Source organism: Paenibacillus sp. GCM10023250, from assembly GCF_042653205.1.
Classification (GTDB): Bacteria; Bacillota; Bacilli; order Paenibacillales; family Paenibacillaceae; genus Paenibacillus_Z.
Genome location: NZ_JBHSHY010000034.1, coordinates 1 through 51,709 on the forward strand (window position 1 = coordinate 1; position 51,709 = coordinate 51,709).

56 protein-coding genes, 2 tRNA genes, 1 rRNA gene and 1 pseudogene are annotated in these 51,709 nt (G+C 60.6%); 25 read left to right on the plus strand and 35 right to left on the minus strand.

What is annotated here, in order from left to right:
- Positions 1-204: 204 nt before the first annotated feature.
- Positions 205-1,164, minus strand: a complete 960-nt coding sequence (locus ACFPB1_RS21035) for a D-2-hydroxyacid dehydrogenase (protein WP_379228062.1) — start codon at positions 1,162-1,164, stop codon at positions 205-207.
- A 285-nt stretch (positions 1,165-1,449) separates the two neighbouring features.
- On the opposite strand from ACFPB1_RS21035, the gene ACFPB1_RS21040 reads away from it, so the two are divergent.
- Positions 1,450-2,118: a phytanoyl-CoA dioxygenase family protein gene (locus tag ACFPB1_RS21040; RefSeq protein WP_379228063.1), complete on the plus strand. Its 669-nt coding sequence runs from the start codon at positions 1,450-1,452 to the stop codon at positions 2,116-2,118.
- Between the two features lie 198 nt (positions 2,119-2,316).
- Here ACFPB1_RS21040 and ACFPB1_RS21045 read toward each other — a convergent pair whose 3' ends face one another.
- Positions 2,317-3,888 carry an ABC-F family ATP-binding cassette domain-containing protein gene (locus ACFPB1_RS21045; protein ID WP_379228064.1) on the minus strand — a complete coding sequence of 524 codons (1,572 nt, stop codon included), beginning with the start codon at positions 3,886-3,888 and terminating at the stop codon, positions 2,317-2,319.
- A gap of 128 nt (positions 3,889-4,016) precedes the next feature.
- On the opposite strand from ACFPB1_RS21045, the pseudogene ACFPB1_RS21050 reads away from it, so the two are divergent.
- The 7 genes and pseudogenes from ACFPB1_RS21050 to ACFPB1_RS21080 form a co-directional block, all read left to right on the plus strand.
- Positions 4,017-4,325 (plus strand): annotated as a pseudogene (locus ACFPB1_RS21050) (sulfatase-like hydrolase/transferase); the annotation flags it as partial.
- A 119-nt stretch (positions 4,326-4,444) separates the two neighbouring features.
- Entirely contained in the window at positions 4,445-5,683 is a 1,239-nt protein-coding gene (locus ACFPB1_RS21055) for a sulfatase-like hydrolase/transferase (protein WP_379228065.1), read from the plus strand.
- Positions 5,684-5,814: 131 nt separating this feature from the next.
- Complete coding sequence (locus tag ACFPB1_RS21060) at positions 5,815-7,227, plus strand: hypothetical protein (protein WP_379228066.1); 1,413 nt, start codon at positions 5,815-5,817, stop codon at positions 7,225-7,227.
- A 166-nt stretch (positions 7,228-7,393) separates the two neighbouring features.
- Complete coding sequence (locus tag ACFPB1_RS21065; RefSeq protein WP_379228067.1) at positions 7,394-7,720, plus strand: hypothetical protein; 327 nt, start codon at positions 7,394-7,396, stop codon at positions 7,718-7,720.
- A 300-nt stretch (positions 7,721-8,020) separates the two neighbouring features.
- Positions 8,021-8,215, plus strand: coding sequence for a hypothetical protein (locus ACFPB1_RS21070; protein WP_379228068.1), 195 nt, complete (start codon positions 8,021-8,023; stop codon positions 8,213-8,215).
- A 160-nt stretch (positions 8,216-8,375) separates the two neighbouring features.
- Positions 8,376-8,612, plus strand: coding sequence for a hypothetical protein (locus ACFPB1_RS21075; RefSeq protein ID WP_379228069.1), 237 nt, complete (start codon positions 8,376-8,378; stop codon positions 8,610-8,612).
- Positions 8,613-8,781: 169 nt separating this feature from the next.
- Entirely contained in the window at positions 8,782-9,768 is a 987-nt protein-coding gene (locus tag ACFPB1_RS21080; protein ID WP_379228071.1) for a diaminopimelate dehydrogenase, read from the plus strand.
- 233 nt (positions 9,769-10,001) lie between these two features.
- On the opposite strand, the gene gdhA is transcribed toward ACFPB1_RS21080, so the two are convergent.
- Both gdhA and ACFPB1_RS21090 read right to left on the minus strand, forming a co-directional pair.
- Positions 10,002-11,372: an NADP-specific glutamate dehydrogenase gene (gdhA, locus tag ACFPB1_RS21085; RefSeq protein WP_379228072.1), complete on the minus strand. Its 1,371-nt coding sequence runs from the start codon at positions 11,370-11,372 to the stop codon at positions 10,002-10,004.
- Between the two features lie 323 nt (positions 11,373-11,695).
- Positions 11,696-11,974 carry a hypothetical protein gene (locus ACFPB1_RS21090; RefSeq protein WP_379228074.1) on the minus strand — a complete coding sequence of 93 codons (279 nt, stop codon included), beginning with the start codon at positions 11,972-11,974 and terminating at the stop codon, positions 11,696-11,698.
- A gap of 268 nt (positions 11,975-12,242) precedes the next feature.
- On the opposite strand from ACFPB1_RS21090, the gene ACFPB1_RS21095 reads away from it, so the two are divergent.
- The gene (locus ACFPB1_RS21095; RefSeq protein ID WP_379228075.1) at positions 12,243-13,025 is read left to right on the plus strand and encodes a hypothetical protein; all 783 of its coding nucleotides are present in this window, start codon (positions 12,243-12,245) and stop codon (positions 13,023-13,025) included.
- A gap of 99 nt (positions 13,026-13,124) precedes the next feature.
- Here the strand turns inward: ACFPB1_RS21095 and ACFPB1_RS21100 are convergent, their stop codons facing one another.
- The 6 genes from ACFPB1_RS21100 to ACFPB1_RS21125 form a co-directional block, all read right to left on the minus strand.
- Positions 13,125-13,499 carry a VOC family protein gene (locus ACFPB1_RS21100; protein WP_379228076.1) on the minus strand — a complete coding sequence of 125 codons (375 nt, stop codon included), beginning with the start codon at positions 13,497-13,499 and terminating at the stop codon, positions 13,125-13,127.
- Positions 13,496-13,816: a luciferase family protein gene (locus ACFPB1_RS21105; protein ID WP_379228077.1), complete on the minus strand. Its 321-nt coding sequence runs from the start codon at positions 13,814-13,816 to the stop codon at positions 13,496-13,498. The genes ACFPB1_RS21100 and ACFPB1_RS21105 overlap by 4 nt, the downstream gene beginning before the upstream one ends.
- A 16-nt stretch (positions 13,817-13,832) precedes the next feature.
- The gene (locus ACFPB1_RS21110) at positions 13,833-14,279 is read right to left on the minus strand and encodes a MarR family winged helix-turn-helix transcriptional regulator (protein WP_379228078.1); all 447 of its coding nucleotides are present in this window, start codon (positions 14,277-14,279) and stop codon (positions 13,833-13,835) included.
- A 352-nt stretch (positions 14,280-14,631) separates the two neighbouring features.
- Positions 14,632-14,865, minus strand: coding sequence for a hypothetical protein (locus ACFPB1_RS21115; protein WP_379228080.1), 234 nt, complete (start codon positions 14,863-14,865; stop codon positions 14,632-14,634).
- The gene (locus tag ACFPB1_RS21120; protein WP_379228081.1) at positions 14,858-15,418 is read right to left on the minus strand and encodes an RNA polymerase sigma factor; all 561 of its coding nucleotides are present in this window, start codon (positions 15,416-15,418) and stop codon (positions 14,858-14,860) included. Before ACFPB1_RS21120 ends, ACFPB1_RS21115 begins: the two co-directional genes overlap by 8 nt.
- 3 nt (positions 15,419-15,421) lie before the next feature.
- The gene (locus tag ACFPB1_RS21125; RefSeq protein ID WP_379228082.1) at positions 15,422-16,135 is read right to left on the minus strand and encodes a hypothetical protein; all 714 of its coding nucleotides are present in this window, start codon (positions 16,133-16,135) and stop codon (positions 15,422-15,424) included.
- 226 nt (positions 16,136-16,361) lie between these two features.
- Between ACFPB1_RS21125 and ACFPB1_RS21130 the strand changes: the two genes are divergently transcribed.
- From ACFPB1_RS21130 to ACFPB1_RS21140, 3 genes are all read left to right on the plus strand, one after another.
- The gene (locus ACFPB1_RS21130) at positions 16,362-16,727 is read left to right on the plus strand and encodes a DUF6864 domain-containing function (protein ID WP_379228083.1); all 366 of its coding nucleotides are present in this window, start codon (positions 16,362-16,364) and stop codon (positions 16,725-16,727) included.
- Positions 16,724-17,041, plus strand: coding sequence for a hypothetical protein (locus ACFPB1_RS21135; protein ID WP_379228084.1), 318 nt, complete (start codon positions 16,724-16,726; stop codon positions 17,039-17,041). The genes ACFPB1_RS21130 and ACFPB1_RS21135 overlap by 4 nt, the downstream gene beginning before the upstream one ends.
- Before the next feature lie 112 nt (positions 17,042-17,153).
- Entirely contained in the window at positions 17,154-18,512 is a 1,359-nt protein-coding gene (locus ACFPB1_RS21140; protein ID WP_379228085.1) for an alpha-L-fucosidase, read from the plus strand.
- A gap of 101 nt (positions 18,513-18,613) precedes the next feature.
- Here the strand turns inward: ACFPB1_RS21140 and ACFPB1_RS21145 are convergent, their stop codons facing one another.
- Both ACFPB1_RS21145 and ACFPB1_RS21150 read right to left on the minus strand, forming a co-directional pair.
- Entirely contained in the window at positions 18,614-19,249 is a 636-nt protein-coding gene (locus ACFPB1_RS21145) for a 2OG-Fe(II) oxygenase (RefSeq protein ID WP_379228086.1), read from the minus strand.
- A gap of 146 nt (positions 19,250-19,395) precedes the next feature.
- Positions 19,396-21,183: a S9 family peptidase gene (locus ACFPB1_RS21150; protein WP_379228087.1), complete on the minus strand. Its 1,788-nt coding sequence runs from the start codon at positions 21,181-21,183 to the stop codon at positions 19,396-19,398.
- 234 nt (positions 21,184-21,417) lie between these two features.
- On the opposite strand from ACFPB1_RS21150, the gene ACFPB1_RS21155 reads away from it, so the two are divergent.
- The gene (locus tag ACFPB1_RS21155; protein ID WP_379228088.1) at positions 21,418-21,933 is read left to right on the plus strand and encodes a cupin domain-containing protein; all 516 of its coding nucleotides are present in this window, start codon (positions 21,418-21,420) and stop codon (positions 21,931-21,933) included.
- Positions 21,934-22,118: 185 nt separating this feature from the next.
- Here the strand turns inward: ACFPB1_RS21155 and ACFPB1_RS21160 are convergent, their stop codons facing one another.
- The gene (locus ACFPB1_RS21160; RefSeq protein ID WP_379228089.1) at positions 22,119-23,075 is read right to left on the minus strand and encodes a helix-turn-helix transcriptional regulator; all 957 of its coding nucleotides are present in this window, start codon (positions 23,073-23,075) and stop codon (positions 22,119-22,121) included.
- A gap of 142 nt (positions 23,076-23,217) precedes the next feature.
- Between ACFPB1_RS21160 and ACFPB1_RS21165 the strand changes: the two genes are divergently transcribed.
- From ACFPB1_RS21165 to ACFPB1_RS21180, 4 genes are all read left to right on the plus strand, one after another.
- Positions 23,218-23,697, plus strand: coding sequence for a hypothetical protein (locus ACFPB1_RS21165; protein ID WP_379228090.1), 480 nt, complete (start codon positions 23,218-23,220; stop codon positions 23,695-23,697).
- Positions 23,698-23,720: 23 nt separating this feature from the next.
- Complete coding sequence (locus ACFPB1_RS21170) at positions 23,721-24,197, plus strand: GyrI-like domain-containing protein (protein WP_379228091.1); 477 nt, start codon at positions 23,721-23,723, stop codon at positions 24,195-24,197.
- 449 nt (positions 24,198-24,646) lie between these two features.
- Positions 24,647-24,868 carry a hypothetical protein gene (locus tag ACFPB1_RS21175; RefSeq protein ID WP_379228092.1) on the plus strand — a complete coding sequence of 74 codons (222 nt, stop codon included), beginning with the start codon at positions 24,647-24,649 and terminating at the stop codon, positions 24,866-24,868.
- A complete protein-coding gene (locus ACFPB1_RS21180) occupies positions 24,868-25,776 on the plus strand; it encodes a hypothetical protein (protein ID WP_379228093.1) in 909 nt (302 codons plus the stop codon). Before ACFPB1_RS21175 ends, ACFPB1_RS21180 begins: the two co-directional genes overlap by 1 nt.
- Before the next feature lie 77 nt (positions 25,777-25,853).
- Here the strand turns inward: ACFPB1_RS21180 and ACFPB1_RS21185 are convergent, their stop codons facing one another.
- Positions 25,854-26,708 carry a sulfurtransferase gene (locus ACFPB1_RS21185; RefSeq protein ID WP_379228123.1) on the minus strand — a complete coding sequence of 285 codons (855 nt, stop codon included), beginning with the start codon at positions 26,706-26,708 and terminating at the stop codon, positions 25,854-25,856.
- A gap of 203 nt (positions 26,709-26,911) precedes the next feature.
- Here ACFPB1_RS21185 and ACFPB1_RS21190 point away from each other — a divergent pair, with 203 nt between their 5' ends.
- From ACFPB1_RS21190 to ACFPB1_RS21200, 3 genes are all read left to right on the plus strand, one after another.
- A complete protein-coding gene (locus ACFPB1_RS21190) occupies positions 26,912-27,775 on the plus strand; it encodes a hypothetical protein (protein WP_379228094.1) in 864 nt (287 codons plus the stop codon).
- A gap of 130 nt (positions 27,776-27,905) precedes the next feature.
- Complete coding sequence (locus ACFPB1_RS21195) at positions 27,906-28,418, plus strand: GNAT family N-acetyltransferase (RefSeq protein ID WP_379228095.1); 513 nt, start codon at positions 27,906-27,908, stop codon at positions 28,416-28,418.
- A gap of 110 nt (positions 28,419-28,528) precedes the next feature.
- Positions 28,529-28,732, plus strand: a complete 204-nt coding sequence (locus tag ACFPB1_RS21200) for a DUF378 domain-containing protein (RefSeq protein WP_090647403.1) — start codon at positions 28,529-28,531, stop codon at positions 28,730-28,732.
- Between the two features lie 167 nt (positions 28,733-28,899).
- Here the strand turns inward: ACFPB1_RS21200 and ACFPB1_RS21205 are convergent, their stop codons facing one another.
- Together ACFPB1_RS21205 and ACFPB1_RS21210 are read right to left on the minus strand one after the other, a co-directional pair.
- Positions 28,900-29,214 (minus strand): 4a-hydroxytetrahydrobiopterin dehydratase, encoded by a 315-nt coding sequence (locus ACFPB1_RS21205; RefSeq protein ID WP_379228096.1) that lies wholly within the window; start codon positions 29,212-29,214, stop codon positions 28,900-28,902.
- Between the two features lie 28 nt (positions 29,215-29,242).
- A complete protein-coding gene (locus tag ACFPB1_RS21210; protein WP_379228097.1) occupies positions 29,243-29,536 on the minus strand; it encodes a hypothetical protein in 294 nt (97 codons plus the stop codon).
- Positions 29,537-29,755: 219 nt separating this feature from the next.
- Here ACFPB1_RS21210 and motA point away from each other — a divergent pair, with 219 nt between their 5' ends.
- Together motA and motB are read left to right on the plus strand one after the other, a co-directional pair.
- Positions 29,756-30,556 (plus strand): flagellar motor stator protein MotA, encoded by an 801-nt coding sequence (motA, locus tag ACFPB1_RS21215; RefSeq protein WP_379228098.1) that lies wholly within the window; start codon positions 29,756-29,758, stop codon positions 30,554-30,556.
- On the plus strand, positions 30,540-31,358 hold the full coding sequence (gene motB, locus ACFPB1_RS21220; RefSeq protein WP_379228099.1) for a flagellar motor protein MotB: 819 nt from the start codon (positions 30,540-30,542) through the stop codon (positions 31,356-31,358). The genes motA and motB overlap by 17 nt, the downstream gene beginning before the upstream one ends.
- Before the next feature lie 198 nt (positions 31,359-31,556).
- Here the strand turns inward: motB and ACFPB1_RS21225 are convergent, their stop codons facing one another.
- The 5 genes from ACFPB1_RS21225 to ACFPB1_RS21245 form a co-directional block, all read right to left on the minus strand.
- Positions 31,557-32,276, minus strand: a complete 720-nt coding sequence (locus tag ACFPB1_RS21225; RefSeq protein WP_379228101.1) for an aspartate/glutamate racemase family protein — start codon at positions 32,274-32,276, stop codon at positions 31,557-31,559.
- Between the two features lie 119 nt (positions 32,277-32,395).
- Entirely contained in the window at positions 32,396-33,895 is a 1,500-nt protein-coding gene (locus ACFPB1_RS21230; RefSeq protein WP_379228102.1) for a Mur ligase family protein, read from the minus strand.
- Positions 33,896-34,384: 489 nt separating this feature from the next.
- Positions 34,385-35,119: a 23S rRNA pseudouridine(2604) synthase RluF gene (gene rluF, locus ACFPB1_RS21235; RefSeq protein WP_379228104.1), complete on the minus strand. Its 735-nt coding sequence runs from the start codon at positions 35,117-35,119 to the stop codon at positions 34,385-34,387.
- A 42-nt stretch (positions 35,120-35,161) separates the two neighbouring features.
- Positions 35,162-35,866, minus strand: coding sequence for an NAD(P)H-binding protein (locus ACFPB1_RS21240; RefSeq protein WP_379228105.1), 705 nt, complete (start codon positions 35,864-35,866; stop codon positions 35,162-35,164).
- Positions 35,867-35,919: 53 nt separating this feature from the next.
- Positions 35,920-38,175 (minus strand): PAS domain S-box protein, encoded by a 2,256-nt coding sequence (locus ACFPB1_RS21245; protein WP_379228106.1) that lies wholly within the window; start codon positions 38,173-38,175, stop codon positions 35,920-35,922.
- Between the two features lie 366 nt (positions 38,176-38,541).
- Between ACFPB1_RS21245 and tadA the strand changes: the two genes are divergently transcribed.
- Positions 38,542-39,021 (plus strand): tRNA adenosine(34) deaminase TadA, encoded by a 480-nt coding sequence (gene tadA, locus ACFPB1_RS21250; RefSeq protein ID WP_379228107.1) that lies wholly within the window; start codon positions 38,542-38,544, stop codon positions 39,019-39,021.
- Here tadA and ACFPB1_RS21255 read toward each other — a convergent pair.
- Positions 38,984-39,199, minus strand: coding sequence for a Spo0E family sporulation regulatory protein-aspartic acid phosphatase (locus ACFPB1_RS21255; protein WP_379228109.1), 216 nt, complete (start codon positions 39,197-39,199; stop codon positions 38,984-38,986). The genes tadA and ACFPB1_RS21255 overlap by 38 nt on opposite strands.
- A 242-nt stretch (positions 39,200-39,441) precedes the next feature.
- Here ACFPB1_RS21255 and ACFPB1_RS21260 point away from each other — a divergent pair.
- Positions 39,442-39,518 (plus strand) — tRNA-Arg (locus ACFPB1_RS21260).
- Between the two features lie 190 nt (positions 39,519-39,708).
- Here the strand turns inward: ACFPB1_RS21260 and ACFPB1_RS21265 are convergent.
- The gene (locus tag ACFPB1_RS21265; RefSeq protein ID WP_379228110.1) at positions 39,709-40,497 is read right to left on the minus strand and encodes a DUF3888 domain-containing protein; all 789 of its coding nucleotides are present in this window, start codon (positions 40,495-40,497) and stop codon (positions 39,709-39,711) included.
- A gap of 310 nt (positions 40,498-40,807) precedes the next feature.
- Here ACFPB1_RS21265 and ACFPB1_RS21270 point away from each other — a divergent pair, with 310 nt between their 5' ends.
- Positions 40,808-41,458 carry an FMN-dependent NADH-azoreductase gene (locus ACFPB1_RS21270; protein WP_379228111.1) on the plus strand — a complete coding sequence of 217 codons (651 nt, stop codon included), beginning with the start codon at positions 40,808-40,810 and terminating at the stop codon, positions 41,456-41,458.
- Between the two features lie 203 nt (positions 41,459-41,661).
- Here ACFPB1_RS21270 and ACFPB1_RS21275 read toward each other — a convergent pair whose 3' ends face one another.
- The 12 genes from ACFPB1_RS21275 to rrf all read right to left on the minus strand — a co-directional run bounded on the left by ACFPB1_RS21275 (position 41,662) and on the right by rrf (position 51,615).
- Positions 41,662-42,711, minus strand: coding sequence for a hypothetical protein (locus tag ACFPB1_RS21275; protein ID WP_379228113.1), 1,050 nt, complete (start codon positions 42,709-42,711; stop codon positions 41,662-41,664).
- 148 nt (positions 42,712-42,859) lie between these two features.
- The gene (locus ACFPB1_RS21280; RefSeq protein WP_379228114.1) at positions 42,860-43,015 is read right to left on the minus strand and encodes a small acid-soluble spore protein P; all 156 of its coding nucleotides are present in this window, start codon (positions 43,013-43,015) and stop codon (positions 42,860-42,862) included.
- Positions 43,016-43,045: 30 nt separating this feature from the next.
- Positions 43,046-43,222 carry a hypothetical protein gene (locus ACFPB1_RS21285; RefSeq protein WP_379228115.1) on the minus strand — a complete coding sequence of 59 codons (177 nt, stop codon included), beginning with the start codon at positions 43,220-43,222 and terminating at the stop codon, positions 43,046-43,048.
- 14 nt (positions 43,223-43,236) lie between these two features.
- Positions 43,237-43,584: a hypothetical protein gene (locus ACFPB1_RS21290; RefSeq protein WP_379228116.1), complete on the minus strand. Its 348-nt coding sequence runs from the start codon at positions 43,582-43,584 to the stop codon at positions 43,237-43,239.
- Positions 43,585-43,713: 129 nt separating this feature from the next.
- Positions 43,714-43,802, minus strand: a tRNA-Ser gene (locus ACFPB1_RS21295).
- 106 nt (positions 43,803-43,908) lie between these two features.
- Positions 43,909-45,189: a serine--tRNA ligase gene (gene serS / locus ACFPB1_RS21300; RefSeq protein WP_379228117.1), complete on the minus strand. Its 1,281-nt coding sequence runs from the start codon at positions 45,187-45,189 to the stop codon at positions 43,909-43,911.
- Between the two features lie 150 nt (positions 45,190-45,339).
- Entirely contained in the window at positions 45,340-45,924 is a 585-nt protein-coding gene (gene pdxT, locus ACFPB1_RS21305) for a pyridoxal 5'-phosphate synthase glutaminase subunit PdxT (protein ID WP_379228118.1), read from the minus strand.
- A gap of 24 nt (positions 45,925-45,948) precedes the next feature.
- The gene (pdxS, locus tag ACFPB1_RS21310) at positions 45,949-46,830 is read right to left on the minus strand and encodes a pyridoxal 5'-phosphate synthase lyase subunit PdxS (RefSeq protein ID WP_379228119.1); all 882 of its coding nucleotides are present in this window, start codon (positions 46,828-46,830) and stop codon (positions 45,949-45,951) included.
- Positions 46,831-46,978: 148 nt separating this feature from the next.
- Positions 46,979-48,268, minus strand: coding sequence for a D-alanyl-D-alanine carboxypeptidase family protein (locus ACFPB1_RS21315; RefSeq protein WP_379228120.1), 1,290 nt, complete (start codon positions 48,266-48,268; stop codon positions 46,979-46,981).
- A 197-nt stretch (positions 48,269-48,465) separates the two neighbouring features.
- The gene (gene guaB, locus ACFPB1_RS21320; RefSeq protein WP_379228121.1) at positions 48,466-49,923 is read right to left on the minus strand and encodes an IMP dehydrogenase; all 1,458 of its coding nucleotides are present in this window, start codon (positions 49,921-49,923) and stop codon (positions 48,466-48,468) included.
- A 132-nt stretch (positions 49,924-50,055) separates the two neighbouring features.
- Entirely contained in the window at positions 50,056-51,306 is a 1,251-nt protein-coding gene (locus ACFPB1_RS21325) for a putative glycoside hydrolase (RefSeq protein WP_379228122.1), read from the minus strand.
- Between the two features lie 192 nt (positions 51,307-51,498).
- Positions 51,499-51,615: ribosomal RNA gene (gene rrf, locus ACFPB1_RS21330) — 5S ribosomal RNA — on the minus strand.
- Between the last annotated feature and the right edge of the window lie 94 nt (positions 51,616-51,709).

The window sequence follows — 51,709 nt, forward strand, 5'->3', positions numbered from 1 at the left end:
CCGTAAGCTTCCTTCAGATTCCGCCTCGCGGCGGACACCCTTGCTTTTGGCTAACGGTAGGCGTTCGCCAGCCCCCGTTCGGGACTTTCACCCTAGAGATGACGCCCATGCTGGGCGTACACGCAAAGAAGAGGACGGCCCCGGGCGGGGTTGTCCTCTTCTGCGTTAGGATGCGACATACAGTTTGATCAGTGCGGCAATTGCTCAATACTTCTTCCCGTAGTCCACGAGATTGCGCAGCTTCCCGGGCTCGCCGGACAAGTAGATGCCCAGGTTGGCGGCGAACAGCCGGACGAGGCGCTCCACGTTGCGCGCGGTCAGACCGCCGGCGTTGTGCGGCGTGAGAATGACGTTCGGCAGCGCCCAGAGCGGATGGTCCGCGGGCAGCGGCTCCTGCTCGAACACGTCGAGTCCCGCGCCCGCGATGACGCCCTGCTCGAGCGCCGCGACGAGGTCCTCCGTCCGCACCGTCCCGCCGCGCCCGACGTTGATGAAGTACGCGCCGCGCTTCATCGCGGCGAACCGCTCCGCCTGGAACAGATGCGCCGTCTCGTTCGTCAGCGGCAAGATGTTCACGACGTAATCCGCTTCCCGCAGCGCCTCGTCCAGCCGGTCGGCCGCATATACCGCGTCCGCCTCCGGCACAGCGCCGCCCGAGCGGCGGACGGCCAGCACGCTCATGTCGAACGCGCGCGCGATCCGGGCCACCTCGCGGCCGATCTCGCCGGCGCCGACGATCGCAACGGTGCCGCCGTTCATCTCGGCCAGCGTCTCCGGGCTCTCCCAGGCGCCGGCCCGCTGGTTGCGGACGGCGGCCGCGATGCCGCGCGAGAGGCCGAGCATCATGGCGACGGCCGTCTCCGACACCGAGCGGGCGTGCACGCCGCTCGCATCCGTGAGCAGCACGCCGCGCGCCTCCAGCCGGTCGAGCGGCAGGCTGTCGATGCCCGACGACCAGCTTTGAATCCAGCGCAGCTTGGTCCCCTCCTGCAGGGCGACCTCCTTCACCTTCGCGTCCCAGCCGAAAATGATTTCCGCCTTGCGGTACGCCTCGTCGTCCTGCCCGCCCGGGCGGCCGAACGCGATCGAGACGCCCGGCGCGGCGGCGCGAACGGCCGCTTCCTGCTCCGGGGTGAACGGGTACAGACATAGCATCGTTGTCATAGAGCATTCCTCCTTGACCAATCGAAGATGGGTAAAGCGCGAGCAATCACCAGCCGCCTTCCTGCCGCTACTGATCCGCCATACACTAGCTTATGTGAAGCACCCGGATAAATCAATTGACGCGGGGAGGCGCAGCCCGCGAGGCGGACCGGGCTTCGCGGGCGCGAACGCGGCGAATCTTCGGGCAGGCGAACGGCGGCAACCGCCCCCGAAAAGAATGATTCCGCCGCTTGCCGGCGAATATCTATCTTAAGCCCGACCCGATTCCGACAAGGAGGAATGCCCATGACCGCCTCGATCAAGGACCTGTTCGACACGCAAGGGTACGTCATCGTCAAGCAGCTGTTTTCGGAGGAAGAGATCGGCCGGCTCAAAGCCGAAGCCAAGGACGTCCTGTCGCGGAAGGCCGTCGACGGCAGCGGTGTCTGCCTCGGCCTGGCCGCTGCCAGCCCGCTGTTCAAGGAAGCCGCCGCCGCGCCCCGTCTGTCCCAGGCGCTGAAGGCGATTCTCGGCGGCGACGTCGTGTTCCTGAGCGACAAAATCGTGTTCAAAAACGCGAGCACCGATTTCGGTTCGCCGTGGCACCAGGACTACTCGTACTGGCACGGCAGCCACAAGCTGTCCGTCTGGATCGCGCTCGACGACGCGACGCCGGAGAACGGCTGCCTGCGGCTCATTCCCGGCTCGCACGACGAGGCTGTGGCCCACGACGGGGAAGCGCCGGACAACAAGGGCTTCGTCTACCGGCTCGACGAGGCGAGCCTGGACGCGTCGCGGATCGTCGACTTCCCCGCCGCCAGGGGGGACGCGCTCGTGTTCCACGACCTGCTGCTGCACGCGTCGTACCCGAACGTCTCCGGCGCCGACCGCTGGGCGCTCATCTCCACGTACAAGGACGGCCGGCAGCCGGATCCGGACTATTCGTGGGCGCATGCGGCGTTCGCCTTGAAGTAGAAGTTTTGCGCTGGTCTGCGCTGGTCTGGCGCATTCATGCGCTGTTTTTGCGCTGTTTTTGCGTTATTTTTGCGCCGTTCTTGCGCGGAGCGCAAGCGCGCGAAAGGCCGGCGGCCTCCTGCTGCGAGGGGCTGCCGGCCTGCTTCTGCTTGTGCCCGAACGTGCTTGACCGCAAGGTGCGTTTCACGGCAGTCCCCGTTACAGGGACCGTTCAGTGACGCCCGTCTCGGGGTCGAATACGAGCATCTTCGTGCCGATCTTGTCGATGAAGAACCGGTCATGGCTGACCGTCACGACCGCGCCGGGAAAATGGATCAACGCCTGCTCCATGACCTGGATGCTCGTCAGGTCGAGATGGTTGGTCGGCTCGTCCAGGATGACGACCGCCGCGCCGGAGAGCAGGCATTTCGCGAGCGCGACCCGGGCCTTCTGCCCGCCGGAGAGGCTGCCGATCGGCTTGCTCAAGTCCGCCTCCGAGAATTGCAGCATGGACAGGAACTTGTTCACCTTCTTGCGCGGCGCGTCCAGCCCGAGGCCGTACGTGTTCACCGCGTGGCTCACGGTGTCCTTCGGATCGAGCTCCGCCCACATCCGGTTGAAGTACGCGAATTCGACGCCCCGCTCCCAGACCACCTCGCCGGTCTCCGGCTTCTCTTCGCCCGTCAGCGCCTTGATCAGCGTGGACTTCCCGCTTCCGTTCGGCCCCGCGATGACGAGCCGGTCCTCCTTCTGAATGTCGAAGCTCACGCCCCGGAAAATCTCACGCCCCTCGTAGCGCTGCCCGATGGCCTTGATCTCGCACAGCTTGTCCGGGAAGCGCAGCCGCTCGTAAATGTCGGTAATGAGCACGTTGACGGGGTGCGGCTCGGCACGCTTCTTGCTGTCGGCCAGCTTGCGGGACAGCCGATCCTTCGCGGCTTTGCGGCCCGCGCGGTCCTCGATGCCCTCCGCCTCCATCAGCAGCAGCTCTTCCTCCCATTCGAACTGGCGGACGAGCTCCTTCCGGCGCAGTTTCTTCTTGCGGATGTAGTCGGTATAGTTCCCGTCGTAGCTATGAAAATGGTAATTCTCGATCTCAATAATCTGCGTCGCGGCCTTGTCGATGAATTCGCGGTCGTGGGAGATCAGGATCATCGCCCCGCCGAACCGGTGCAGCCACTGTTCGAGCCACGCGATGCCTTCGATGTCGAGGTAGTTCGTCGGCTCGTCGAGCAGCACGACGTCGGGCCGCTGGACGAGCATCTTGGCCAGCGCCGCGCGGTTGCGCCAGCCGCCGGACAGCTCGTCGACGGGCTGATGCCGCGAGCGGCCGTCGAAGCCCAGCTTCGTCAGCACCGTGTCGATCTCCACCGGCACGCTCCAGCCGTCGATATGCTCCATGCGCTCGAACAGCTCCGCCTGCCGAGCGAGCAGCGCCTCCATCTCGCCGTCGTCCGCCGCCGCGCCTAGCCGCTCCGCGATCTCCTGCAGCTCCCGTTCGAGCCGCGCGGCCTCCTCGAAGCACAGCTCGAGCTCCTGCTGGGCGGACAGCGTCCCATGCAGCTCCGAGAATTGCGAGAAGTAGCCGATCCGCGCCCCGGGATCGACCTCCACCTTGCCGGACGTCGGCTCCTCCTGCCCCAGGATCAGCTTGAACACCGTCGACTTGCCCGCGCCGTTGCGGCCGATGAGGGCGATGCGCTCCCCTTGGCTCAAGCGAAAATAGATCTCGCGAAAGATCAGCGCGTCCCCGTATTTCTTTGTCACGTTCTCCAATCGTATGACGCTCATGTCGTTCCCCTCTCCCGTCCCGTTACCGCCGGTCTCGTCCGATTATACCACCTCCGGGACGTTTCCGCGTATTCCGGGCCGCCGCCGCATACGCTTAGGGAAGAACTTTGCTCGCGGAGGCGATTCCCATGGACCGTGCCAAGCCGAATATCCTCGTGCTGCTCGTCGACGAGGAGCGTTACCCGCCCGTCTACGAGACGCCGGCCGCCCGGGAGTGGCGCTCGCGGCACCTGGCGGCCCGGCGGCTGCTGCAGGCCCACGCGCTGGAATTCCACCGGCATTACATCGGCAGCTCCGCGTGCTCGCCGAGCCGCGCCACCCTGCTGACCGGCCAGTATCCGTCCCTCCACGGCGTCACGCAGACGCCCGGGATCGCGAAGGAGCCGTTCGACGCCGACATGTTTTGGCTGGACGCCAATACGGTGCCGACGATGGGCGATTATTTCCGCGCCGCCGGCTACCGGACGTATTATAAGGGCAAATGGCATGTTTCCTTCGAGGACATCATCGTCCCGGGCACACACCGGAGCGTACCGAGCTATGATCCCGCCACGGGGTGCCAGTCCCGGCGAAGGAGGCCCTGTACGCCCGCGCCGACCGCCTCGGCCGCTACGGCTTCGCCGGCTGGATCGGCCCCGAGCCGCAAGGGCGGGATCCGCGCAACTCCGGCTCCTCCGCGGCGGCCGGCCTGCCCGGCCGGGACGAGGTCTATGCCGCCGAGACCGTCCGGCTGCTCGAAGCGCTCGCGCGGGCGCGGCGCGGCGGCGCGCATCCCGAGCCGTGGCTCGTCGTCGCGTCCTTCGTCAATCCGCACGACATCGTGCTGTACGGCGCCGCGACCGCGCGGATGCGGCGCCTGTTCCGGTTCGAGGCCGGCCCGTCTGTCCCGGATATTCCCCCGGCCCCGTCGGCAGGCGAGACGCTCCAGTCGAAGCCGCGCTGCCAGGCGAGCTACCGGGACATCTACCCGCTCGCGCTCCAGCCGATCGGCGACGAGCCGTTCTACCGCCGGCTGTACTACCAGCTGCAGGAGAACGCCGACCGCCGGATCGCCGCCGTACTGGACGCGCTAAAGCGCTCGCCGTTCTACGAGGATACGATCATCGTCTTCACGTCGGACCACGGCGAGCTGCTCGGCGCCCACGGCGGCCTGCACCAGAAGTGGCACTGCGCCTACGAGGAGGCGCTCCGCGTGCCGCTCCTCATCCACAGCCCGCGCCTGTTCCCGCAGCCGGCGCACAGCCATGCGCTCACCAGCCACGTCGACCTGCTGCCGACGCTGCTCGGGCTCGCGGGCGTCGACCCCGAAGCCGTCCGGCAGCGGCTGCGGGGGCGCTTCAGCGAGGCGCGGCCGCTCCCCGGGCGGAATCTCGCCCCGTACGTCGGAGGCGGGCGGCCGCCCATGATCCCGGACGACCCGGTCTACTTCCTCACGCTGGACGATCCGACGAGGGGACGGCACCAGGTCAGTCCGTTCGGCCGCCCGTACCCCGCGGTCGCTCAGCCGAACGGCGTCGAGACGGTCATCGCGGCGGCCGGCGCGGACGGACGTAAGCAGCTGTGGAAGCTGAGCCGCTACTTCGACAGCGCGCCCGCTCTGCCGGGCGGCGGGCGGGCGCCCGTGCCGGACGAATACGAGCTGTACAACGTCACGGAGGATCCGATGGAGCTGCGGAATCTCGCGCATCCCGCATTCGCGGACGCCCGCTCGCGCGCCGCCCGGGCGGAGCTGCTGCAGCTGCTCGCGGACCAGCGGGCCCGGAAGCGGCTGACGCCGGAGACAAGCGACGCCTGAATAAATGCCCCCCTGTCATCCCAATTATGGAAATCATGTAAATCCGTGATTGACACACGATTGCGAATGGTAGTATATTCCTACTAAATTGCTATGATTTAACACCATTATTCGATGCAGGGGGAATAGTCATGACCGTTACCTACTCGACCCGCACTAGGGCGCTGCTCGCGTCCGCGCTCGCCGCGACGCTGCTCGCCGGCAGCCCGGCCGCGGCGTTCGCGGCCGCGCCAGCAGCCGAGCCGGCCGCCGTCCCGATCGCCACGCCGATCGCCGCGCCAGCGCCGGCCGCGGCCAAAGAAATCGCCGCCTCGGAGTACGCGGCGTTTCTGAAGGACAAGTTCGGCATTACGCTCTCCGCCGGCATGAGCCGCGGCGAATTTTTCCTCGACCTGGCCCGCGCTGCGCGGCTCGCGCCGGCCGAAGACGCGGTCGCGTTCAAGGATCTGCCCGCGGACAGCCCGTACTACGACGCCGCCCGCGCGCTGTTCCAGACCGGCGTGCTGGCCACGGATACCGTGAACGCCTCGAATACGCTCATCGCCGTCCATGCCGTGCAGGCCGCGGTCCGCGCCGCCGGGCTCAAGGAGCTGGCCTATACGTACCCGAAGGCCAAGGCGGAGGCGGCCGTCGCCAAGCTGCCGATCCGCGCGGCCTCGCTGGACGCGAAGACCGTGCAGGAGCTCGCCGCCGCCATCGACACCGGCCTGCTGCCCGCCGCTTACTACGGCCAGCTGAAACCGGGCGCGGCCGTCTCGGCGGACCTCGCGAACGTGCTGATCGGCAAGGTGCTCGTCTTTAAAGGGCAGTACAAGCACTACATCGGCTGCGTCAGCGACCCGGACATCTACGCGCAGCTGTCGGACGCCTACGCGGAATCCGCCATCATTCAGGACGAGCAGCTCCAGAAGGTCGTCGATACCGCGCTCGAGCAAGGGCTGGTCACGGGCTACAATCTGAAGGACAGCCGCTTCGAGCCGAACTTCGTCGAATCGCTGACGCTCGTGTACGGCCATTCCGATCTGAATCACGCCTTGCAGCTGATCGGCCTGCTGCGCGGCGAGGGCATCGACGCGAAGGTGCAGTTCGAACCGAAGACGTCCGCGTTCGTCTACCTGAAAGAGTGGGGCGAGCCCCGCGTCTCGGAGCAATACGAGGTGAAGCAGATCGCGAACGGCAACTATATCGAGTACGCCAAGGAATACGACATCGCCTTCGAATTCGCCGCCGCCGCCGACAAGAATCGCTTCAACGGCATCATTAGCGCGTACGCCAAGAAGAACGAGGAGAACCAGACCGGCCTCATCGCCGGCTCGTGGTGGCAGCCGCTCTACTATTCGCTGACGCCGCTCGCGGACTACAAGGAAATCACGAACAACAAGATCCAGCTCGGCCGCTACTACGCGCAATCCTTCTCGCTCAAGGAGCAGTCCAAGGCCGTCGTCGACGGGTTTAAGCAGGTCGATCCGGCGGTGAAGGTCGAGACGTACGACTTCTGGACCGACGTGCCGTTCTATAACTACCTGAACGGTGAATCGTTATAAGGGCCAGCCGCGCTCGCGGCAGCGCCTCCGCACTCGCGGCAAGAGCCGCCCATCTATCCGATGGGCGGTTTTTTGTGATGTTCGGCGCGCTGCCGCCATGGGCTGTAACCCCGGGCTGGGCGCCTGCATAGACTGTTCCATGCTTGATAACGGAGGTCTGCCAACCATGAGTTCGCAAAAAACGGCACCGCAGGAGCTGTCGCCGCTCTATCAATGCGATTCCAAGGTGCATCACACGCTGAAGGCGGTCCACGACCATCTGCACAAGCTCTGCTGCGACCACACGCATCGGCTGGTCAAGATGGAAACGATGGACGGCGACGTCTTCGAAGGCCACATCGTCCACTGCCACAAGGGCATCGTCTACATTTGCCTGAACGACGAAGGGTCTCATCGCGCCTTCTTCCCGGGCACCCCGTTCCTGTATCCGTACTACAACCGGTTCATCCTGCCGCTCGTGCTGTTCAACCTGTTGACGATTTCCCTGCTTTAAGCGCGCCGCGCGCCATCCGTCCGACAAGGAGTGATTCGTATGGCATTCATGCCTCCATTCGGTCCGCCGCCAGGCCCGCCGGGCCCTCCATTCGGCCCGCCAGGCCCTCCATTTGGTCCAGGCGGTCCAGGCGGTCCGCCATTTGGTCCAGGCGGTCCAGGCGGTCCGCCATTTGGTCCAGGCGGTCCAGGCGGTCCGCCATTTGGTCCAGGCGGTCCAGGCGGTCCGCCAGCCGGCACGCAGCCTCCGACGGCGCCGCCGCCGCAGACGATTCCGCCGAAGCCGCTGTCCGCGGGTCTCTTGGCCGTCGATCCCGGCGCCATCGCCGGCTGCCGGTTCCGCTACACGTACATTTGGCCGCGCAGCGGTCCGGGCTTCTGGTTCTACCCGGTGTTCGTCGGCCGCACGTCCGTCTCCGGCTTCCGCTGGAACGGCTTCTTCTGGATGTTCTCCGGCTTCGATCTATCGCGCGTCGAATCGTTCACATGCATCTAACCTGTCCCGTCCGACTCCGGCAGCTTCCGCGCCCCCGAGGCCGAAGCCTGCCGGTTTTTTTCGCGTTATTCGTTTATTTCCATGTCGTGGCGGCTGGCATCGGACGAACCGGCCCGGCCATACACTTGCAGGAGAGACGGATGCAAAGGCGGGGGATGCATTGGGAAGCAAACGGGAATTCGTGGTCGTGGTCGTGCCGCTGTCGGAGATCAAGAAGTTCATCGCCATCGACCTCGTCGGCGGGACTGCGCTTTATTACCTCATCAAGCTGCCGCTGCATTCGGTGCTCTGGGCCATGGCCGGCAGCATGGCCGGCCCGATGCTGATCCGGCTCTCGCTGCGCAAGCGCCCCGCAGGCGAGACGGCGAATCCGGCGCCGCGGCGGATCGGCAGGTAAAGCAGCCGGAGCAGGCGGACGTTCGGGGAAATCCGGGATAAGTACAGCTCCGCGGAGCCGCTCTCCGGCATGTACATAGTTTACATCTCATGTAATCTCTATATACTGGACTATAGCGGTTTCACCCCCATGGGAAGCCAGATTCGCACTTATCGAGGAGGATCTATTCATGCAGCATACGATCAAGCTGGGCATCGTCGGGTACGGAAACTTAGGGAAGGGCGTCCGCAAAGCCATCGAACAAAACCCGGACATGGAGCTGGTCGCGGTCTTTACGCGCCGGACGCCGTCCGAGCTCGCAAGCGGCAACGCCGGCGTGAAGTTCGAACCGATCTCCGCCGCCGAGCGGTACAAGGGCATCATCGACGTCATGATTCTGTGCGGCGGCTCCGCGACGGACCTGCCGGAACAAACGCCGCAGCTCGCGAGCCTGTTCAACACGGTCGACAGCTTCGACACCCATGCCAACATCCCCGCGTTCTTCGAGGCGGTCGACGCCGTCGCGCGCAAAGCGGGCACGCTGAGCGTCATCTCCACCGGCTGGGATCCGGGCCTGTTCTCGCTGAACCGGCTGCTCGCCGAGGCGATTCTGCCGCAGGGCACGGACTATACGTTCTGGGGCAAGGGCGTGAGCCAGGGCCACTCCGACGCCATCCGCCGCGTGCCCGGCGTGAAGGGCGGCGTGCAGTACACCGTGCCCGTGCAGGCCGTCATCGACCGCATCCGCGCGGGCGAGACGCCGGCGCTGTCCACGCGCGAGAAACATCTGCGCGAATGCTACGTCGTGGCGGAGGAAGGCGCGAACCGGGACGCGATCCGCGAGGCGATCGTGAACATGCCGAATTACTTCGCGGATTACGACACGACCGTGACGTTCATTACGGAAGAGCAGCTGCATAACGAGCATCAGGGCATGCCGCACGGAGGTTTCGTCATCCGCAGCGGCATCACCGGCGAAGGCACGAAGCAGCTCGTCGAGTTCGGCCTGAAGCTCGAGAGCAATCCGGAGTTCACCGCCAGCGTGCTGGCGGCCTGCGCCAGAGCGGCCGTCCGCCTGCGCGGCGAAGGCGCCGTCGGCGCCAAGACGGTGTTCGACCTTCCGCTCGGCTACCTGTCGCCGAAGTCGCCGGAGCAGCTCCGCCGCGAGCTGCTGTAGGACGCGGGCCGTTTCTGGCGGGCGCAGGCCGGTATTGGCGGCGCAGACCGGTATCGACGCCGGTTATAGACACCGGCTTCGAAGCCCGCTTCGCTTCGACGGCGGCAATCCGCATCGAACCCGGCGGGGTCGTCGAGCGAAGCCGTGCCCGCCGACAACGCAAAAAGCCTTGTCCCCCCTCAGGGAACGGCAAGGCTTTTTGCGTATGGAGCCGGCTGCGCGCGGAGCCTGCGTCAGACGACGCCTTGGGCCAGCATGGCGTCGGCGACGCGCAGGAAGCCGGCGATGTTGGCGCCCGCGACGAGGTTCCCGGGCTGGCCGTGCACTTCGGCTGCGCGCACGCACGCCGCGTAGATGTTCCGCATGATCTCGTGCAGCTTCGCATCGACTTCCTCGAAGCTCCAGGAGATGCGCATGCCGTTCTGCGCCATCTCCAGCGCGGAGACGGCGACGCCCCCCGCGTTGGCCGCCTTGGCCGGCCCGAACAGCACGCCGTGCCGGTGGAAGACGTCGATCGCGGCCAGCGTCGACGGCATGTTGGCGCCTTCGCTGACGGCGGCGACGCCGCCCGCGACGAGCCGCTCCGCCGCCTCCTCGCCGATCTCGTTCTGGGTCGCGCACGGCAGCGCGATGTCGCACTGAAGCGTCCAGATGCCAGAGCAGTCCTCGACGTACTCGGCGTTCGGGTGCTCCTCGACGTAATCGCGGATCCGCCTGCGCTCGACTTCCTTCAGCCGCTTCACCGTGTTCACGTCGATGCCGTGCGGATCGTAGACGTAGCCGTTCGAATCGCTGCACGCGATTACCTTCGCGCCGAACTGCACAGCCTTCTCCATGGCATAAATCGAGACGTTGCCGGAACCGGAGACGACGACCTTCTTCCCTTCGAAGCTCAGCCCCTTGGACTGCAGCATCTCGCTCGCGAAGTAGACGCAGCCGTAGCCGGTCGCTTCCTTCCGCGCCAAGCTGCCGCCGTAGCCGATGCCCTTGCCCGTCAGGACGCCCGCCTCATAGGCGCCGCGCAGCCGCTTGTACTGCCCGAACAGGTAGCCGATCTCCCGCGCGCCGACGCCGATGTCCCCGGCCGGCACGTCGGTGTCCTGGCCGATGTACTTGTACAGCTCCGTCATGAAGCTCTGGGCGAAACGCATGATCTCCCCGTCGGACTTGCCCTTCGGGTCGAAGTCGGAGCCGCCCTTGCCGCCGCCGATGGCCTGCCCGGTCAGCGCGTTCTTGAAGATCTGCTCGAAGCCGAGGAACTTGACGATGCTGGCGTTGACGGTCGGATGGAAGCGCAGGCCGCCCTTATACGGGCCGATGGCGCTGTTGAACTGTACGCGGAAGCCGCGGTTGACCTGCACCTTGCCCCGGTCGTCGATCCAGGGCACGCGGAACGTCACCATGCGCTCCGGCTCGACGATTCGCTCCAGGATGCCCTGCTCGGCGAGCTTCGGACGTTTCTCGAAGACCGGAATTAGGGAATCCAGAATTTCCTGGACGGCTTGATGGAACTCGCTCTCATTCGGGTTGCGGCGGACGACGGTCTCGTAAATCGACTGCACATAGCGCGCGGCATGCGTATCTTGGCGGACTGCGGTTGACATAATAGCCTCCTTGATGAATGGGATTTGCACAAATCGTCAGATTGTTTGCACTTATTATCAAGGAATGATAGAGAATCGAAGGCGATATGGCCAATTCAATTTTTTTGTCCCCGCGATTAAAAATCCCAATCGAAAACTGGAAAGGGAAACCTTGACAGCCCTCGCAGCCCCGGCGGCCATGTCAGCACGAAAAATTATGCGCGCGAAACCTGTCATTTCGACAGCTCTCGCCCAAAAGCTCCCCGCGCACGCGAAAAAAGCAGAGCGCGGCCGCGGCCGTCCTCTGCTTCCTTGCCTAGCGCCGTGTCCCCGCTCCGGGAACGTCAGCCGATATACCGGATCGCCGTCCCATAGGCGTGCACGACCGCGAGCGATGCGGCGGGCGTGACCAGGACGCCGATTACCGCGTCGCACTCCGGGATCGCGCCCCCGGCGCGCCCGAGCCGCTGCAAGACGTTGAGCGGCGAGCCGTTGCCCACTTTGCCGGAATAGACCGTGCACAGCACCTCGTACGGCCGCGGCAGCGTGTGCACCGTATAGACCGGCACGACCCGGGCCTGCTCCGGCTGGGCGAACGCGGCGTCCTTCTTGTTACCGAACATGGGCCATCCTCCCGCGTGTCAAAGTCTCCTCTATTATAGCATCCCGTGCTCGTTTTGCATGCTGCTCTGGCAGGCACGGCACGCCTTCCCGCGCGTTTACGAACTCTTCATGCAGGAAGTTCGGCCTATGCCGGCGAATGGTTAGGGCACAATAGGACATTGTTCGCGTTGGAACATCGTTCCCGCTTCTTTACGCGCTTCTACCCGTCTTGCTTCTCATTCTCGCGCTTCTCATTCCACCAAAGAACGGATGATCGCCCTGGAACCCTTGCCTATCAGACCGGCGAAGCGCAGACGGACCCCGGCCGGCCACTGGATCGCGGTCCTCGCGCTGCTGCTCGTCCCCCTGGCGGTCGGACTGTTTTTCTACTTGCCCCGCTATTACAGCTTCACGGCGCCGGGGGACATCGTGTCCGTCCGGGACATCGGCGTGAAGGGCAGCGTGCACTTCGTCTACGTGCGGGAGGGCATCGCCCGCAACCGCTATGAGAAGTACGCGCTCGTGAGTTCCTTTCCGGGCGCGGAGTTCACGCGCGTCGGCGCGTCCGAGGAAGAGGCGTACGGCGACCGGCTCGACGCCGAGCAGGACATGAAGAACGACACGATCAAGCACGCGGTGGACTCGGCGGCGGAGCTGGACGGCAAGCCGAGCACGCCGGACCAGCGCGAGAGCCTGCTGCAGGCGCTGATTGGGCAGACCGCACAGTATTACGGCGATTCCATCGGCCTCATGCTCGGCATCGGGCTGTACGAGGAATCGCACGGCCTGGACTTCTCCCGGGACGGCCGCTATACGATCGCCGGCACGGGCACGCTCGAGGCGGACCAGACGGTCGGCCCGGTCGGCGCCATCCGCGACAAGCTGCGCACGGCGGAAGCTGAAGGCACCGATCTCTTCTTCGTGCCCAAGGACGAAGCGAATTCCCCGTATATCGGCCCCAGCAATGAGGAAGAAGCCCGGCAGGCGGCCGAAGCGCTGCACCTGCGTCTGCGCGTCGTGCCGGTGGCCACGCTGCAGGAGGCCATCGCCTGCCTGGAGACCCTCCCCTAACCCGCCATGACGGAGCGAGAAGCTAGCAAGAGCCGGCAAGCCCCCCAATCATGAGCGGCTTGCCGGCTCTTGCTTCGGTGAATCGCGTCCCGTCCGCCGCTACTCGCGGTAGTAGGGGAGCACCCAGCAGACGCCGTTCCGGTCGGCGACGATGGCGAGCAGGCCGTTGAACGGCGCCTCGTACGGCTCCGTCAGCACGCGGCCGCCGTCCGCGAACCGGCCGTAGACGCTGCGGAAGCCGTCTTCCGCGGCGAGCTTCAGGAAGACCCGCACGTAGTCGCCCTGCTGCGCCGGCCTCGCCGCCTTCGTGTCGGCGAACTTGAGCGTGCAGCCGTCCACATGCAGGTCCGCGTTGAAGACGTCGTCCCCCTGCTTGCGCAGAATCGTAATCTCCCCGCCGAGCACGTCCCGGTAAAATTCGATCTTCTCCTTGCAACGATCCACCACGATAAACGGTTGCGCCTCCATGATCATGCTTCCGTCTCCCCTTTCCGCAGGCGTTCGTAATTGGCGCGCGCGATCTCCGCGGCATGCGCCTCGTCTTCCTTTGTCCTCAGGTATACCGACACCCAGCCCGAATCCGGATAGATGTGATGCGGCTCTGCCTTGCCGGCGGCGATCCAGGCGTCCCTCTCTGCCCGCGGCAGCGGCGCGTCGAAGAGCTGCTCGCCGTGCAGATGCCCGATTTCCTTCCCCGCGACCCGAAACTCGATCCCGCCGTACCGATGGGGCTGCGACGATACCCCTTCCCATGCCAGCAGCACATCGGCTAATGTCCCGTTCGAATCCATGCGCAATCGCCTCCCGTTATCGGCTTACGTTGCGCAGCACCTTCTTCAACAATCCGGTCATGAGCGCGTACTCTTCGTCCGTGATGCCCTCCCGGGCAATGTCCCGGACGCGGTTCAGCCCTTCCTGCACCTTCGGCACGACCGCCCGGCCGGCGTCCGTCAGCTCGAGCAGGTGGTAGCGGTTGTCCGCAGGATCCGGCTCCCGGCGCACGTAGCCTTCGGCCTCCAGCTTCGCGATCGCCTTCGCGGTCGTCGTCTTGTCGATGAGCAGCTCCTCGCTCAGCGCCTTCTGCGTCGTCTTCTTCCCGGCGGCAATGGCCATCAGGAAGATATACTGGCCGCTGCCGATCCGGTAGGGCGCCAGCTCCGCGGCGATCAGCATCTGCATGTGGCGGTAAATCGCCGAGATGTACTTGCCGTGCGACGCCATCGGGCCCGCGTCCGCTCTCCAATCCGTGTCCATATAGTTCACCTGCCTTTCATATAGTGCAACTAATTGGCTGTCTGCGATATAGAATGTTATTGCAACTAATTGCAGTATATGCCGTATAGGATGGTATTGCAACTATTAATTGGCGGGGAAACGCAAAAAAGCAGAGCGACGATCCGCTCTGCCTTGCCCCGGCGTGCCGGCTTCGGCCGCTCTCGGCGCCGTTACCGGCACGCCTTGCCGCGTGTCGCGGACGCCGCGCTGTTCAGCGACGGCCCCGCTCCGGCCAGCCCGGCGCCGATGCCGGCAGCCGCGCGTCGCGGACGCCGCGCTGCTCAGCGGCGACCCCGCTGCGGCCAGCCCGTCGCCGCTCCGGCCGCGGCCGCTACACCGCCTTCGGCCACGCCGGGTGCGGCACGGTGCCGTTATGATACGGCACGCGCTCGTGGAATGCGCGCCACCACGCGTACCCCAAGTCCCCGGACAGGACGACCGGCTCCTCCGGCAGCGCGGGCTCCGCCAATCCCAGCTCGGCCCAGAGCCCTTCCGCCCATTCGCCCAGCAGCCCGTCGAGGGCCCGCTCCTCGTCGGGATTCAGCCGCTGTTCGTCGTCATGCATGCTCGTTGACCTCCCTCCCCGCGCCGGCCGGCGCCGTCTCGATCAGCCGCAGCCCGTCGGCGAGCAGCTTCCTTGCCTGCGAGATTTTGTAACGCACCGTGCCCGCCGGCAGCCCCATAGCGGCGCCGATCTGCACGCTGCTCAGCCCGCCGAGCACCTTCATCAGCAGCAGGCCGCGCAGCTCCTCCGGGAGCCGGCCGATCTGCGCCTCCAGCTCGCGCATCCGCTCCCGGCCCGCCAGCACGCCGGACAGGTCGCCGGGCGCCGCGCCGGGCGCCGCGCCAGGCCCCGCTTCCAGCCGCTCCTCCGCCCGCTTCCGGTTCGCGCTGCGCCGGTATTGATCCTTCAGCCGGTTCGAGGCGACGGCGAACAGCCAGTACAGCCGTTCATCCGCCGGCACCGCCGCGACGGCCTCTATCCGGTTCCACGTCTTCAGGAACACGTCCTGCAGCAGGTCGGCCGCCAGCTCCCGATCGTTCGTCCGGGCGAGCAGGAAGGCGAAGATCGGCTTGGCGTGCGCGGCGTACAGCTCGCGGAAGAGCGCCCGGTCCACAGGCTACGCTCCTTGCGAGCCGGCTTGGTCGTCCGTGGCGACGATATCGCCCAGCTTCGTCTCGGCCAGCAGCTGCACGAGCGGAATCAGCGGCTTGGGCGCCCGGACCGTGCCGAGGATGACCAGCTCGCTGACCTTCGCTTTCATGAGCGCGGCGTCCACGTCGGCCTCGAACTCGCAATCGCCGAGCACGACCAGCGTGATCGGCTGGTCGAGCAGCTCCAGGAACGCGCGGGAGTACGATTCGCGGTCGAGAATGACGCGCGGCACAGCGCCTTTGTAGTAGCACACCTGGCCCATCATCCGCGTCAGGGCGCCGGACAGCGCCGATTCCGACGACTTGGGCGCTATCAGCTGGCCCATGACGATCATCTCGCGGTACCCGACCGCGTCGATGCGGGACGTGATGAGCGCCTGCCCCGCCACGACGAGGATATCGTCGGGTGATCCGCCCGCGTTCGCCAGCGACTCCCCGCTGAGCGAGATTTGCCCGGTGAATACCTTCAGCTTGCCGCTGCCCGCTTCTTCCGGGAGCTGCAGCGTGGAGCCCACGTTCTTCTGCGGAATCCGCATTACGGCATCGGCCAGCGAATTCGGCACGATCATGAGCCCCACGTTATGGATCAGCGAGATGCCCGCCAATCCTTCCGCCGTCTTGCCGGTCAAATCGAGTACCCCTAAGTTTTCGATCGTCGACCCTTGCACAGCCTCGCTCATTCCCAAACGCCTCCATTCGGTTAATGGCTTACAATCAGGATAACGACGGTACTCGCCAACCGTTGGCGATTTCCCGCCGTCCGCGCAAAAAAATTTCGGCCCGCCCGGCACCCGCAGCTTCCGGTCTTTTCCCGCCCGCGCTCCCTTCCGTGGCATGAACCCCGCCCCGCGCTCGTACAATGAAAGCAGGAAGCTCGTACGACTGACCGTTACGGAGGGATCGCTGATGAAAATAACGTCCGGCGGCTTCGAGGTCGCCTACCACGGCCGCGTGTTCGCGTACGGGATGAACCCCATCGAGGTCGTGCTGTCGGAGGAGAACGATCCGCTGACCTTTGTCTTCTGCATCGAGCATGACCCGGAGCGCGGCGACTATATGACGGACATCCGGCTGGTCCGCTATAACGAAGTGCGCATCGCGTGCGTCAATTTCCCGCGGGGCAAGCCGACCGGCGCCCCGGATATGATCCATCTCGGCGTGCTGCACAATCGCAAGCTCTCGCTGCGCTACGAGGCGACGATCAGCTACGACGCGACGTCGTGGGCGCTCGCGTTCACGTTCTATTCGGGCGAGGGGGTCGACAGCCCATGAACAAAATCGAGCTCCAGGACCCCAAGGTCGCGAGCAAAATCATCGCAGCCAACGCGGAGAACGACAAGCGCAAGGCGGAACTCGGCTTCCTCGGCCGATTCTTCGGCTCGGGGGAGAACGTCCGCCTGTACATCGTGGGCACGATCGCGCTCGGCGTGCTGCTCATCGCCCTCGTCTACACGCTCACGCCCGACCGGTACCGCTCGCCCGATCTCGGCCTGAAGGACATGTGGACGCTCATCGTCATCCCCGTGGAATCGACGATCATCGGCTATCTGATCGGGTCGCGGTCGAAGGAGAACGGGAGCGGCTGAAAGCGCGCTCAACGCGTTCGTTTCATCCCCATAGACCTTAGCTTCGTGCCTATACGCCCCGGGACCGCCGTTGGTAGACTGGTTGTATCAAGACCATAACATTCGGGGAGGCATGAGGCGAATGACGACGCAATCGTATATCGAGCAGCGAACGGAACGGACGAGATGGTTTCTGCACGACCGCTTCGGCATGTTCATTCATTGGGGCTTATACGCGATACCCGCGCGCGGGGAGTGGGTGCGTAACGCGGAGCGGATCACCAGCGAGGCGTACCAGGCGTACTTCGACGACTTCAACCCCGACCGCTACGACCCCAAGGCATGGGCCAAGACGGCGAAGGCGGCCGGCATGAAGTACGCGGTGCTGACGGCCAAGCATCACGACGGCTTCTGCCTGTTCGACAGCGCGCTGACCGACTACAAGTCGACCCGCACGAAGGCCGGGCACGACCTCGTCCGCGAGTTCCTGGACGCCTTCCGCGCGGAAGGGCTGAAGGTCGGCCTCTACTACTCGCTGCTGGACTGGCATCACCCGGACTATCCGGCCTACGGCGACCGCATCCACCCGATGCGCGACAATCCGGCGTACAAGCGGGAGCCCGGCAGCTTCGACCGGTACCTCGACTACATGCACGGGCAAGTCCGCGAGCTGCTGACGAATTACGGCAAGCTCGACATCATGTGGTTCGATTTCTCCTACGACGAGCTGCGGGGCGAGGCGTGGCGGGCGAGCGCGCTGATGGAGACGATCCGCGCCGTGCAGCCGCATCTCATCGTGGACAACCGGCTGGACGCGAGCGGCGAAGAGGGCGGCTCGATCTATTCGGAGCAGCCGACCCCGTACGCGGGCGACTTCGCTTCGCCGGAGCAGATCATTCCGCCGCGCGGCGTGACGGACCGGGCCGGCCGCTCCATTCCGTGGGAAGCGTGCATCACGCTGAACAACAACTGGGGCTACAGCGCGGCCGACCACGTCTACAAGTCCGCCAAGACGGTCATCCGCAAGCTCGTGGAATGCGTGAGCAAGAACGGCAACCTGCTCCTGAACGTCGGGCCCGACGCGAAGGGCGAAATCCCGCAGCCGTCGCTGGACGTGCTCGAGGAGGTCGGCCGCTGGATGCGCCGGAACGGGGACAGCATCTACGGCTGCGGCCCGGCCGATCTGCCGAAGCCGGAATGGGGCCGCTACACGCAGCGCGGCGACAAGCTGTACGCGCATCTGTTCGAGGAGAGCATCGGCCCCGTCAACCTCGCCGGCCTGGCGGGACGGATCAAGCAGGCGCGGCTGCTCGCCGACGGCTCGGAAGTGTTCGTGACGCGTCCGTGGAATGCCGCCCTGTACGAGCAGGACGCCTTCTTCAACTTCGCCCGGCCGGAGCACTTCACGTACCCGCTCCCGGACGAACGGAATACGGTCGTCGAGCTGACGCTGACCGGGGAAGACGGGCAGGCGGCGAAGCAAGACGGCTGACGCGGCATCCTCCATATCGGCTATATCGGCTATATCAGCCATATTGGCCGCGACAAAACAACCGCCCTGCGATGGGGGCGGTTGTCTAATTCGGCCTGCCGCTACAGCTCCCGGTACCGCTGCCGCCGCATCCACTGGGTGGCGATCCACTTCTCTCCCGCCGCTACGGGCGCGCCTGCGTGCAGCGTCAGCTCGTTCAGCCGCGGGTCCCGGTAAAAATATTCAAAGTACACGGCGTTGCCCTTCTTCGGCGCCACCGCGAAACGCAGCTCCGGAAACGCCGTCTCCCCGCCTTCCTCCACGTCGTTCAAGTACATGATCATGGTGCTGATCCGATTGTTCGCGACCTGGTCCGCCGTGAAATAATCCAGGTGTGGCCGGTATTCCTCGCCGGGCCGGTAATGCAGAATCTGCAGCGGCTCGGCGTGGGCGGCGGGTACGCCCATCAGGCTGGCGAGCCGAAGCTCGATCGCGCGCACCCATTCGTTCTCGTTCTCCTCGAGGAACGTGCCGCGGCCCGTGCGGACATCGCCGACGGCGCGGGTCCGGCCCGTTCTCGCCCGCCGCATGCGGTCCCGGGCCAAGCCGATCAGCGCATCGCACTCCGCGCAGCTTAAGACATGCTTCAGGATCAGAATCAGCGGCTCGTCGATCCGGCCGAGAATCGGGATCTCCCGGTCCGCGGCCCGGAGGGTATTGCCGGCTGCCTGCAATATCGACTGCTCCCGTACGGTCATCGTGCCCATCTCCCATCGCGAGAATCGTGATCACGTATGCGCATTCGCCGCTGTCAGACATTGGATGTGTTCTTCGCGTTATGCCGAAACTCTTTCCGCCGCGGACGACCGGAAGCGCCCGGCCCGCCGCCTCGCCGAGCGAGCGATCAAGCCCGATGCTTGTTCAGGAACGCCAGCATCCGCCGGTACACGGCGATTTCGTTGCTGCGCCTCGAGAAGCCGTGCCCTTCATCGTCCAGCACCATGTAATCGACGTCCGTCCCTTGCGCCTGCAGGGCGGCGACGATCTGGTCCGATTCGGCCTTCACGACCCGCGGGTCGTTCGCGCCCTGAATGACCAGCATCGGCTTGACCATCTGCGACAAATACGTGATCGGCGAATCCTTCGTCAGCCGTTCCCGATCCCGCTCCGGATGGCCGAGCCAGCGCTCCATGATCGGCTTCCAGTCGTCCGGCACCGAGTCGATGAACGTGAACAGGTTGCTCGGCCCGAAGATATCGACCGCCGCCCGGAAATAATCCGCGTGCCGCCCGGCCAGCAGCAGCGTCATGTACCCGCCGTAGCTGCCGCCCACGACGAACAGCTTGTCCCGGCTCGAGATGCCCTGCTCGAACAGCCATTCCATCCCCGCCACGCAGTCGAGCCGCGGCCCTTCGCCCCAGTCGCCTTCGACGAGCTTGACGAACTCGGAGCCGTAGCCCGTGCTGCCCCGGAAATTCGGCGCGAAGATGTTGTAACCGTATGCCAGCATGAATTGGAACATCGCCCGGAAGAACTTCCCTTCCGACGCCTGCGGCCCGCCGTGCGGCCAGAAGATGGTGTAGCCGTTCGCGACGTCGGCCTTCGCCTTGAAGAGCAGCGCTTCAATCTCAAGCCCGTCGAAGGACGCATACCGCACGACGTCGGGCTTGACCAAATTCTCCTCGGCGAGTCCGGTGACCCGGTTCTGCGTCAGCCGCGTCCACTCCCCGTCCGCGTAGCGGTAGAGATTGAACGGCTGCACGGCGCCGCGTCCCAGGATGTAGACCGCGCCGGAGTCGGCGACGACGACCTTCTCCACGACGTCCACCGGGAGCGGAATCGGCACGGCCTCCCCGCCTGCCAGCGGTTTCGCGTACAGGCGATGCTCCGTGCCCCGCTCCGTCCGGACGTAGAGCATCCCGGACGCCCGGTGCCACTTGATGCCGGACACCGCTTCGCCGTCGAATTCGCACACCGTCTCATACGCGCGGGTGACCAGATTATAGGCCATCACGTAGGCGAAGTCCCGGTTCACGTCGGTGACGTACAGCAGCGTGTCGTTGTCCGTGAAGAGAAAATCATGGCTGACCTGCACCCGCTCCGGGTTCGGGGATACGACCGTCTCTTCGCCGCCGGCCACGAGGATCCCGAGCTGATGCGTGTTGGCGAACGTCCTCGCCACGACGAACTTGTCCTCGTCCGGACTGACCGCCTCCAGGAACGTCGGCTGCTCGCGTCCTTCGTACAGCAGCTCGTCGTCGCCGGTGGCCAGATGGCGCACGCGCGCATTCAAGTAGTTGGGGTTGTCCTTGGAGGTGACGTAGTACAGACGCTCGCCGTCCTTCGACAGCTTCACGGCATAAAATTTCTCCTGCGGCGTGCCTTCGATCAGCTCGAGCGGATGCCCGCCTTCCGCCGGCAGCGCGTAGATGTGGTAGTTCTCGTCCCCGTCCCGGTCGAAGCCGGCAAGCAGGAAGCGCCCCTGCGGGTCGATCTCGATCGCGTTCGCGTTCTGGTTGTTGTACGTCAGCGGATACGGGTACGCATCCGGCAGGTCCATCGCCCACAGATTGGGCTGGCCGTTCAGATTGCTGCTGAAGATCAGCCGTTTCTCGTCCTTCGCTACCGCAAAATCGCGAATGACATACGTTTGGAAAAACTGCTCCACGTCCGGTTTCGGAAATTGAATCATGCTTGCCGCCGCCTCTCTCGAAATATGTACTTTTTCCCGCGATAGTCATCACGTGCGTGTAAGTGTACTTCATTCCACGCGGAAGGGCGTTAATCCTGTTTCCTCGCCCGAAAATTTCCATTTGCGTGAGGTTTCATAACATTAACGGCTCGGCAGTTCAATCCTTAACGGCAATGCTTCCCTTTTATTAGGCATCTGCATAGGATACAGCGTAACGAAAGGAGGAGCCGCCTCATGTATCCGAATCACTGGGCCAACCATTGGCATACGTCCCCTTGGCATGCGTACCCCTGGAATGCCTACCATGGGAACTGCTGCGATCCGAATGCTCTGTTCAGAAACTTTCCTTTGCAAGATTACGGACCCCTGCCGCTTGTCGTGAATATCGACTATGCCGCGAAGTTCAACACCAATTACCGCACCGCCTTATGGACGGGGAAGCATCTCCAAGTGACCTTGATGAGCATTAACGTCGGCGAGGACATCGGTCTGGAGGTCCATCCGACGACCGACCAATTCATACGGATCGAAGCCGGTCAGGGGTTTGTTCAGATGGGCGACAGCAAGGATCATTTGGATTTTCAAGCCATGGCCTCCGACGGCTATGCGATTATGGTCCCAGCCGGAAAATGGCACAACGTCACCAATACGGGGCATCAGCCGCTTAAAGTTTACGTGATCTATGCGCCGCCCGAACATCCCTTCGGCACCGTGCACGAAACGAAAGCCATCGCGATGGCTTCCGAATGAACCCTCCGGAAGCGCCTCTCGCGCGAACCGCTTCTTAATGAAGCCGGCTTCGCGCGGACGCCGGCGCAAAAAAATACAGAGCAGCGGCATCGCCGCGCTCTGTATTTTTCTTTGTCTATGACTCGGTTAATGCCCGGCCTTATTCCTCGCCCGTCGCGACCGGATTCTCTTCATACGAGATCCAATCACTCCAGCTGTCGGATGCATCGATTCAAACGCTGTTCCAAAATCACGCGCAGTTCGTCAGGAATCCGTTCAAACTCGATCCCTTTTCCCAAGAACAAAAGCCAATCCGCATAATACGCCAGCGCCGTAACATCGGCCACATCCAGCTGAACATTGAAAATCCCGCTCGACTGAAACATCCCGGTAAAGGACAAAATTATCCCCGGCGGGTGCATACGCTTAAAGCGCTGAATCCCGGTCGCATCTAGCTTCACAACAAGATTGGACTCACGTGCACGAAGCCGTTTTTTGCTTAAGATCTCTTGCTCAGACCACTTCATCTCCCGCTCGGAAATTGCCGAATCCCGCAGCATCTCAACAGGCAAATAACGAAACTCATCCGCATCAAAATCATACACCTCGACCAGCCACTGAGCGTTCGAGTTGAAAATATGCAGCAAGTAAACGTCCATCAACTGCGGCCAACCAGGACTCTGCTCATAAGTCAAGCGCAAGTGCTTATCCCGCACAGCAAACGAAATCAGCTGGTTCAGCTCCGCAGGCGCCGCATCATCGAGCTCCAGAAGATTCGGATTGGCAGGGTTCGTATTTTCAAAAAGCAAAATATTGTTCAGCTCGATCAGCTCGTCTTGCTGGGTTTGCGACGCGATGCCGATGAGTTTCTCGGTGATTGAGCGGCGATTTTGCAGATAAGGCAGCTGTGAATTTTTCGAGGCTATAAAGCTGATAAAAATCGCCTTCAGCTCTTCCGTCGTTAATCGGACGGCGGGCAGATACTGATTCTGCAGAACATTGTAGCCGCCACCGCGCCCAAGCTCGGTCGTCAGCGGGAACCCCATCGCCTGAATCTCACTAATGTCGCGGATCGCCGTCGCACGGGAAATCTTGAACTCCCGCTGAATCTCGGCAATTGTAAAATGCGCGCGGTTATTAATGTAGCGCATAATCAGGTTCACTCGTTCCGTTTTCTTCATGTTTTTATTGTATCAGAAATAGGAGCTGTCTAGCTGATTTTGATTTAAAAAAAGTATCACTTTTTGATACATTTAGCTCTTAGAATCAATCTTGTAAGAAATACATTCTCAAGGAGTGATTAAAGTGTCTAACTATTCCATCAAAACCATCTCGGAAAATTACAAAATGACTGCTTTCGGTGTTATACTTGAAGACTTCAACGATTGGGCAGGCAATGCAGCAAAAACCGCAGCGAAAAAAGCAGAAATCACTGAAAACGGCAAGCTTGCCGATCTTCTCGCGCTCGCTGATGGGCAAGAATATCAAATCAACTACGTTATCGACGGCAAGGGTTGGCGCGGCTTCGGCGTGATGGGTGAATTCGATGCGGAAGGCGCAGTCGTCCTCGATTTCCTCGCTGGCGACTATATCGTCGTGCCAGGCACAGGCGCTGACAAAGACAGCCTTGCCGACGAGATCACAGGCAAAGTTTTCGGCGGCATGATTCAAGAAATCACAGACTACAAATACGTCGGTCCTGGCAACTCCGTATTCGTCACAGCAGCCGATGACGGTGAATGCTACGGCGAAATGTGGCTTCGCGCAACAAAAGTAGAAAATTAAACCTTTGGAAAAGGAGCTCTCACATGGCAAATTATGCGCTTGAACACAAAAAATCATTCGAATTGACCGCTTACGGTTTTTCAATCCAGTCGAATTTCCAAGACATGCCGGCGATGCAAAAGGAAAAAGCCGAGTTTTGGGACGGGCTCCGAGCCGACGGGCGATTCGATAAGCTCAAAGACGCCGCAAAAGACGATCGCGAATGGTCGGTCAACGAGGTTTATCAAGGCAAACCGTGGAATTATTTCGCGGTAGAAGCTCGCAAATCAGTACCTGACGCAACGCGCATCATCGAGTTTCCAGAGAGCGAGTACATCGTGGTCGCAGGAAATGGCGACAAGGAAACCTTGTTCGATCAGCTGACCTACCGTGCTTTCGGCGAAGTCTTAGCCAAAATCACTGACTATGCTTACATCGGCGGTCCCAATGCGACTTATCGCAAAGATAACGGAGACGGCACGTTCTACGGTGAATTTTGGGTGCCTGTGGTTAAAAAATAATCAAGTAGATAGGGGCGGCTAGCCCCTGACCTCTCATACCACCGTACATGAGGGTCCGCATTCGGCGGTTCCTATAGGTTAACGAATTTCAAGATAATAGTTAGACTAAACAGCCCTTGGTTGCTCCAGTAGGAGCGGCTGAGGGCGTTGTTTATGTTCGGGACATTTCCCAGCAGCCACGCCGGGCATTTCTCTACGTTAAATGGTTCCCGAACAATCTTGTTGACGTTACGTTGAATGATTTCTTTATTCTATTAAACCGTTGACTTTGGCAAGGAACAATTGCGGCTATGGTTCACTAACCTAAGCTGCTGTCTGTATTGATTGCGCTCCATTGACTTCCTTAACCTATTGTTGCAAATTCATAGGTAGGAACCTTTTTAAGAGCAGACATGTAGCGTACATTTTATCCGCTGTCTATTAATTTCATCGTACAGGGAGGATTTGACATGCCATATCGGCTTGTTGACGAATTTTATTGGATTGATTGGAATGACATCGACAAGCAACAGGATGAACAATTAACTGCCGCCGATAAGTATAACCGGATTGTTGGCTGGGCTGGAAAAGCAAGAGGGAAGAATCCAGGCGTATTCGATGAGCTTACAGGATGGTTAATGGATGATTCGGAATGGGCGGAAGAAAATCTGACTAAAACGAGCAAATCTTAGTGCAGAGTATCTTAGCGCGATTCAAACAACAAAATGCCCGACTTCGCATGTATTTAAAGGAGCTTGAACCATCTGGTGCAGCCAATGCGCCTGTGTTTAAGGCGTTGGACGATTTTGACAGGGAATTATCCGGCGTACATTTGGATGCGCGGCTTCCTCAAGAGGTTACAGGAATGTTCACCGATTTTACCACTATGCGCGAACGCAATGTGCGAGAACAAGTAGCAGGCGGCAAAACTGGGCCAACTGGCACAGATAGTGTTGAGATATTTGGGTATATCAATCATTTGAAAAACTGTGATGCCCAAGTACAATGGTGCTTGTTTATGCCCGATGTGGTCAAACATCAACAAGCTGGTTTCAAAGTTGACGATTTTGATTATAAGCAAATGCCCTCAATGCGCTTTATTGGTGTGGATGATAGCCTATTTCAAAGCGATACTGACGAAGAATATTACGAGAAGAAGAAAGCAAGCCTCAAGAATGTAACAAGCACACTCAATGCTTTGACTGAGTATAAATCGGGCTTTGACCATGATGTTTGGTTTGGACATCATTTTGGACGAGGGGTGGAAGTTGAGCCTGGGCATGGTTTTTGGGGGCGATTCATGAAGGCTGACACCCCAGTGCCGGAAGGTTTTATGCATTTTGACTTTACGTCCGAATATGTGGATAAACCCGGGCTGCCGTATCTTTCCAAATTTGCACTTGCCACTTTCTCCGGCGGTATTGATGCTATGCACGATGATGAGGGCACGGATGGCGGCAGAATGTATGATGTCACCCGCAATATCATACTGGGCCAAGGTGTTGGTATCCCATACCCGGACAAATACTGGATTGCGGAAGTGTTCCTCGATGGATTCGATAAACCCAGCACCGCTTATATGTTTAGTGTAGTGTTGTAATTCATACCTCGGGGCATAACAAATACACCGCTAGAGCCTTTGGGCAAAATGGCGGTGTATTTGGCATTAAAGTACTGCTATTCGTCTTTTCGATCCCCTTCGTCTCCAGTCGCGACCGGGTTCTCTTCATACGAACTCCAATCACTCCAACTTCCCGCGTACAACCGCACGTTCGTAAAGCCCGCTTCCCGCAGCGCCAGCACGTTCGGGCAAGCCGTCACGCCCGAGCCGCAGTACACGATCGTCTCGCGGTCCTTGTCCAGCCCTTCGAACCGCGCCGCCTGCGCTTCGGCGTCCTTCCACTTGCCGCCTGCGCCGCGGCCCTCGGCCCAGAAGCGGTTGAGCGCGCCCGGGATATGGCCGGCCTTGCGGTCGAGCGGCTCGACCTCGCCGCGGTAGCGCGGCGCTTCGCGCGAGTCGATGAGCGTCACGTCGGCGCGGCCCAGCTTCTCGCGCACCTCGTCCATCTCCACCAGCAGGTTATGCTGCACCGTCGCGAAGAACGGCGAGGGAATAAGCACCCGCTGCTCGGCATCGACCGGGAACCCGGCGTTCTTCCACGCCGTGAAGCCTTCGTCGAGCACGTAGACCTCTTCGTGCCCGAGGTACTTGAGCAGCCACCAGAGCCGCGACGCCATCGCCCCGCCCTGGTCGTCGTACGCGATGACGCGCTTGTCATTGCCGATGCCCGCCCGGCTGAACGTCCCCGTCAGCTGCGCGATGTCCGGCAGCGGGTGGCGCCCGCCGTGCTCCTCGACCGGCGCGGACAGATCCTTCTCCAGGTCCAGGTACACGGCCCCCGGGATATGCGATGCTTCGTAGGCCTCGCGGCCGGAGACCGGCTTGCCGAGCTGGAACCGGCAGTCGACCATCACGAGATCGGCCTCATACAAGCGGGCCAGCAGCCATTTTAACGATACGATGGAAGTCAATTCATTCAATCCGCCTTTCCTTATGCATGTCCTTAGCTGCATTATACCGCAATTGGGGGGATGCGCGCACCGCTGGCCGCTTTTGCCCCTTCTGCAACCCTTTACAATTCCTATATCTACCATTGAGGATCCGTTAACAAATCTCCCCTACGATCATAGCGAGCCCGGCAAAGGGCCGATCAATCGATAGAGGAGATGGATTTATGTTCAAACGCATGTTAGGCACGGCCGCCGTTATCGTCGCCCTGGGCGCATCGCTCGTCACGGAAGCCGGCGTCGCCCCGACGCCCGCACACGCGGCAAGCAACATGGTGCCGGATTACGAGGTGAAGCTGCTCCTGAATCCAAGCGCCGTGCTCGGCCCGGATTTCAAGCTGACGAGCACCGTCCTGAGCACCTTCGCGATGCCGTCCACGGTCACGAAGATGAACGTCGCGTTCCTCGACACCAGCGCCAAGGAGATCTACAACAACGGCTGGAGCCCGCGCATCCGCAAGACGGAAGGCGAAGACGACTTCGAGCTCAGCTACAAGAAGCGCTACGCGATCGCGAACGACGACATCAACGCCGCGCTGACGCAAGCGAACCGCGACGGCTTCGACAGCGGCGACGACAACTACGAGGCGCAGGTGGAGTGGGGCTACCAGAAGAAGACGCTCAGCATCACCCGCACGAAGAAGGGCAGCAAATCCGGCTATAGCGGCATGGACCTGCCGTCGATCGGCGACGCCCGCAGCCTGATGGTCAACAACGCGCCGGACAAATTCAACGACTGGCTGCGCGACGACTGGGGCACGGACAACCTGAAGAATGCCCGTTACTTCGGCCCCGTCCTCGCCAAGCGCTCCGAAGGCACGTGGAACGGCCTCAAGCTGTACATCGAAGTCTGGCCGATCAAGAACGCCGCCGGCACGGGCACGGAATACGTCGTCGAAGCCTCCTTCAAGACGGACAGCGCGGCGACGGCGTCCGCGAAGCACGACCAGCTGATCAGCTTCCTGCAAAGCAAGGGCTGGTTCCTCGCGCAGGATTCGCTGAAAACGCAGCTGATCATGGACCGCTACTAATTCGCCGTCCCGCCCCGCTTTCCTCGTCCCGCCGGATTTGGTAGTATGGAGGAACTACATCCGCATTTGCGCCGGAGCCGCTCTCGCCCGCCCGCGAGGCTGCCCCGCTGCCGCCGAGGAGACGACCGTCATGACCCACCCGCTACCGCCTGCCCGGCCGCCCCGCTTCCGGGTTGCGCCGCTCACGGAGGAGCTGGCCGAGCAGCTCTCGACCTGGCGCTACGAGCCGCCCTTCGACTTCTATAATTGGACCTCCTGGCAGGTCATGCTCGAGCTCGGCATGGAGTTCGGCGACCCCCTCGTCCGCGACCGGCAGTACGCCGCCGTCCTGGACGAGAGCGGGGCGTTCGTCGGCTTCGCGCAGTTCTTCCCGCTGCTCGGGCTGACGCGCCTCGGGCTCGGTCTGCGCCCGGACCTGTGCGACCGCGGACTCGGCGTCCCGTTCGTGAAGGCCATCGTGGCGGAAGCGATCCGCCGCGCGCCGAGCGACGAGATCGACCTCGAGGTGCATACCTGGAACGTCCGCGCGATCCGCACCTACCAGCGGGCGGGCTTCGTCATCACCGACACGTACGGGAAGCAGACGCATACCGGGCTCGTCGACGTGTACTGCATGTGCTATTTGGCCGAGGACGGGCTCTGAGGACGCCTGGCAAGCGGCCCCGCATGCGCTGCAGGAAAACGTGCTAAAATCCCGCCTCCCCGCATATGCGTAATAATGTCACACCCAGTGACAACAAGGAGGCGGATCCAGTGAAAGTTTTGAACATCATCAGCTTGATTGTGCTCATTCTCGGCGGTCTGAACTGGCTCATCGTGGGGCTCTTTGAGTATGATGTCGTTTCGGAGATTTTTGATGGATCAGATTCCGTCGGGGCGAAAATCGTGTACATTATTGTCGGTCTGGCAGCACTTTACAGCCTGTCGTTCTTCTCGAAGGTGTCCGCAGAAGAATAAGAAAACCGCCCGCTGTCATTCGTCGGCATGGATAGCCGAGCCCGCCGCTGCGCCGCTGCGCATGCCGCGGGCTTTTCTTATGGGCCCTGCCGGATGGAGAGCCGGCCTCGCGCCGCCGGCAGCCGTCACGCCTCCGCGTCGGGCAAGCAGCGCCAAAAAAACGCCGATCACCGGTTCTCGGCGATCGACGCTCGGTATGTCTCGTTATAGCGCTCCGCGGACTGAACGTCCAGCGCCGTCATGCCTCCGGCATGCCACGTGGTCAGCCGCAGCGTCACCTTCTTGTAATCGATCGCGATGAACGGATGATGGTTCAGCTCCTCCGCGATCTCGGCGATCCGCCCGACGAACGCGATCGCAGCCGGAAAGCTGGCAAACCGATAGCTGGCCGCGATCCACTTCTCGTCCTGCCGCGTCCAGCCCGCAAGCCCGGCGATCGCCCGGTCCGCCGCCTCCGCCGGCAGCTTCTCCAGCTTAGCCACGCCGCCTCACCTTCCCTGTCTTCAATGCTCAGATCAACCGGATGATCCGGCTCTCCTTCTCGTCCACGGACACTTCGATGATATGATGCTTCGGCCGGTACGTGACGACGCCCTGGCCCACGCGCAGCACCGGGTCCTCGCCGAGCGCGTAAAACACGTCGTCCGCGAGCGCTTCCATCAGGTCGAGCCGCTCTGCCTCGCCGAGCTCCTCCCACTCCGACGTTTCCATCTCGAAGAACAAGTAGCCGTCCCCGATCGAATGCATCGCATCCTTCAATTCCACCAGTATATCCTCGTATTCTCTCGCATGCTTCACGCCCATTTTGCGCCGCCTGCCTCTCTGCTTCTAATTTCCAGCCGCTTCTCCCTATTTTACACGAATTGGAACGAAAACGCCCAAAACATCCGCCCAGCTCTAATCTACGCGCCGGTTTTGTCGATATAAATAGCGTGCTCTCTTTTCTATCACCCCGCTTCCGGGCTTGAACGGCAGCCGCCGGTTGACGAATAGTCGCATCATTTATACTAGACGAGGTGTGTCATGGAAAAATCTACAATTATCGGTATCGCGCTCGGTCTCGTAGCCGTTCTGCTCGGGATGGTCCTGAAGGGCGCCCCGATCGAAAACCTGGTAAATCCGGCCGCTTTTATCATCATTATCGTCGGAACGGCGGCCTCGTTATTCATCGGTTTCCCGCTGAGCGAGCTTAAAAAATTCCCGAAATTGATCAAAATGATCTTCGTCGTGCAAAAACTGATACCCCGCGAGCAAGTCATCGCCCTGTTCATGGAGTGGGCGACGATCACGCGCCGCGAAGGGCTGCTTGCCCTCGAGTCGAAGGTCGACGAGATCGAAGACCCGTTCCTCCGCAACGGCATGCGGATGATCATCGACGGCAACGACCAGGATCTCGTCCGCGACGTTCTGCTCGAGGACATCGCCGCGACGGAAGAACGCCACCGCGCGGGCGCGCTGATCTTCTCCCAGGCCGGCATGTACGCGCCGACGCTCGGGGTGCTCGGGGCCGTTATCGGCCTGATCGCGGCGCTGGCCGACATGAGCGACATGAGCCGTCTCGCCCACGCGATCGCCGCGGCGTTCGTCGCTACTCTTTTAGGTATATTCACCGGTTACGTATTATGGCACCCGATCGCCAATAAGCTGAAGCGCCTGTCGAAGAACGAAGTCGAGCTGCGCCTCATGATGGTCGAAGGCCTGCTGTCGATCCAATCCGGCGTCTCCACGATCGCGATCAACCAGAAACTGTCCGTCTTCCTGACGCCGACGGAGCGCTTCAAGCTGAGCCAGAAGGGAGCCGAGGCGATTGAGCAAAAGGCCTAAGAAAGAGCATCACGAGGAGCACTCCGACGAAACCTGGCTCATCCCGTATGCCGACCTGCTGACGCTGCTGCTCGCGCTGTTCATCGTGCTCTACGCCATGAGCTCCACCGATTCGAAGAAGTTCCAGGACATGAGCAAGGCGTTCAACATCGCGTTCAACAGCGGCATCGGCGTACTCGACCAATCCTCGGTCATCTCGCAGGCGAACCAGATGGAGAACTCGCAGAACCTCAAACGCCGCGAGGATACGAAGGACATGTCGGAGCAAGACCGGCAAGCGCTGCAGAAGCAGGAGCAGCAGGATCTCGAGAACCTGAAGAAGCAGATCGACAAGTACATCCAGGCGAACGGCCTCACGGCGCAGCTGGACACGAAGCTCAACCAATCGCAGCTGACGATCACGATCAGCGACAGCTCGCTGTTCGCGCCAGGCAGCGCCAAGGTGAAGCCCGAGTCGCGCAAGCTCGCCATCGAGATCTCGAACATGCTGACCAAGTATTCCGACTACGAAGTTGTCGTCTCCGGCCATACCGACAACGTGCCGATTCACAACGACGAATTCGAATCGAACTGGGAGCTCAGCTCCATGCGGGCGATCCGGTTCATGAACATCGTACTGGAGAACAAGCAGCTTAATCCGAAGAACTTCAGCAACATCGGCTACGGCGAATACCGCCCGATCGCGAGCAACGACACGGCGGCGGGCCGCTCGAAGAACCGGCGCGTCGAGGTGTCGATCATCCGGAAATACGCGGATGCGTCCAAGAGCGTCAGCGTATCGGCGTCCGGCGCGTCGAATTAAATCAGGCCAGTGAATGACGAAAACCGCCGGGAGCGCGTAGCTCCCGGCGGTTTTCGTGCATATGCGGCGGCTCGCTGGCGGCGGGCTGCCGCGCCGCGCTCGTCTCGCGCTGCAGCGCAGCGGGCGCTGTGCCCCTGCACTCGCGCGGCCCGCCTGCGGCGGACTGCTCGCCTCAGCTCACTTGCTTGGCGCGCCCCGTTACGACAGCTCGGGCTTGCGCGCGGGCAGGGACAGCTCGATCGACCGCCGGACGAGCACGTCCATGGCGTCGATGCTGACCTTGCGCGCCTCCTCGCTGAGCTTGACGATCGACAGCTCCGTGCAGGCGATGATGACGCAGCTGCAGCCCTCGCGTTCGATCATGTCGCGGATGATGCCCTCCAGCTCGGCGGGGTCGCTGAGGATGCCGCGCTTGATGTCGCGGTAAATAATATTCATGACCTGCTGCTGCACGTCCATGTCCGGCTCATGCGGAATCATGCCGTACCGGCGCGCGCAGTCGCTGTAGATGCCGCTGCGCAGCGTGCCGTTCGTCGCCAGGATGCCGACCTTGCCGCCGCGGCCGAACGTATCGACGATTTCCCGCATCGTCTCTTCCACCATGTCGATGATCGGAATCGTCGTCATGGCCTGCATCTCTTGAATGAAATAGTGCGCGGTGTTGCACGGCATGGCGATGTTCGCCGCCTCCGCGTATTCCAGCAGCCGGATATCCTTCTCGATCTCCCGCAGGAACAGCTCGCCCGTGTTCTCGAGGATGACGTGGGTCCGGTCCGGCAGCGAAGCGTGGTTCAGCACCACCATGTCGATATGGTCCTGGTCCCGGTCGGCCGCCGTGCTCTCGATAATGAGGTCGATAAAGACGGACGTCGCCTTCGGGCCCATGCCGCCCAGAACCCCTAACCGTTTACGTTCCATGATTCAACAACCTTTATCGTATGACATAATCGTTCGTTGACGTTCGTTGGTTTCCTGCCTCGTACGGCGCCCGGCTCGCCGGCCGCCCGCTCGCGCGCTCCGCTTGGCGCCTGGCGGATTTATTCCGCCGCGTCCGTACCCGGCTTCCCGAGCAGCTGCAGCGCGATCTCCGCGCCGGGATCCATGCCCTGGCAGCCCGCGAGCAGGATCAGGTCGCCGCGCTTCGCTTCGCTCAGCGCCGCGCCGATCGCGTCCGGCAGCTCGTCGAACAGCTTGACCTCGATGCCCGCCTCGTTCATGACCTCGAGAAACACATCGGTCTCTTCGTCCGACACCACGTTGTGGCGGTTGACATGCGACCGGCTCCGCGTCGCGATCAGCTCGCGGCGTTCCAGCCGGTTCATCCACTTCACGATCGATTCCGCGTTCTCGCGGTTGATGATCGGCCCGCGCGCGCCGCGAATCGCGTAGACGAGATGGAAATTCTCGTAATCCATGTAGCGAAGCGTCTCCAGCGTCACGTCGATGTTGCCGGGATTGGCGAAGTGATCGTCGATGATCGTGAACGCGTCCTCGTGAATGAACTGGAAGCGGCGCTCCACGCCGCCGAAGGTGCGCAGCGTCTCCTGAATCGTCGGCACGGCCACGCCGCAGAGCAGCGCGATCGCGATCGCCGCCATGGAGTTATAGACGGAGTGCAAGCCCGGAATCCGCAGCTCGACGCGGAACTCGCCCGGCTCGTGACGGACGCCGTTCGCCTCGAACGGCTTCATGATCTCGACCGTGAACTTCGCCCGTCCGGTGGACAGGTCGAGGTCCTTGCAGCGCAGCGTGCCGTCGCTGCTCTTCATGCCGAACGTAACGACCTTCGCGCGCGTCTCGGTGACGAGGGACGCCGCGTATTCGTCGTCTAGGTTCAGCACGGCGCAGCTATTTTCGCCCGCACCGCGGATAAGCCTGGACTTCGCCGCGAAATAATTCTCGAACGTGCCGTGCGAATCGATATGCTCGCGGCTCAGGTTGTTGAAGCAGACGATGTCGTAGTTCACCGACTCGACGCGGTTCGTCTCCTGCGCCGCGGAGGAGACCTCCATGCTGACGTGAGAGACGCCGGCGTCGGCCATCCGTTTCAGGTACGCCTGCAGGTCGAGCGATTCCGGCGTCGTCAGCTCGGCCGGGATCCGCTCTTCGTCGATCTTGACGATGACCGTGCCAATCATCCCCGTCTTGAAGCCGTGGCGTTCGAGAATGGCGTTCGTCATGTAGGTCGTGCTCGTCTTGCCGTTCGTCGCCGTGATGCCGATCATCGTCATCCGGTCGGCGGGACGGCCGTAATACGCGCTCGCGAGCCGCGCCATGGCGATCCGGCTGTTCGGCACGACGTACTGCGGCACGCCGATCTCCGGCTGGATCCGCTCGACGATCGCGGCGACCGCGCCGCGCTTCACCGCGTCGCCCAAATACTTATGCCCGTCGGTGCTGTAGCCCGTGATGCAGACGAACAGCTGTCCCGGTTCGACTTTCTGCGAATGATAGGAAATGCCGGATATCTCAATCTCCCCGGCATGGAACGTTTCGGTTATCGTGATGGCTTGCAGCAATTCTTGCAATCTCGTCATGGCGCAAGGTCCTTTCTTCGAAAGCGTAAGGGCAGCCGGCCGCGCCCGTATCGCCGGCCTGTGCCGCCCTTACGCCTATCTATTCGCGAATTTGCCCATCGCCCTGCCCGCGAACACGCCGAAGAAGACCAGATGGGCTTCGGATGCGGCCACGTCCGGATGACGGGCGTTAGCGTTAGCAGGTAACGAGGGCTTGTCCGGCGCATTCGACCGCGACGGTATGTATGCCAATAATCGGCCCAAGCTGCGAAGCGGCTTGGGCCACTCTACTTCTTGCAGGCTTAACTTACTTTTTTGTTGAAAACCTCTATGCAAAGCGAGGACAATCCTTTATAATTTTACTTCATGTTTTATAGGATGGCAAGACGAAGCGGCCCCGCCGTCCCCTCCGCGCCGCGCGGCTGCGCGTTTTTCATAGAATCAGCCCCCGAGCAGACAAAAAAACCAACATCCCCGGCGAAGCCGCCCGAACGGATGTTGGTTTTGTCGTTATTTCCCGGGAAAAGGCGCTTCCTCGGACGACTCCGCCGGACGATAGTCCAGCAGCCCGAACAACTTGTCCAGCTCGTCCTGCGTCAAATCCCGCCACTTGCCGTTTGCCAGCTGCCCCAGCAGGATGTTCATGATCCGCACGCGCCGAAGCTTGCGCACGTTATACCCAAACGTCTGGCACATCCGGCGGATCTGGCGGTTCTTCCCTTCGGTCAGCGTAATCCGGAAGACGCGGTCCGACTCCTTCTCGACCTTGCACGGCAGCGTCATCGAGCCGAGGATGCGAACGCCCTCGCTCATCGCCTTCAGAAACCGCGGCGTGACGGGACGGTCGACGGTAACGACGTATTCCTTCTCGTGCTTGCCCTCGGCTCTCAGAATCCTATTGACGATATCCCCGTCGTTCGTCAGCAGGATGAGCCCTTCCGAGTCCTTGTCCAGCCGGCCGATGGGGAAGATCCGCTCCGAATGCCCCACGAAATCGACGATGTTGCCCTCCACCTGCGCTTCCGTCGTGCTCGTGATGCCGACGGGCTTGTTCAGCGCAATATACACATGGCGCTTCTGCGATCCGATCGGCTTGCCGTCCACGCGGACGTCATCGCCAAGCTCCGCCTGGCTGCCGAGCTCGGCCGCCGCCCCGTTGATCGTGACCCGCCCGCTTTCCACGAGCTTGTCGGCCTCCCGCCGGGAGCAGAACCCCGTTTCGCTAATAAACTTGTTGATCCTCAACTGACTTGTTCACCCCGCACTTGATCCCTGAACCAATACCGGCTACTTGCTACTTTCCGTTATTGCAGCGTTCTCGTAGATTTTGACGGCCGGCCCGCTGCCGACGATCGGCTCGGCGGCGGCCGTTTGGCGCATGAAAGCCGCTACCGCCTCCGCGCGGACCGGCCGGTATCGGCGCAGCCCCCCGAGCATGAGCGGCTTCAGCACCGGAACGAGCAGCATCGCGGCCCTCTCGCCGAGCCGGAACTCATCCCGCTTCCCAAGCAGCAGCGAAGGCCGGACGATATGCAGCTCCGGCAGACCGACGGCGCGAAGCGCCTCTTCCGTTTCGCCTTTGACCCGATTGTAAAAGATGCCGGACGACGCGTTCGCCCCCATGGCGGATATCGCGATGAACTTCCCGGCGCCGCGCGACTTGGCCCATTCCCCGAGCGCCAGCGGGTACGCATGGTCGACCTGGCGGAACGCCTCCTGCGACCCGGCCTTCCGGATCGTCGTGCCGAGCGCGCAGAAGACGACGTCCGCCTCGACGTCCGCAAGCGCTTGCTCCAGATGATCGAAGTCCGCGGTAATAACGGTCAATTTGTCCCGGAGCCCGCCCGCCGGCGGCATCGGAGGAAGCGGCCGCCGCGTCATCACCGTCAGCGCGCCGCAGCGCCGATCCTCCAGCAGCTGCAGGAGGAGCCGGAAGCCGACGAAACCCGTCGCCCCCGCGAGCAGCGCCCGGTAGCCTTCCGTTCGCGGCATGAACGTTCACCTCTCCTGTATGTATTGTACATGAAAGCGCGAACTCCTTCTTGTCAAGAATTGGATTTCGGCTCGTCGTTGTACAGGGGCAGCGAAATCAAGACCGTCGTGCCGACGTTCACTTTGCTCTTAATTTCAAAATGGCCCTGATGGCTCTGAATAATACGTTGGCTGACCATGATTCCGAGGCCCGTCCCCGCATCCTTGTCCGTGAAGAACGGATCGCCCAGCCTCGCGATCTTCTCCTCCGGAATGCCGATGCCCTGGTCCGTGATGGAGACGCGGACGAACTTGCCCTCGTGCCGGGCGGTGACCGAGACTTCCCCGCCCTGTGGCATCGCTTCGATCGCGTTCTTCAGGACGTTGATGAACACCTGCTTCAGCTGATTCTCCTCGCAGGAGATGCGGCAGTCATCCTGCCCGAAGTCCGTGACGAAGATCACGTTGCACAGATGCGCCTGGCTGTCGAGCAGCGAGATGACGTCGCCGAGCGTGAAGCGGACGTCCTTCACCTCGAACCGGGTGGCCTGCGGCTTGGCCAGGATGAGAAATTCGCCGACGATCAGATTAATCCGGTCGAGCTCCGACAGCATGAGATCGACGTGGCGCTCGTTCAGCTTGCGCGTCTCCTGCTGCAGCTGCAGGAACCCGCGCAAGGTGGTCAGCGGGTTGCGGATCTCGTGCGCCACTCCGGCGGCCAGCTGCCCGACGGTCGTCAGCTTCTCGGAGCGCCGCAGCAGCTCGTCCATTTCATTGCGGCTCGTCATGTCGCGGGTAATGCTCGCGATCGCGCGCAGATGGCCGTGCCGGTCATGAATCGGCGACGTCGTCACGCTGACCGCGATCCGCTTGCCGCGCTTCGTGACGCGCGTCGTCTCCCGGGCGGGCAGCGGTTTGCCGGATTTCAGCTGCTCGACCGTCTGCTGCTCCTCGTCCTTCAGCGCCTCCGGCACGAGCGGCAGCGCCTGGCCCACCGCTTCCTCCGTCGTATACCCGAACATCTCCTCGAACGCCCGGTTCACCTGCGTGATCCGCCCGTCCAGATCGACCACATGAATGGCGTCGGTCGTATGATTGATGAACGATTCCAAGTATTCCTTCATGGACCGGTTCTCTTCGAAGGCGGCCCGCAGCTTCGTCATATAGATGCCGAGGTTCTTCGACATCGCGTTCACCCGCTGCGCCAGCTGGCCCAGCTCGTCCTTGCGCCTCACGTCGATCGAGCTGTCGAACCGGCCGACGGACACTTCGTTCACTTTCCACAAGATCGTCCGGACCGGCCGAAGCAGGATGTTCGACAGCCCATAGCTGCAGATGACGACGATGCATAACAAGACGGCGGAGATGCAAAGCTGATTGGAGCGCTGCTCGTCCATCAGCCGCATGAGCGGCTTCTTGTCCAGCACGAGCCCGACGACGTACGGATTCGGCTGCTGGATGAGGACGAAGCTCTTGATGATCGACCGATGATGGACCGAGGTGTAGCGGAAGACGCGCTTGCCCTGCAGCGCCGCCTGTACGTCGCTTGCGTCCTGTTCCGCGCTGCGGTACTCGTACGTCCCGAACGGGATGGGATGCTCCGCGAGCTCCTTGCTGCGGATAATGGACGGGATGCGGATCTCGGTATCGGCACGGAACAAGTTCGGGTTAAACCCCGTAATTTCCAAGATCGTAGGGTTGCTCGCCTTCATATTCTCCAGAAACGAGGTCGTATGGGCCATTTTCTGATAATCGTTCAGCCGTTCGCTATCCAGGTAGCAGCGGATAACGTAATCGTGCCCGTCGTCGGTATAGAACGTCTCCTGCGCGAGCAGCGCGGCGGTTCCGGAGAAATTGGGCGTGTCCGGCGCGGCCCAGAACTGGTCGTGCTGATCGCTCGCATCTTCGCGTATCAGCGACCGCTGCCGCCAGGTCAAGCTGATGGTGCCTTCCTCCCGGGTGTCGGTGGACCGCACGATGACGTACTCGTCGCCTTGCTTCTGCATGACGGATAAGCGGGAGAGCCCGACACGGGAGGCGACCATCTCGAGCTGGGGCCTCGTGACCTCCGCGGCGGAAGCCGGCAGCTGCTGAGACGCGGAATACGACGCCAAGCTCAGCTTATCGATCAAGACGGATTGCACAAACTCGTTTTCGCTCGTGTTTTGCGTGACGTCCGCGGCGACCTGGCGGCTGATCGCCACCATGTTGCGTTCGACGTCCGATCGCAGATTGACCCTCGTAGAATATTCGTTCAAAATGAGATTGAGCAAGAGCAGGACGAATACGATCATCGATATCATCAGAGAGAGTTTAATCTTGACCGACAAGATGCGACACACCCTTTTCAAGCTTGTGGATATCCTACTTGGATCATATCATAATTGTAAAAAAATGAAATCAACTCCATGCGCCATTTTCAACGATGCCGCCTGACCCGGCCGGCCCCGTTCATCGACGGGAGTCGCGCTGCGTATTTCGTTCATCCACAATAGTTATCCACATATCCCATAGTTATTAACAGGATAATAGGGGGATATGTTGGCAATTCTGTGCGTAATCGGAGTTTATCCACATTACTATACACATGCTGTTAACAACGAATATTTGTTCGTAGCACAATTCGAGTTTTATCGACAGTCGCACAAGGTCGAATAGGCACCCTACACTACTACAGTTCGAGCGGAGGACGTCACGTGAACGAAACCGGCTATTTTAGGGAAGACGACTATACATGGATGCGGGCCGCCATCAAGGAGGCCGAGCGCGCGGAAGCCATCGGCGAGGTACCGATCGGAGCCGTAATCGTCAAGGACGGAGAAATTATCGGCAGAGGGTATAATTTGCGGGAGACGAATCTGGATCCCACCGCGCATGCGGAAATGATCGCGATTCGCGAGGCGAGCCGGCATCTCGGCGCCTGGAGGCTGCTGGACTGCACGCTGTACGTCACACTGGAGCCGTGTCCGATGTGCGCGGGAGCGCTGGTCCAAAGCCGGATCCGGAAAGTGGTGTACGGCACAATCGATCCGAAAGCCGGTTGCGCCGGTACGTTAATGAACTTGCTGCAGGAGCCCCGCTTCAATCACGAGACCGAGCTCGTCGGCGGGCTGCTGCGGCAGGAATGCGCGGATTTGCTTACCCGGTTTTTCCGTCGTTTGCGAGGTCGTTCTTAGTCGAGCTGCGCAGCATTTCATCCTTCTGCATCTGCTGCAGCATGACAATGAGTTGATCGGCTTCCTCACTAATGGCGAGTACCTCAGGGTCCGTTAGGCTACCGCGTGCTTCGGCCATTTCGAATAGCTTAGTGCGAAGCACCTGCAATTCGTGGAGTAATTTCGTTTTGTCGTTCATGACGCCCTGGGAACGCTCCTATCGCATCAGCTTCGGTTACATTAAGTAACATCCTTCATTATATACGCTTATGGTTGTTATTTTTGTATAATCTTGTCGATAAACATCCGTCTTCCGACCTAATTATTCATCGTGGTTCGACCTAATCCGATGCCGCCGCTGCGATCATCCCGCGCGACGAAAATCGCGCTTTCCGCAAGTTGCGCCGGCCGCGCCCTTCATGCTATTATTATCCTTGCCGCGCGCCCGTAGCTCAGCAGGATAGAGCGACAGTTTCCTAAACTGCAGGTCGTACGTTCGAATCGTATCGGGCGCGCCACAAAACAGCCCTCAAACCCTTGATAATCAAGGGTTTTTTATTTTCCCAACTAATACTATGTTGGGTACATTTTGGGTACATTTCTTTTCGATTCGATTTTTAGTTATCAATACGGTTACTTACATTGTCTACCTTTCCCTCAACTCAACAGAGAACTCATTTTTTGCGGACTGCATCAAACAGGAGTTGTTCAGCTCTTGCCTATAACTTCAATACCGGAATACATCAATCCGCTATTAAAGTGAGGTGCTGAAAAGTAAATGTTCACTTCATCCTGTACCGGGCCGTGAGTAATCAAACCATGAACTCTAACATTAAACCCTCCATGCCCGTCTGCTCGAATTCCGCTTATTTCGTACAGTGAAGAATTGATTTCTCCAAACTCCTCTTTGACCGCTTTGTCGATCCTCGAACCAAGCTCAAACAATAAGACTAAATTCATCATTTTCGTATCTTTTTCTGGTTCAACAAATGGATCGTGAGGTGATTCCGTCACAGTTTTGACCACATGTTGTGAAAGCTGATTAGACCTCTTTTTTAACATATCTTTCCAGTTAGGCGGAAAGTTTGATTCAGCGGGGTCTTCCAGGTGCTTCCAATCCAGTAACCGAACATTATTGGGGTTCGTGGGGGATATATCGAATATTAACCTATCCTTGCCGACAGCAATATGCGGACCAACTGTGGGAATAACTTCAAGTGTAATAACAAAATGAAAGCCTCGGAAACCATTTACTCGCCGCACATCATGGACATGTACAAAATACGGATAAACCTCAGGTGAATATTTCAATAAATCTGCATAAATCTCATCAATTTTTTTGTCAATGTGGGGCAATAGAAACAGCATTAGCATGTCTTGAAACATCAGTTCTTTTGATTCTTCTGGCTTGCTGCCATTTACGGGTTGCTCGGATGCATAGGCTGCACAAGGATTCACCCCAAAAATGAGCACTAATAAAAGAAGGAGTGTTTTCATTGCTTCTCTTCCTTAACTTTTTACGGGTATACTGCCCAAAGCCCATAAAATTAAACAGTTCATCGTCTCTGTGATTGCTTTGATGATCCCGCTACGCATGATTTCCTCCGGAACGCGCATAACTAACGCATTGAGCGGACATCCTCGCCTGACCATGTCCACACTCCCCGCTCCTCAAAACGAACCTGCCATCACGTTTGACAGGCTTCCAAACATTCGTTTTTGACAAACAGCCCAAGGCGGTTTATATTTAAGACAAGTCATATCGACGATTAATAATGTCGACAATAACTGAAGGAGCTGACCCTAATTGGACCAATTGCTTGTGATTAATGCTCATCCTACCGTCGACCCCGCGATGTCGTATAGCTTGCAGGTGCGCGATCGTTTTCTCGAAGCGTACCGCAAGGAGAATCCGAGCGCGCCAATTCAGGAAATCAACCTCTACGCCGAAGAAATCCCGCAGGTTGACGCAACCGTGCTTAGCGCGTGGGGCAAGCTGGAAGGCGGTCAGCCGCTGACGGACGAGGAACGGCGCGTCACAGCGCGCATGGGCGAGATTCTGGACCAATTCAAGCGGGCGAAGCGTTACGTCATCGTGCTGCCGCTGTACAACTTCAACATTCCGTCCCGGCTGAAGGATTATATGGACAACGTGCTGATTGCCCGCGAAACCTTCAAATACACGTCGAACGGCTCCGTCGGCCTGCTCAAGGACGGGCGCAGTCTCGTCGTCATTCAGGCGAGTTCCGGCATCTACACCAATAACGACTGGTACACCAAGAACGAATTTTCCCATCTCTACTTGAACTCGATGTTCGCGTTCCTCGGCGTCGAAGACTATGAGATCATCCGCATTCAAGGCACCGGCCGGCTCGACAAGGACGAACTCCTGGCTAAAGCCAGCCAGGAAGCCGAGCAAGCGGCGAAGCGTCTGGCTGGTCTGGCGGTCAAGGCCTAATATCTGCTCTCTAACCCTCTTCGCCGCCAGCGCTCGGACATCGCAAAGAAGCGTTCCCGCTTGTGGGGAACGCTTCTTTGCTCTTCTCCTTCGGGGCGTCCGTGGCCCGGCCTCGGAACCCCTTGCCTCATCCCGCCCGGCGTAGGACGCAGCTCCTGCAGCCGCGCCGATTCGCGGCGCATCCGACCAGGCGTCCGGTGCGGTTATGGCTGCGCCGCCGGCGCCAGCCAATCCTGCAGCCGGTCGAGCGGCACGGCATCCTTCGGCTCCTCGTAGTCGAATTTGACCGCTTCGTTCAGCCTGTCGCGGGTCAGCTCGAAATGCACGCCCAGCTTCATCCCGCTCGTGGCGTTCGTCGAATCCACCTGGATATTCCCCGATTCCAGCGTCAGGTAGCCGTTCCGAATGCCGCCGGTCACCTCCAGCGCCTTGATCGACGTCCTCTGCTTCAGCTTGTCGGCCGTCAGCTCTTGTTTGGCCGCTTCCAGCTGCGCTTCGGTGACGTTCAGCGCCTTCATGTACGCTTCGTTCTTCGCGATCAGATCGATGAGCTGCGGAATCGCCTTGTCCGCGATGGCCGTTATCGCCTCGTCCGCCTGCGAGTCGTCGATCGACATCCGGACGAACCGATCCGCTTGATAGCCGTCCGGCACGTCCTTCACGTCGGCAGCCTTCGGCTCGCTGAAGTACGTCTTCTCATCGAGGCTGCCGAACAGCGCCTTCAGCGCATCCCCGCTCAGCCCGATCATCGAGCCGTCCGCCAAGCCGTTCGCGCCGACCTGTTCCCCGGCGAGTTTGTCGGCGTCGATCGCGACGAATTTCCCGGCCGCCTCCTGAGGAACGTCAAGTCCCGGGATGTCCGGCAGCTTCATATATAGGCGATCGGCCGTCACGATCACCGGCACCGAGAACGACAGCTTCACATCTCCCATTCCGAGCTTGGTCTCGAGCGTCAGCTCCGCATGCTGCGGCTCCTTCTGCACGACGCCATGCACTTGAATCTCCGCGCCCTTCAGCAGGATCGGAAGTGCCGACCTCAGCAGCGCTTCCCGATTCGTCGCGGTGCCCGGCGTCTCAGGCAGCCGGATGTCGTCGATGGTGAACGAGCCGGTATATGTATACGTCTTCGCTTCGTTCGTTTTCGCGAGGGCCTTCAACAGCGCTTCTTTCGGCGAATCGGACGAACTGCAGCCCGTCAACGCCGCGCAGCCCGCGATCAGCAGGACCAGCGTACCGCGTTTCCATGCCTTCATGGCCATTTCCCCTCTCCTCTCACGAACCCTTCCTTCCTTTCAATTCTACCCTATCCGGCGCGAATCTGAACAGTCGCCGAACACGCCAAAAAGCCCGCCGCGCCGAATCATCGGCACAGCGGGCTGCGAAATCGGGTACAAGTGCGCGTTACCCTTCAGGGTTATGGTGAGAGACGTGATTGGCCTGCTTCGTCTTTTTGGAGCCGGACAACGGCTGCTGCGGCTGCGAGTCTTTGCGGGAACGCGCCGGCTGTCCGTCGCCCTCGTAAGGATTTTGAACGGGAACGCTCTTCGGCTTGCCCATAGCGTCGATCTCCTTTATGATCCGGATGAATTAACTGCGGGAATGAAACAGATCGGTTGGCTCGTCATGGTTAAGCAGATCTTGATGGCGGCGGTCATTGGTGTCCTGCTGCAGCTGCTGCGCCTGGTGGCTGTTGACCGGATTTTGCTCGAGATCCTCCACGACGTTGCTTAGGTTCTTATCCGCCCTGCCCTTCACTTTCGTCATGATGCGCTCGCTCCTTAGGCATGCGTCAATTCATGCAGCGCCTGGGCGCATTCATGAATATGGCGCGTATAGTCTTCGACCAGTTGCTGTATGCTATCGGTACGTTCGTCTACCGACTTGCCGTCCTTCTCCACGTCGACGAGCGTCGTCCGAATTTCGCGGCTGTCCACGTACGTCACCTTGAAATCAAAACTGTACATCTGATGCCCGGCCGAATGAATGGTAATTCGCACCGATTTAGGATCGGCTTCGTCCGCCTTCACCTCGGCGCGGTCCGTTTGCTGAATGACGTCCGGCAGCGTGCGCTGCCAAGCTTGCGTCAGTTCGTGCTGGTTGATGGACAATTCGTCGCGTTTGCTCATTGACTTCCCACCTCCATGCGGATAATATGCGGTTCCGGCGCCGATTTTATGCGGCCGCGCGGCCAGCAACAAAATGCAAAAAGCGCCCGGGCGAAAAAGCTTCGCCGGACGCTGTCCGTATCGTATAGGTGGCGGAGAGAGTGGGATTCGAACCCACGTGGGCTTGCACCCTAACGGTTTTCAAGACCGCCCCGTTATGACCGCTTCGGTATCTCTCCATTCCATCGCAAGACCGATTGAAAAAGGTCACAAGACGTATTGTACCATAGGCCAATTCCGCGTTGCAACTTGAAATCGCAGCCGGCATGGCGCCCAGGCGACCGATTAACGAGGGCCGATAACCTCAAGACCGCCCATATACGGACGCAGCACTTCCGGTATGACGACCGTGCCGTCGGCTTGCTGGAAGTTCTCGAGAATCGCGGCGACCGTACGGCCGACGGCAAGACCCGAGCCGTTCAGCGTATGCACGAATTCCGGCTTCGCCTTGGCTTCCGGACGGTACTTAATGTTCGCGCGGCGTGCCTGGAAATCCTCGAAATTCGAGCAGGACGAGATTTCGCGGTACGTGCCGCCGCTCGGGATCCACACTTCGATGTCGTACGTCTTCGCCGACGAGAAGCCCATATCGCCCGTGCAGAGCGTCAGGACGCGATATGGCAGGCCCAGCAGCTGCAGCACCTTCTCGGCGTGCGCCGTCAGCTTCTCGAGCTCGGCATACGACTCGTCCGGTTTCACCAGTTTGACGAGCTCGATCTTGTTGAATTGATGTTGGCGGATCAAGCCGCGCGTATCCCGGCCTGCGGAGCCCGCCTCGGAGCGGAAGCATCCGCTGTATGCGACGAAGTTTTGCGGCAGGGCCTCCGCGGCCAAAATTTCATCGCGATGAATGTTCGTCACCGGCACCTCGGCCGTCGGAATGAGGTAATAGTCCGTGTCGGCGATTTTGAACAGGTCCTCTTCGAATTTCGGCAGCTGGCCCGTGCCGACGAGGCTGTCCCGATTGACGATGTACGGCGGCAGCACTTCCTCGTAGCCATGCTGGTCGCTATGTAGATCCATCATAAAGTTAATGAGCGCGCGTTCCAGCCGGGCGCCGAGGCCGCGGTAGAACACGAAGCGCGAGCCCGTGACCTTCGCCGCGCGTTCGAAGTCGAGGATGTTCAGCTCTTGCGCGAGCTCGTAGTGCGCCTTTGGTTCGAACGAGAACGACGGAATGTCGCCATGGCGGCGGATTTCCACGTTGTCCTCTTCGGACTGGCCGACCGGCACGCTGTCGTGCGGCACGTTCGGAATCGCCAGCATCAATTCGGCGGTCGCCGCTTCCACCGCGCGGATCTCCTCGTCGAGCGCCTTGATCCGGTCGCCGACCTCGCGCATCTCGACGATCAGCGCCTCCGCGTCTCCGCCGCTCTTCTTCAGCTTCGCTACTTCCTGGGACACGACGTTGCGACGGTTTTTCAGCTGCTCCGTTTCCTGCAGCATGTCGCGCCATTTGCCGTCCAGCGCCGGGAAATCCGCGATCAGGTCAAGCGATTTACCGCGGTTCGCAAGCGCCTGCTCCACTTTGGCAAAATCGTTCCGTAGCAATTTTACGTCGAGCACGATTAATAATCCCCTCTCAGCTTTCAATGGTTTATTACAGTTGTTGCCCAGTTGGCTCGGTCGGCAAACCGGCATCCGGGCGAAATTGCGTGCCATTTCCCGAAAACCGCCTTGACGGCAAAAAGACTGCGCGTCCGCAGTCTTCAGTCTTTATGCTCTAGCCGCTGCCGCTTCCTTCACCATGTCCAGGAAGTAGGCGTGCAGCCGGTAATCATCCGTCAGCTCGGGATGGTACGACGATGCCAGCAAGTGGCCCTGCCGCGCGGTGACGATCTCGTCTTTGTACGTCGACAGGACATCGACGCTCGGCCCCACTTCCTTGATCAGCGGTGCGCGGATGAATACCGCGCGTACCGGCTCGTCGATGCCTTTCACGTCCAGGTCCGTCTCGAAGCTTTCGCGCTGGCGGCCGAACGCATTGCGGGCGACGGCCATGTCCATCAGCTGCAAATGCGCGTCTTCCTGTCCGTCGATCCGATCGGCCAAGACGATCAGGCCGGCACAGGTGCCGAAAATCGGCTTGCCCTGCACCGAGAACGCGCGAATTGCATCGATAAAGCCATACTTGCGCATCAGCTTGCCGATCGTGGTGCTTTCGCCGCCGGGAATGATGAGGCCGTCCAAATCCAGCAGCTCTTCCGGACGCTTCACGGCAACGCCTTCGCCGCCGGCCGCTTTAATGCTCCGTATATGTTCCGCAACGGCGCCTTGCAGCGCCAATACGCCAATCTTCATGGGTTACCCGCCTTCTTTCCGCTCTTAAAACCCGCGGTCTTGCATCCGCTCGGAAGCGTGCAGCTTCGAAATTTCGATGCCTTTCATCGGCGTGCCCAGGTTTTTGGACACTTCCGCGATCAGCTTGTAATCCGTGTAGTGCGTCGTCGCTTCGACGATCGCGCGGGCGAATTTCTCCGGGTTGTCGGATTTGAAGATCCCGGAGCCGACGAATACGCCGTCCGCGCCCAGATGCATCATCAGCGCCGCGTCGGATGGCGTCGCTACGCCGCCTGCCGCGAAGTTGACGACCGGCAGTTTGCCCGATTCATGCACGGACAGCAGCAAGTCATACGGTACGCCAAGGTTTTTGGCTTCATGGTACAGCTCGTCCTTGGACAGGTTTTGCACCTTGCGGATCTGGCCCGTGATCAAGCGCATATGGCGAACGGCTTCAACGATGTTGCCCGTTCCCGGCTCGCCTTTCGTCCGGAGCATCGCAGCGCCTTCTTGAATGCGGCGGAGCGCCTCGCCCAGGTCTTTCGCGCCGCATACGAACGGAACCGTGAACTCGTGCTTGTCGATATGGAAGACTTCGTCCGCAGGCGTGAGCACTTCGCTCTCGTCGATGTAGTCCGCGCCCAGGGCTTCCAGCACGCGCGCTTCCACGTAGTGGCCGATCCGCGCTTTCGCCATGACCGGGATCGATACGACCTTCATGACTTCCTCGAGAATCGTCGGGTCCGCCATGCGGGCGACGCCGCCGGCCGCGCGAATATCGGAAGGCACGCGCTCGAGCGCCATAACGGCCGTAGCGCCTGCCGCTTCCGCGATTTTCGCTTGCTCGGCGTTCATGACGTCCATGATGACGCCGCCTTTTTGCATTTCAGCCATACCGCGTTTTACGCGCGAAGTTCCTGTTTCCATTCGTGAAACCTCCTAAAAGTATTGTTGCTCTGTTTCCGTTCATCCGGACGGACTAGCTCTAACCATTGATTTTACAGCATGCGGGAACAATCGACAACCATGAATTCATACCCGAACGGCCGCCCATGCCGAATCCCGCCGCGTCCGATTAGAACAGATTGATGATGCCCTTGAAGATATCGGAGATAAACCCGCCCAGGCTGCGGAACATCAAGCGCCACCAGCTGGCTTTTTTGACGTCCTCGGCCGTCACGAGGTTCACGGTTTTCTCGATCGCCTTGCCCGTGTCGGGATCCTTGTACGCGTACGTGGCCGTGCCGACGACCGTGCCGCTCTTAATCGGCGCGACGAGCTCGCCGTCGGGCTTCAGCTTCACGCTGCTGACGGAGACGTTCGGCGTCGTGTTCTTCTTGACCAGGAACGAGATGTCGTTCGCGGTGACGATCGGCACTTCTTTGGAAACGCCTTTCTTTATTTTGACCGTCTTGTTCGTTTCTACTACCGATTTCGGCGCGACGACCGTCTTTTTCTCGAAATTGTCGAAGCCGTAATCGAACAGCTTGGCCGTTTGGACGAAGCGCGCGGACTTCGACTTCGTGTCCATGACGACCGAGATGAGACGAAGATCGCCGCGTTTCGCCGTGCCTGTGAAGCAGTAACCGGCGGCGCCGATATAACCGGTTTTCATGCCGTCCACGCCGGGATAGGCGTATTGTTTAAAGTTCGGAATGTCTTTGTTCGATTCCAGCATCCAGTTCAGGTTGATCATCGGCGTTTTGTCGCGCTCGCGGAACTTGTAGCTCGGCGTGCTGGAGAATTCGAGGAATTCCGGATGCTTCTTGATCAGAATGCTGGCGAACTTGGCCAGTTCGCCCGCGGAGATCACCGTATCGTCCGCCAAGCCCGTCGCGCTCGTGAAATGCGCCGTCTTCAGGCCGAGCGTCTTGGCCATATCGTTCATCTTCTGCACGAAGCCTTGTTCCGTGCCCCCGATCCGGTCGGCTAGCGCGATCGTGGCGTCGTTGGCGGACTGCACGGCCATCGCCATGTACAAGTCTTTTACCGTATGCTGGTCGCCCTCGGCCAAATAAATCTGGGAGCCGTCGGGCGGAATGGAAGCCGCTTCTTTCGTGGCCGTGACCATATCCGTCATGCTCAGCCGGCCGGCGGAAATCTCCTCGAGCACGAGATACTCCGTCATTAATTTCGTCATGCTCGCAGGCGGGTGCGGGGTGTCCGCATCGACCGAGTAGAGCACCTGCCCGGTATCGGCATCTATGAGAACCGCGGAGCGAACTTCGAGCCCAAGCGGGTTCGGCGTCACGATATATTCGTCGGCGTGAGCGGCAGGGGAACCAATAGTTGTCGTAAGCATGAAGGCAATGGCAGTCGCGCAAATGGTGGGTACGAAAAGCACCCGTCCCTTCTTCCGTTTCAACGTCTTCTCTCCTCTTCTATTCGCAAATTCACTCTAGTATTGTATCACAAAGCTACCAGGGATACGTAAAAAGAAAGACAGGAAAACGGCGAGTACCGCCATCTTCCTGTCCGTCTACCTAATAAATAAACGAAATCGAACGGATAAAAGTTGCTTCTTCCACTATAACGGAGCGAAATCGATCCCATTTCCGAATTTTACAGCGAATAGTTAGGTGCTTCTTTCGTGATTTGCACATCATGCGGGTGGCTCTCGCGCAGGCCGGCGTTCGTGATGCGCACGAACTGCGTGTCGTTCTTCAGCGCTTCGATGTCCGCTGCGCCGCAATAGCCCATGCCGGAGCGAAGCCCGCCGATCAGCTGGTGCACCGTATCGGCCAAAGGCCCTTTATACGCAACGCGGCCTTCGATGCCCTCGGGAACGAGCTTGTTCTCGTTCTCTTGGAAATACCGGTCCTTGCTGCCTTCCTTCATGGCGCCGAGCGAGCCCATGCCGCGGTAAACCTTGAAGCGGCGGCCCTGATAAATCTCCGATTCGCCCGGACTTTCTTCCGTGCCGGCGAACAGGCTGCCGATCATGATCGCGCTGGCGCCCGCAGCGATCGCCTTCGTCACGTCGCCGGAGTACTTGATGCCGCCGTCCGCGATGATCGGAACGTTGTATTCGCGCGCCACCGAGGCGCAATCGTAGATCGCCGTGATTTGCGGCACGCCGATGCCCGCGATGATGCGGGTCGTGCAGATCGAACCCGGGCCCATGCCGACCTTAATGACGGAAGCCCCGGCTTCGATCAGCTCGCGGGTGCCTTCGCCGGTAGCGACGTTGCCTGCCACGAGCGTCAGGTCCGGATACTTGGCGCGGAGCAAGCGCACCATCTCGATGACGTTCTTCTGGTGGCCGTGCGCCGTATCGATGACGAGCACGTCGACACCGGCGGCCACGAGCGCTTCCGCGCGCTCCGGCGTATCCTTCGCGATGCCGACGGCGGCGCCGCACAGCAGGCGGCCTTGCGGATCCTTCGCCGCATGCGGGAACTGAATCGCTTTTTCGATATCTTTAATGGTAATAAGGCCTTTCAGCGTATTCGACTCATCGACCAAAGGCAGCTTCTCGATCTTGTGCTTCTGCAGAACGACCTCGGCTTCCCGAAGCGTCGTGCCGACCGGGGCCGTCACCAGGCGATCCTTCGTCATGACTTCGCTGATCTTCATGGAGTAATCATGGATGAACCGGAGATCGCGGTTCGTGATGATGCCGACGAGCTTCTGGTTGGCGTCGACGACGGGCACGCCGGAAATCCGGTATTTGCCCATCAACTCTTCGGCGTCGTATACACGATGATCGGCGGTCAGCGAGAAGGGGTTCGTAATAACGCCGCTCTCCGAGCGCTTGACGCGATCCACTTCCTCTGCTTGCTGCGCGATGGACATATTCTTATGAATAATGCCGATGCCGCCCTCGCGAGCCATCGCAATGGCCAGCTTCGCTTCCGTGACCGTGTCCATGCCGGCGCTGATCAATGGAATGTTCAGCTTGACAGTTGGACTAAGCGAGACGGACACATCGACTTCCCTTGGCAAAATATCCGACTTCCGCGGAACGAGCAGTACGTCATCGAAGGTTAAGCCTTCTTTGGCGAATTTAGTTTCCCACACAGAAATGTTCCTCCTCAAACGTTTGCATGCCGAGTCCTGACTGTAAATCAAGCGGGTTCGCGCATATTATTGAAATAGTAGCAGAGGGGGTATAGGCTGTCAAGATTGCCGCAGGCAAGGTTTTGCGGACGTTTACGGGCGGTAATCGTAGCGACAATTGGGGCTCCACAACAGGAAGTCCCGAATCCCTAAATCGCGCGCTGCCTGCACCTGTTTATTCACCTGTTCCGCTCCGTACGTTTGGTGAGGATGCACCCATCTGGCGGTAAAACTCTGCAGCCAAGGCCGAATCGTCGCCGTCGTGCCTTGCCCGCCGCTGCGCATGAGCGCGTTTCGGCGCTTGGCGTCCACCAACGCATGGTGGACGACCGCATAGGGGCTCAAGTCCGGCTGCTTGATGCCGTACATGCCCGTGGAGTAATGAGATGGATAGGTCATGGGAGAGATGGCATCGACCGCGCCGGAGACGGCCCGCCATGATTGACCGATTCCCATATCGCCCGAAGAAGACGTGACAAGTCCGAACACGTCCGCGGATACTAGGGCACCATGCTTATGTATATGCCGCCGCGCATTGCGAAGGAAAGCCGAGATGACCTCCGACTTGGATTGTCCGCTCGCGTCATGATAGCGGACCTCCCGATTGACCTTCCCCCCGTTGTCGGGGAAGCGCACGTAATCGAATTGCACCTCGTCGAACCCGATCGACGCCGCTTCTTCCGCGATCGCCTGATTATAGGCGCGCACATCGGGCTGGAAGGGATCGAGCCACGCTTTGCCCTGCGCGTCGCGCCAGACACCGCCTCCACGCTTTTGCAGCGCCATCGACGGGTGTGCCTTCGCATAGAGCGGGTCTTTAAAGGTAACGATTCGCCCGATTACATAGATATTCTTGGCTTTCAGCCTGCGCAGCAAGCTGTTGATGTCCGCAATCGCAACATGCCGGTCGGCACCGATCGCCTTAACGGCCGGAAGCGTCGAACGATACGTCATGAGGCCGTAATCGTTCTTAACGTCGATAACCATGGCATTCAAATCGGTGTTGTCCACCAGCTGAACCAGCCGGTCTAAGCGGTGCTTGCTGCCGGCCACCCAGCTCGAGACGTAAATGCCCTTCACCGGCTTGTTCCGTGCCGTAAGGGAGCGCACCATCGTGTCACGCGATGATTGCTTCGTAACGTTCGTCCGGTTCCGTTGAGCCGTGGTTGACTGCGCGGATCCGGTGTGCAGGTAAAACTTCGTCATGGCAGCAGGACGCTGCGCGGATTGAATTCGCAGCGGCTTCGCCGTCGTTTGATCCGGAAGCGCCGGCAATGACGGCAGCGCACCGTCCTGCAGATGAGATTGGTTCGTACAGCCCGTTATTCCCAAGATAGCGACCATGCATGTCAATGCAACCCGTATCCGTCCAACCATTCCTTCCTCAACTCCCATCGGTTAACGTTACCTGTAGTATGTTCTCTCGATTGGTTAGAGTTGTGAAGGAGTTATCTCCAGTGCTGGATGAAATATACAGGCGAGAAAGGAACAAATGAACACCAAAAAACCGACTGCAGCATGCAGTCGGTTCATCGTGCTTGGCAACGTCCTACTCTCCCAGGACCCTGCGGTCCAAGTACCATCGGCGCTGGAGGGCTTAACGGTCGTGTTCGGGATGGTTACGCGTGGTTCCCCTCCGCCATCGCCACCAAACGGGCGTCTTCCTTATTCGGAAACGCGGGTCTTGCTCAGAGCTTGCCACCCTGAAAACTGGATACGAACCCTTGCGAAGGTCTTGCTTAGCTGA

Bases quoted from the DNA above. Each gene is read 5' to 3' on its own strand.
- pdxS (WP_379228119.1), bottom strand. From the start codon at position 46,830: ATGGAAACAGGAACTTCGCGCGTAAAACGCGGTATGGCTGAAATGCAA.
- ACFPB1_RS21275 (WP_379228113.1), bottom strand. From the start codon at position 42,711: ATGAAGGCATGGAAACGCGGTACGCTGGTCCTGCTGATCGCGGGCTGC.
- ACFPB1_RS21105 (WP_379228077.1), bottom strand. From the start codon at position 13,816: ATGGATTCGAACGGGACATTAGCCGATGTGCTGCTGGCATGGGAAGGG.
- pdxT (WP_379228118.1), bottom strand. From the start codon at position 45,924: ATGAAGATTGGCGTATTGGCGCTGCAAGGCGCCGTTGCGGAACATATA.
- ACFPB1_RS21130 (WP_379228083.1), top strand. From the start codon at position 16,362: ATGAAAATAACGTCCGGCGGCTTCGAGGTCGCCTACCACGGCCGCGTG.
- ACFPB1_RS21125 (WP_379228082.1), bottom strand. From the start codon at position 16,135: ATGAGCGAGGCTGTGCAAGGGTCGACGATCGAAAACTTAGGGGTACTC.
- ACFPB1_RS21210 (WP_379228097.1), bottom strand. From the start codon at position 29,536: ATGGGCGTGAAGCATGCGAGAGAATACGAGGATATACTGGTGGAATTG.
- ACFPB1_RS21035 (WP_379228062.1), bottom strand. From the start codon at position 1,164: ATGACAACGATGCTATGTCTGTACCCGTTCACCCCGGAGCAGGAAGCG.
- ACFPB1_RS21110 (WP_379228078.1), bottom strand. From the start codon at position 14,279: ATGGACACGGATTGGAGAGCGGACGCGGGCCCGATGGCGTCGCACGGC.
- ACFPB1_RS21045 (WP_379228064.1), bottom strand. From the start codon at position 3,888: ATGAGCGTCATACGATTGGAGAACGTGACAAAGAAATACGGGGACGCG.
- ACFPB1_RS21175 (WP_379228092.1), top strand. From the start codon at position 24,647: ATGCCATATCGGCTTGTTGACGAATTTTATTGGATTGATTGGAATGAC.
- gdhA (WP_379228072.1), bottom strand. From the start codon at position 11,372: ATGTCAACCGCAGTCCGCCAAGATACGCATGCCGCGCGCTATGTGCAG.
- ACFPB1_RS21135 (WP_379228084.1), top strand. From the start codon at position 16,724: ATGAACAAAATCGAGCTCCAGGACCCCAAGGTCGCGAGCAAAATCATC.
- ACFPB1_RS21150 (WP_379228087.1), bottom strand. From the start codon at position 21,183: ATGATTCAATTTCCGAAACCGGACGTGGAGCAGTTTTTCCAAACGTAT.
- ACFPB1_RS21145 (WP_379228086.1), bottom strand. From the start codon at position 19,249: ATGACCGTACGGGAGCAGTCGATATTGCAGGCAGCCGGCAATACCCTC.
- ACFPB1_RS21155 (WP_379228088.1), top strand. From the start codon at position 21,418: ATGTATCCGAATCACTGGGCCAACCATTGGCATACGTCCCCTTGGCAT.
- ACFPB1_RS21090 (WP_379228074.1), bottom strand. From the start codon at position 11,974: ATGTTCGGTAACAAGAAGGACGCCGCGTTCGCCCAGCCGGAGCAGGCC.
- ACFPB1_RS21065 (WP_379228067.1), top strand. From the start codon at position 7,394: ATGAGTTCGCAAAAAACGGCACCGCAGGAGCTGTCGCCGCTCTATCAA.
- ACFPB1_RS21170 (WP_379228091.1), top strand. From the start codon at position 23,721: ATGGCAAATTATGCGCTTGAACACAAAAAATCATTCGAATTGACCGCT.
- ACFPB1_RS21225 (WP_379228101.1), bottom strand. From the start codon at position 32,276: ATGGAACGTAAACGGTTAGGGGTTCTGGGCGGCATGGGCCCGAAGGCG.
- ACFPB1_RS21140 (WP_379228085.1), top strand. From the start codon at position 17,154: ATGAGGCGAATGACGACGCAATCGTATATCGAGCAGCGAACGGAACGG.
- ACFPB1_RS21265 (WP_379228110.1), bottom strand. From the start codon at position 40,497: ATGAAAACACTCCTTCTTTTATTAGTGCTCATTTTTGGGGTGAATCCT.
- motA (WP_379228098.1), top strand. From the start codon at position 29,756: ATGGAAAAATCTACAATTATCGGTATCGCGCTCGGTCTCGTAGCCGTT.
- ACFPB1_RS21240 (WP_379228105.1), bottom strand. From the start codon at position 35,866: ATGCCGCGAACGGAAGGCTACCGGGCGCTGCTCGCGGGGGCGACGGGT.
- ACFPB1_RS21285 (WP_379228115.1), bottom strand. From the start codon at position 43,222: ATGACGAAAGTGAAGGGCAGGGCGGATAAGAACCTAAGCAACGTCGTG.
- ACFPB1_RS21100 (WP_379228076.1), bottom strand. From the start codon at position 13,499: ATGATCATGGAGGCGCAACCGTTTATCGTGGTGGATCGTTGCAAGGAG.
- ACFPB1_RS21280 (WP_379228114.1), bottom strand. From the start codon at position 43,015: ATGGGCAAGCCGAAGAGCGTTCCCGTTCAAAATCCTTACGAGGGCGAC.
- ACFPB1_RS21115 (WP_379228080.1), bottom strand. From the start codon at position 14,865: ATGCATGACGACGAACAGCGGCTGAATCCCGACGAGGAGCGGGCCCTC.
- ACFPB1_RS21290 (WP_379228116.1), bottom strand. From the start codon at position 43,584: ATGAGCAAACGCGACGAATTGTCCATCAACCAGCACGAACTGACGCAA.
- ACFPB1_RS21080 (WP_379228071.1), top strand. From the start codon at position 8,782: ATGCAGCATACGATCAAGCTGGGCATCGTCGGGTACGGAAACTTAGGG.
- ACFPB1_RS21060 (WP_379228066.1), top strand. From the start codon at position 5,815: ATGACCGTTACCTACTCGACCCGCACTAGGGCGCTGCTCGCGTCCGCG.
- ACFPB1_RS21040 (WP_379228063.1), top strand. From the start codon at position 1,450: ATGACCGCCTCGATCAAGGACCTGTTCGACACGCAAGGGTACGTCATC.
- ACFPB1_RS21230 (WP_379228102.1), bottom strand. From the start codon at position 33,895: ATGACGAGATTGCAAGAATTGCTGCAAGCCATCACGATAACCGAAACG.
- ACFPB1_RS21325 (WP_379228122.1), bottom strand. From the start codon at position 51,306: ATGGTCGCTATCTTGGGAATAACGGGCTGTACGAACCAATCTCATCTG.
- ACFPB1_RS21255 (WP_379228109.1), bottom strand. From the start codon at position 39,199: ATGAACGACAAAACGAAATTACTCCACGAATTGCAGGTGCTTCGCACT.
- ACFPB1_RS21190 (WP_379228094.1), top strand. From the start codon at position 26,912: ATGTTCAAACGCATGTTAGGCACGGCCGCCGTTATCGTCGCCCTGGGC.
- ACFPB1_RS21195 (WP_379228095.1), top strand. From the start codon at position 27,906: ATGACCCACCCGCTACCGCCTGCCCGGCCGCCCCGCTTCCGGGTTGCG.